The 57,671-nt window shown below is 72.8% G+C and carries 46 protein-coding genes (2 of these 46 running past the window's edge); 29 read left to right on the top strand and 17 right to left on the bottom strand.

Annotated features, from left to right (window positions below):
* On the bottom strand, window positions 1-1,323 hold the 5' portion of the coding sequence (locus AB0K14_RS24230) for a PQQ-binding-like beta-propeller repeat protein (protein WP_360458846.1). Its footprint begins 33 nt before the window's first position; only the first 1,323 of its 1,356 coding nucleotides appear in the window; the start codon lies at window positions 1,321-1,323; its stop codon lies off the left edge, out of view.
* 307 nt (window positions 1,324-1,630) lie between these two features.
* Entirely contained in the window at window positions 1,631-3,289 is a 1,659-nt protein-coding gene (locus AB0K14_RS24225; RefSeq protein WP_360458848.1) for a DEAD/DEAH box helicase, read from the bottom strand.
* Window positions 3,290-3,643: 354 nt separating this feature from the next.
* Between AB0K14_RS24225 and AB0K14_RS24220 the strand changes: the two genes are divergently transcribed.
* Window positions 3,644-4,342 (top strand): ferritin-like fold-containing protein, encoded by a 699-nt coding sequence (locus AB0K14_RS24220; protein WP_360458850.1) that lies wholly within the window; start codon window positions 3,644-3,646, stop codon window positions 4,340-4,342.
* A gap of 40 nt (window positions 4,343-4,382) precedes the next feature.
* The gene (locus AB0K14_RS24215; protein ID WP_360458852.1) at window positions 4,383-4,613 is read left to right on the top strand and encodes a DUF3107 domain-containing protein; all 231 of its coding nucleotides are present in this window, start codon (window positions 4,383-4,385) and stop codon (window positions 4,611-4,613) included.
* 101 nt (window positions 4,614-4,714) lie between these two features.
* Here the strand turns inward: AB0K14_RS24215 and AB0K14_RS24210 are convergent, their stop codons facing one another.
* Both AB0K14_RS24210 and AB0K14_RS24205 read right to left on the bottom strand, forming a co-directional pair.
* A complete protein-coding gene (locus tag AB0K14_RS24210; protein ID WP_360458854.1) occupies window positions 4,715-5,017 on the bottom strand; it encodes a DUF4873 domain-containing protein in 303 nt (100 codons plus the stop codon).
* A complete protein-coding gene (locus tag AB0K14_RS24205) occupies window positions 5,017-5,751 on the bottom strand; it encodes a TetR/AcrR family transcriptional regulator (RefSeq protein WP_360458856.1) in 735 nt (244 codons plus the stop codon). Before AB0K14_RS24205 ends, AB0K14_RS24210 begins: the two co-directional genes overlap by 1 nt.
* A 65-nt stretch (window positions 5,752-5,816) precedes the next feature.
* Between AB0K14_RS24205 and AB0K14_RS24200 the strand changes: the two genes are divergently transcribed.
* Window positions 5,817-6,716, top strand: a complete 900-nt coding sequence (locus AB0K14_RS24200) for a diiron oxygenase (RefSeq protein WP_360458858.1) — start codon at window positions 5,817-5,819, stop codon at window positions 6,714-6,716.
* Entirely contained in the window at window positions 6,713-7,594 is an 882-nt protein-coding gene (locus AB0K14_RS24195; protein ID WP_360458860.1) for an alpha/beta hydrolase, read from the top strand. Before AB0K14_RS24200 ends, AB0K14_RS24195 begins: the two co-directional genes overlap by 4 nt.
* A gap of 352 nt (window positions 7,595-7,946) precedes the next feature.
* Here AB0K14_RS24195 and AB0K14_RS24190 read toward each other — a convergent pair whose 3' ends face one another.
* A complete protein-coding gene (locus AB0K14_RS24190) occupies window positions 7,947-8,594 on the bottom strand; it encodes a TetR/AcrR family transcriptional regulator (RefSeq protein WP_077008058.1) in 648 nt (215 codons plus the stop codon).
* Window positions 8,595-8,733: 139 nt separating this feature from the next.
* On the opposite strand from AB0K14_RS24190, the gene AB0K14_RS24185 reads away from it, so the two are divergent.
* The 13 genes from AB0K14_RS24185 (at window position 8,734) to AB0K14_RS24125 (ending at window position 24,443) form a co-directional block, all read left to right on the top strand.
* The gene (locus AB0K14_RS24185) at window positions 8,734-9,717 is read left to right on the top strand and encodes an alpha/beta hydrolase (RefSeq protein WP_360458862.1); all 984 of its coding nucleotides are present in this window, start codon (window positions 8,734-8,736) and stop codon (window positions 9,715-9,717) included.
* Between the two features lie 55 nt (window positions 9,718-9,772).
* Window positions 9,773-10,810, top strand: coding sequence for a DUF3152 domain-containing protein (locus tag AB0K14_RS24180; RefSeq protein WP_360458864.1), 1,038 nt, complete (start codon window positions 9,773-9,775; stop codon window positions 10,808-10,810).
* A 104-nt stretch (window positions 10,811-10,914) separates the two neighbouring features.
* A complete protein-coding gene (gene moeZ, locus AB0K14_RS24175) occupies window positions 10,915-12,087 on the top strand; it encodes an adenylyltransferase/sulfurtransferase MoeZ (protein WP_360458866.1) in 1,173 nt (390 codons plus the stop codon).
* Window positions 12,088-12,334: 247 nt separating this feature from the next.
* Window positions 12,335-13,129 (top strand): TIGR02569 family protein, encoded by a 795-nt coding sequence (locus tag AB0K14_RS24170; protein ID WP_360458868.1) that lies wholly within the window; start codon window positions 12,335-12,337, stop codon window positions 13,127-13,129.
* A gap of 152 nt (window positions 13,130-13,281) precedes the next feature.
* On the top strand, window positions 13,282-15,255 hold the full coding sequence (locus AB0K14_RS24165) for a molybdopterin-dependent oxidoreductase (protein ID WP_360458954.1): 1,974 nt from the start codon (window positions 13,282-13,284) through the stop codon (window positions 15,253-15,255).
* A complete protein-coding gene (locus AB0K14_RS24160; RefSeq protein ID WP_360458870.1) occupies window positions 15,252-16,694 on the top strand; it encodes an FAD-dependent oxidoreductase in 1,443 nt (480 codons plus the stop codon). The genes AB0K14_RS24165 and AB0K14_RS24160 overlap by 4 nt, the downstream gene beginning before the upstream one ends.
* A 100-nt stretch (window positions 16,695-16,794) precedes the next feature.
* Complete coding sequence (locus AB0K14_RS24155) at window positions 16,795-18,147, top strand: nitrate/nitrite transporter (protein ID WP_360458872.1); 1,353 nt, start codon at window positions 16,795-16,797, stop codon at window positions 18,145-18,147.
* Window positions 18,148-18,267: 120 nt separating this feature from the next.
* Window positions 18,268-20,772 (top strand): nitrite reductase large subunit NirB, encoded by a 2,505-nt coding sequence (nirB, locus tag AB0K14_RS24150; RefSeq protein WP_360458874.1) that lies wholly within the window; start codon window positions 18,268-18,270, stop codon window positions 20,770-20,772.
* Entirely contained in the window at window positions 20,769-21,089 is a 321-nt protein-coding gene (nirD, locus tag AB0K14_RS24145) for a nitrite reductase small subunit NirD (protein WP_360458876.1), read from the top strand. Before nirB ends, nirD begins: the two co-directional genes overlap by 4 nt.
* Window positions 21,086-22,201 carry a uroporphyrinogen-III synthase gene (locus AB0K14_RS24140; RefSeq protein ID WP_360458878.1) on the top strand — a complete coding sequence of 372 codons (1,116 nt, stop codon included), beginning with the start codon at window positions 21,086-21,088 and terminating at the stop codon, window positions 22,199-22,201. Before nirD ends, AB0K14_RS24140 begins: the two co-directional genes overlap by 4 nt.
* Window positions 22,198-22,863 (top strand): sirohydrochlorin chelatase, encoded by a 666-nt coding sequence (locus AB0K14_RS24135; protein WP_360458880.1) that lies wholly within the window; start codon window positions 22,198-22,200, stop codon window positions 22,861-22,863. Before AB0K14_RS24140 ends, AB0K14_RS24135 begins: the two co-directional genes overlap by 4 nt.
* A gap of 234 nt (window positions 22,864-23,097) precedes the next feature.
* Window positions 23,098-24,057 (top strand): pirin family protein, encoded by a 960-nt coding sequence (locus AB0K14_RS24130; protein WP_360458881.1) that lies wholly within the window; start codon window positions 23,098-23,100, stop codon window positions 24,055-24,057.
* A complete protein-coding gene (locus tag AB0K14_RS24125) occupies window positions 24,054-24,443 on the top strand; it encodes a tetratricopeptide repeat protein (RefSeq protein ID WP_360458883.1) in 390 nt (129 codons plus the stop codon). The genes AB0K14_RS24130 and AB0K14_RS24125 overlap by 4 nt, the downstream gene beginning before the upstream one ends.
* On the opposite strand, the gene AB0K14_RS24120 is transcribed toward AB0K14_RS24125, so the two are convergent.
* On the bottom strand, window positions 24,406-24,732 hold the full coding sequence (locus AB0K14_RS24120; RefSeq protein WP_360458885.1) for an MGMT family protein: 327 nt from the start codon (window positions 24,730-24,732) through the stop codon (window positions 24,406-24,408). The genes AB0K14_RS24125 and AB0K14_RS24120 overlap by 38 nt on opposite strands.
* Before the next feature lie 63 nt (window positions 24,733-24,795).
* Here AB0K14_RS24120 and AB0K14_RS24115 point away from each other — a divergent pair, with 63 nt between their 5' ends.
* The gene (locus AB0K14_RS24115) at window positions 24,796-27,969 is read left to right on the top strand and encodes an ATP-dependent DNA helicase (protein WP_360458887.1); all 3,174 of its coding nucleotides are present in this window, start codon (window positions 24,796-24,798) and stop codon (window positions 27,967-27,969) included.
* A gap of 78 nt (window positions 27,970-28,047) precedes the next feature.
* Entirely contained in the window at window positions 28,048-31,530 is a 3,483-nt protein-coding gene (locus AB0K14_RS24110) for a UvrD-helicase domain-containing protein (protein ID WP_360458956.1), read from the top strand.
* Here the strand turns inward: AB0K14_RS24110 and AB0K14_RS24105 are convergent.
* Both AB0K14_RS24105 and AB0K14_RS24100 read right to left on the bottom strand, forming a co-directional pair.
* A complete protein-coding gene (locus AB0K14_RS24105) occupies window positions 31,527-32,063 on the bottom strand; it encodes a hypothetical protein (RefSeq protein WP_360458889.1) in 537 nt (178 codons plus the stop codon). The genes AB0K14_RS24110 and AB0K14_RS24105 overlap by 4 nt on opposite strands.
* 79 nt (window positions 32,064-32,142) lie before the next feature.
* A complete protein-coding gene (locus AB0K14_RS24100; RefSeq protein ID WP_360458891.1) occupies window positions 32,143-32,523 on the bottom strand; it encodes a hypothetical protein in 381 nt (126 codons plus the stop codon).
* 69 nt (window positions 32,524-32,592) lie between these two features.
* On the opposite strand from AB0K14_RS24100, the gene AB0K14_RS24095 reads away from it, so the two are divergent.
* Together AB0K14_RS24095 and AB0K14_RS24090 are read left to right on the top strand one after the other, a co-directional pair.
* Window positions 32,593-34,005, top strand: a complete 1,413-nt coding sequence (locus AB0K14_RS24095; protein ID WP_360458893.1) for a M20/M25/M40 family metallo-hydrolase — start codon at window positions 32,593-32,595, stop codon at window positions 34,003-34,005.
* On the top strand, window positions 34,002-35,069 hold the full coding sequence (locus AB0K14_RS24090; RefSeq protein ID WP_360458895.1) for a potassium channel family protein: 1,068 nt from the start codon (window positions 34,002-34,004) through the stop codon (window positions 35,067-35,069). Before AB0K14_RS24095 ends, AB0K14_RS24090 begins: the two co-directional genes overlap by 4 nt.
* A gap of 95 nt (window positions 35,070-35,164) precedes the next feature.
* On the opposite strand, the gene AB0K14_RS24085 is transcribed toward AB0K14_RS24090, so the two are convergent.
* Both AB0K14_RS24085 and AB0K14_RS24080 read right to left on the bottom strand, forming a co-directional pair.
* On the bottom strand, window positions 35,165-36,724 hold the full coding sequence (locus AB0K14_RS24085) for a HAMP domain-containing sensor histidine kinase (RefSeq protein ID WP_360458897.1): 1,560 nt from the start codon (window positions 36,722-36,724) through the stop codon (window positions 35,165-35,167).
* On the bottom strand, window positions 36,721-37,398 hold the full coding sequence (locus tag AB0K14_RS24080; RefSeq protein ID WP_360458899.1) for a response regulator transcription factor: 678 nt from the start codon (window positions 37,396-37,398) through the stop codon (window positions 36,721-36,723). The genes AB0K14_RS24085 and AB0K14_RS24080 overlap by 4 nt, the downstream gene beginning before the upstream one ends.
* 433 nt (window positions 37,399-37,831) lie before the next feature.
* Here AB0K14_RS24080 and AB0K14_RS24075 point away from each other — a divergent pair, with 433 nt between their 5' ends.
* Entirely contained in the window at window positions 37,832-38,269 is a 438-nt protein-coding gene (locus AB0K14_RS24075) for a hypothetical protein (protein WP_360458901.1), read from the top strand.
* Here the strand turns inward: AB0K14_RS24075 and AB0K14_RS24070 are convergent.
* Window positions 38,239-39,138: a neutral zinc metallopeptidase gene (locus tag AB0K14_RS24070; protein ID WP_360458903.1), complete on the bottom strand. Its 900-nt coding sequence runs from the start codon at window positions 39,136-39,138 to the stop codon at window positions 38,239-38,241. The genes AB0K14_RS24075 and AB0K14_RS24070 overlap by 31 nt on opposite strands.
* 15 nt (window positions 39,139-39,153) lie before the next feature.
* Window positions 39,154-40,455, bottom strand: a complete 1,302-nt coding sequence (locus tag AB0K14_RS24065; RefSeq protein WP_360458905.1) for a neutral zinc metallopeptidase — start codon at window positions 40,453-40,455, stop codon at window positions 39,154-39,156.
* A gap of 75 nt (window positions 40,456-40,530) precedes the next feature.
* Here AB0K14_RS24065 and AB0K14_RS24060 point away from each other — a divergent pair, with 75 nt between their 5' ends.
* The 4 genes from AB0K14_RS24060 (at window position 40,531) to nudC (ending at window position 46,128) form a co-directional block, all read left to right on the top strand.
* Window positions 40,531-42,171, top strand: a complete 1,641-nt coding sequence (locus AB0K14_RS24060; RefSeq protein WP_360458907.1) for a DUF2207 domain-containing protein — start codon at window positions 40,531-40,533, stop codon at window positions 42,169-42,171.
* A gap of 338 nt (window positions 42,172-42,509) precedes the next feature.
* Window positions 42,510-43,796 carry a pitrilysin family protein gene (locus AB0K14_RS24055; RefSeq protein ID WP_360458909.1) on the top strand — a complete coding sequence of 429 codons (1,287 nt, stop codon included), beginning with the start codon at window positions 42,510-42,512 and terminating at the stop codon, window positions 43,794-43,796.
* A complete protein-coding gene (locus AB0K14_RS24050) occupies window positions 43,793-45,181 on the top strand; it encodes a pitrilysin family protein (RefSeq protein WP_360458911.1) in 1,389 nt (462 codons plus the stop codon). The genes AB0K14_RS24055 and AB0K14_RS24050 overlap by 4 nt, the downstream gene beginning before the upstream one ends.
* Window positions 45,178-46,128, top strand: coding sequence for an NAD(+) diphosphatase (gene nudC, locus AB0K14_RS24045; RefSeq protein WP_360458913.1), 951 nt, complete (start codon window positions 45,178-45,180; stop codon window positions 46,126-46,128). Before AB0K14_RS24050 ends, nudC begins: the two co-directional genes overlap by 4 nt.
* A 19-nt stretch (window positions 46,129-46,147) precedes the next feature.
* Here the strand turns inward: nudC and AB0K14_RS24040 are convergent, their stop codons facing one another.
* Window positions 46,148-47,011: an NmrA/HSCARG family protein gene (locus AB0K14_RS24040; protein WP_360458915.1), complete on the bottom strand. Its 864-nt coding sequence runs from the start codon at window positions 47,009-47,011 to the stop codon at window positions 46,148-46,150.
* Window positions 47,012-47,069: 58 nt separating this feature from the next.
* Here AB0K14_RS24040 and AB0K14_RS24035 point away from each other — a divergent pair, with 58 nt between their 5' ends.
* Window positions 47,070-47,543: a MarR family transcriptional regulator gene (locus tag AB0K14_RS24035; protein ID WP_360458917.1), complete on the top strand. Its 474-nt coding sequence runs from the start codon at window positions 47,070-47,072 to the stop codon at window positions 47,541-47,543.
* 49 nt (window positions 47,544-47,592) lie between these two features.
* Complete coding sequence (locus tag AB0K14_RS24030) at window positions 47,593-48,795, top strand: ROK family transcriptional regulator (RefSeq protein WP_360458919.1); 1,203 nt, start codon at window positions 47,593-47,595, stop codon at window positions 48,793-48,795.
* On the opposite strand, the gene AB0K14_RS24025 is transcribed toward AB0K14_RS24030, so the two are convergent.
* The 4 genes from AB0K14_RS24025 to AB0K14_RS24010 are packed head-to-tail and all read right to left on the bottom strand — an operon-like array spanning window position 48,796 to window position 56,823.
* Window positions 48,796-49,908 (bottom strand): TIGR02679 domain-containing protein, encoded by a 1,113-nt coding sequence (locus AB0K14_RS24025; protein WP_360458921.1) that lies wholly within the window; start codon window positions 49,906-49,908, stop codon window positions 48,796-48,798.
* A gap of 47 nt (window positions 49,909-49,955) precedes the next feature.
* Window positions 49,956-54,161, bottom strand: coding sequence for an SbcC/MukB-like Walker B domain-containing protein (locus AB0K14_RS24020; RefSeq protein ID WP_360458923.1), 4,206 nt, complete (start codon window positions 54,159-54,161; stop codon window positions 49,956-49,958).
* A complete protein-coding gene (locus AB0K14_RS24015; RefSeq protein WP_360458925.1) occupies window positions 54,158-55,342 on the bottom strand; it encodes a TIGR02678 family protein in 1,185 nt (394 codons plus the stop codon). Before AB0K14_RS24015 ends, AB0K14_RS24020 begins: the two co-directional genes overlap by 4 nt.
* The gene (locus tag AB0K14_RS24010; protein WP_360458926.1) at window positions 55,342-56,823 is read right to left on the bottom strand and encodes a DUF2397 domain-containing protein; all 1,482 of its coding nucleotides are present in this window, start codon (window positions 56,821-56,823) and stop codon (window positions 55,342-55,344) included. The genes AB0K14_RS24015 and AB0K14_RS24010 overlap by 1 nt, the downstream gene beginning before the upstream one ends.
* 51 nt (window positions 56,824-56,874) lie before the next feature.
* On the opposite strand from AB0K14_RS24010, the gene AB0K14_RS24005 reads away from it, so the two are divergent.
* Window positions 56,875-57,671, top strand: partial view of a cobalamin biosynthesis protein gene (locus AB0K14_RS24005; RefSeq protein WP_360458928.1) — the 5' portion only. Its footprint extends 172 nt past the window's final position; 797 of the gene's 969 nt are visible here — the first part of the coding sequence; the start codon lies at window positions 56,875-56,877; the stop codon falls past the right edge of the window.

The raw sequence follows: 57,671 nt of genomic DNA, 5'->3' as shown, positions 1-57,671 counted from the left end.
CTCCAGCACGACCGGGCCCTCGGTGGCCATCTCGATCGGGCCGGCGTGGTCGCCGCGGTCGACGGGGACCGAGGCCACTTCCTCGCCGGTGACCTGGTCGAGCACCTTCAACCCGTCCTCCACCGGCACCAACAGCCGCCCGGCGAGCGTGGTGCCCGCGCCGAGGGTGTCGTGCGCGGTCCACAGCGGGGTCAGGTCGGTCAGTGACAGCGCCACCGTCTTCGACCCGGTGAACCAGTAGGTGTTCGCGGTGCTGGTGAACGTCGACGCCACCCGACCGGGGGGATCGCCCGCGAGTTCCTCGGCGGTGACGTCGACCGCGTGGGTGCCGACCGCGCTGCCGGTCTCGGAGTCGAACACCACGATCCGGCCCGGCACGGCCACCGCGACCCGGTTCCCGGTCACCGCGATCACCCGGGCGCCGGTCTCGCCGGTCACCGCGGTCGTGATGACCTGCGGCTCGTCGGACTTCTCCGGGTTCGGCTTGAGCACGGTGAGCCGGTCGGACGGGTCCAGGGCGGGGCAGCGCTCGATCAGCGCGACCTTGCCGCCGGTGACCGCGAACGAGCCGTAGGTGCACCCGGTGCGCGGCTGCTTGTTCGGGTTCACGATGGCGCGCAGCGCGCCGTACTCCATCGAGCGGACCAGGTCGTCGCGGCGGTAGACCTCGACGAACGTCTCGCCGGTGGTCAGCACGTGCGAGCCCTCGTTGAGCAGGCGGGTGCCGAGTTCGGCGTCACCGTTGCGCTGCGGGCCGCGCTTGCCGGAACCGACCTCCAGGGTGGTCACCTCGGAGCAGTTGGTCTCCTTGCGGTGCACCGCGAAGACCCGGCCCCAGGCCGTGGTGACGGTGCACAGCGGCCAGTCGCGGGCGTAGCGCCAGCGGACGTCGCCGGTCAGCGCGTCGCGGCCGACGACCTCGCCGCCGTCGCCGGTGACCACGACGGAGTCCAGGTTCACCGGCGCCGGGGTCGCGTCGCTGGGCGCGCGCCAGATCTCCGACAGCGTCGGCGGCAGCGCGGTGACCGGCTGGAGCGGGGTGATCTCGGACGGGCCGGTCTGGCTGACGGTGTTGCGGGCGTCGCTGGTGATCCACAGGACGAGGCTCGCCACCAGCACGCCGACCACGACCAGGGCCAGGCCGATGAAGTCGCCCCTGGTGCGCCAGGACCTGGCCGGCAGCGGCTCGAACGTGTCGTCCTCGTGCGGCTCGTCGTGCGGCTCGGTGCGCTGCTCGACCTGGGGCTCTTCGGGCTCGGCCAGGACGTCCTCGTCGTCCAGCACGACCTGCCCGTTCGACTCCGCCTGCTCCGGCTGGCCCACTGCCCGGCTCCCGATGGTCGGTGATCTGTCGCGTTCGGTCTGGCGACATGCTGCCACCACCGGGAAGAGGTCGGTGTGAGGCGGCGGCACGTTCCGTCCCGCGCGGCCCGTCCGTGCGGCGTTCCGGCGAGGGGTCTCGCCGGGAGCACCGGGGTGGTTCGGGCCGCCTCGTCGTCAACCGAGGTGCGGTAACGGTGTTTCCGTACATGTCCGGGTCGTGATCACCCGGTTGGGCGGCCGTCGGGCCGGGCAGCGCTCAGACCCGCGCTGCCCACCACGATCATGCCCTACTCGGCCTGCCCTGCTCCTACTCGGCGGACGCGGGTGCGGACTCGCCCTCGCCGCCCGTGCGACGACGCCTGCGCCTGCGCGGCCGCTCGCCCTCCGCGGCCGGTGCGGCGGACGACTCCGCCGCCGGCGCGCCCGCGGTGACCTCGGCACCCGCCTCGGCCGCGGTGCCGTTCTCGCCCGGCGTCACACCGGCGCGGCTGCGGCGACGACGGCGCGGTCGCGTGCCGCCCTCCTCGCCCGACCCGGAGCCGGTGGTGCTGCCACCGCCGGCGGTGGTCGAACCGGTCTCGGCGGCCGGTGCCGCCTCACCGCCCGCGCGGCCCGTGCGGCGGCGCTTGCGCGTCTTCTTCTCGCCCTTGAGGTTCTCCTCGGGCTCGGCGTCCAGACCGGCGCGCGTGCGCAGGCCCATCGGCAGCCGACCGGTCGAACCCGCCGGGATGTCCAGCTCGGCGAACAGGTGGTCGGACGTCGAGTACGTCTCCACCGGCTCCGGCTTGCCCAGGTTGAGCGCGTCGCTGATCGTCTTCCACCGGGGCATCTCGTCCCAGTCGACCAGCGTGACCGCGACACCCGTGCGGCCCGCGCGACCGGTGCGGCCGATGCGGTGCACGTAGGTCTTCTCGTCCTCGGGGCACTGGTAGTTGATGACGTGCGTGACGCCCTCGACGTCGATGCCGCGGGCCGCCACGTCGGTGGCCACCAGCACGTCGATCTTGCCCGAGCGGAACGCCCGCAGCGCCTGCTCGCGCGCGCCCTGGCCGAGGTCGCCGTGCACGGCCGCCGCGGCGAAACCGCGCTCGACCAGCTCGTCGGCCACCTTCTGGGCGGTGCGCTTGGTGCGGGTGAAGACCATGGACAGGCCGCGCTCGCGGGCCTGCAACGCCCGCGCCAGCAGCTCCGACTTGTCAAGCGCGTGCGCCCGGTAGACGAACTGCTCGGTGCGCTCGTGGATCGCGCCCGCGTCGTTCTCCTCGGCCCGCACGTGCGTGGGCTGGTTGAGGAACGTGCGGGCCAGCGTGATGATCGGCCCCGGCATGGTCGCCGAGAACAGCATGGTCTGCCGCTCGTCGGGCACCATGCGCAGGATCCGCTCGATGTCGGGCAGGAAGCCCAGGTCGAGCATCTCGTCGGCCTCGTCCAGCACCAGGCCGCGCACCTTGCCCAGCACCAGGTGGCGCTGCTCGGCCAGGTCGAGCAACCGGCCGGGCGTGCCGACGACCACGTCGACGCCCTTGCGCAGCGCCGCGATCTGCGGCTCGTACGGCCGGCCGCCGTAGATGGCCAGCACGCGCACGTTGAGGTGCTTCGCCGCGTCGGTCAGGTCGTGGGTGACCTGGAGGCACAGCTCACGCGTCGGCACGACGACCAGCGCCTGCGGCGTGCCGTCACCGGGGGTGACGATGCGCTGGAGCAGCGGGATGCCGAAGCCCAGCGTCTTGCCGGTGCCGGTGCGCGCCTGGCCGATGACGTCGTCGCCGGCCAGGGCCAGCGGCAGCGTCAGCTCCTGGATGGCGAAGGTGCGGTGGATGCCCGCCTCGGCCAGGGAGCGCACGATCTCCTCGCGCACGCCCAGCTCGCCGAACGTGGGCGAATCGGGTTTGACCGGGGCGTCGGCCACGAGCGGGTGCGAGGTGTCGTCTTCCGGGACACCCGCCTCGCTGTGCTCCAAGGCCACCGGGTCGATATGGGTCTCTTCGTTCGTCGCGGTCAGGGTGATCGCCTCTCTCGTACCAGCGCGCCACGGCCTGTACGGGCCGCTCGACCGCGTCACCGCCACTGGGGGCCACCGCAAGGGGCCGGGCGGGTCGCGGGAGGGCCAGCGAGGTGTGTGCGCGCACCCTCTCCTGGCGGCACGGTGCCGCCGCAGTTCAGCCTTCGGCACCGCTGCGAGCCCCCACTGGGCCGCGCCGCGCCGGGCGTCATCTGTCGAGTCTACCCGCCGACTAGGCCGATCGGGCTGGATCACGGCGTCGAGTGCGGTTTCGCGTGCCTGGGGTGTTGTCAAGGACACCCGACTAGGCTCGCCGGTATGAACGACCCGGGAGTGGACGCAGCGGTGGGCCAGGCGGTCGCGGTGGGTGAACAGGACCAGGTGGCCGAGGGTGTCGTGGACCTGCTCGGCGCGCTCGCGTACGGCGAGCTGTCGGCGTTCGACCGGCTCGCCGAGGACGCCCGGACCGCGCCCACGCTGTCCGGGCGGGCCGCGCTGTCGCAGATGGCGGCGGCCGAGATCGGCCACTACGCGCTGCTGGAGCGGTACCTGGCCGAGCGCGGTCACTCGCTGGAGGAGGCCATGCGGCCCTTCGTCTCGGGCTTCGACGGCTTCCACGCCTCCACCGCGCCCCGCTCGTGGCTGGAGTCGCTGGTGAAGGCCTACGTCGGGGACGCCCTGGCGGCCGACTTCTACCGCGAGGTCGCCGAGTGGCTGGACGAGCCGACCAAGCAGGTCGTGCTCGCGGTGCTGGCCGACACGGGCCACTCGGCGTTCGCCGAGCGCGAAGTCCGGGCCGCCTGCGACCACGACCCGACGCTGCGCGACCGGCTCACGTTGTGGGGCCGCCGGCTGCTCGGCGAGGCATTGACGCAGGCCCAGTACGTGGTGGCGGAGCGCGACGGGCTCGCCGAGCTGATCGTGCGCGGCTCGGGCGACCTGGCGGGCATCGCGGCGCTGTTCCGCCGCCTCCAGCAGAGCCACACGCGGCGCATGACGGCGCTCGGGCTCGGCTAGGGTTGGTCTTCGAAGCCATCAAAGCGGCACGGAGGTCAGCGTGGAGGTCAGGGTCGGGATCGCGGACAGCCCGCGGGAGCTCGTGGTGTCCAGCGGGCTCACCCCCGAAGAGGTCGAGGCGCAGGTAGCGGACGCGCTGAAGACGGGCACCGGGCAGCTCGTGCTGGTCGACCAGAAGGGCGCCCGCTACTTGGTGCCCGCGGCGCGCATCGCGTACGTCGAGATCGGTCCGAGCGACACCCGCCGGGTCGGTTTCGTCTCCGGCGACTGAGCGGCCGTCCGGCGGCTCACCGCCCGGCCACGCCGAGACCGGGTGACGGGACATCAGAAGGGGCACCCGATCGGGTGCCCCTTCCGCGTTCCTCGCCCTGATCACCCCACCGTGAACGGCGGGGTGGAGATCCCCGCGACCCGGTAGCGGCGCCAGGGGTCGGGGTCGGTCAGCGACCCGGTCGCCGAGCCGTCGGGCGTGCGCAGCAGCGCGGTCCGCGCACCGCCCTCCACCAGCTCGGTGACCTGCTCGTTCGCGCCGACCCGGCCGTACCAGTGGTAGCGGCCGTCGATGGGCTGGAAGTAGCCGCGCAGCTCCACGCTCACCGGCACCTCCCGCTCGTCGAACACCAGCACGGCCGCGCCGGTGTAGCCCTCTTCGTCGTGCTCGTGCTCCTCGGACATCACGCCTCCTCGACGTCGACGACCCGCAAGCGGGGGCCGTCCTGCGGGTCGTCTGCGGGGAAACCGGTGGTCAGCGGCGCGTCCGGGTCGAGTTCCACGCCCGCGGAGCGGAGCAGGCCGTCGATGGCGTGCCAGATGATCGTGGTCAGGTAGTCGCTCAGGCTCGCGCGGGTCATGGACTGGCGGTCCAGCCACCAGTCGCCCGCGTTCTGCACCATGCCGACCAGCGCGTGCGCCCACGGCTCGGCGCCGCCGGAGTCCATGTCGAAGGCGCGCAGGTAGTCGCCGAGCAGCCGGGCCAGGGCCGCGGCGATCATCTGCTTGTCCTCGTTGACGACGTCCTGCTCGACCGGGCGGTCGGTGAACGACTTGCGCACCACGAACCGGTACAGGTTGGGGTGCTCCTCGATCACCGACAGGTACGCGTCGACGATGCGCTTGATGCGGGGGCGGATCGGACCGTCGTGCTCGATCGCCGGACCCATCTTGTCCATCAGCATCTCGGTGCCGCGCCGGCCGACGGCCAGGTACAGGTCGGACTTGTCGGCGAAGTGCCGGTAGAGCACGGGCTTGCTCACGCCCGCCTCGGCGGCGATCTCGTCCATGCCGACGTCCGGGCCGTGCTTGGCGACGGCGCGGATGGTCGCCTCGACGAACTCCGCGCGTCGCGCCTCGCGGTGTCCCTTCCACCGCTCGCGGCGTGCGTCCGTCCCGCCCTTGACAGTTCGAGCCATGTGACGCACGCTACCAGAAGTAACCGTTACCTCAAGTTACAGATAAATCGACGGGGAGGGACCCGATGACGAGGACCTTGAAGGTCACGGATCGCGAGAAGACCGCCGAGCGTCTGCTCAACTCCTCGGCCGACAAGTTCTACGACCCCGAGGTCGACATCGACTGGTCCGCGCCTCTCGTCGACGGCCTCCGGTACACCCCCGAGCACCGGTGCTCGCTGTACGGCACCGAGCTGTGGGACCGGATGAGCCCGGAGCAGCGCATCGACCTGTCCCGGCACGAGGTCGCCAGCGTGGCGAGCGTCGGCCTGTGGTTCGAGATCCTGCTGATGCAGATGCTGCTCAAGGAGGTCTACCGCTCCGACCCGACGACCAAGCACGCGCAGTACGCGCTGACCGAGGTCGCCGACGAGTGCCGGCACTCCACGATGTTCGCCCGCATGGTCGAGACGATCGGCTGCCCGCCCTACGGCCCCCGCCAGTACACCTACCAGCTGGGCAAGCTGCTGCCGGTGGTCGGCTACGGCCCCGCGCTGTACGGGTCGATCCTGGTCGCCGAGGAGATCCTGGACCGGTTGCAGCGCGAGACGATGGCCGACGAGACCGTGCAGCCGCTGGTGCGCATGGTCAACCGGATCCACGTGCTCGAAGAGGCCAGGCACGTGCGGTTCGCGCGGGAGGAGGTCGTGCGGGGCATGGAGACGTTGACCAAGAAGGAGCTGCCCTACCAGCGGTGGCTGATCGCGACCACGTCCATGTTCATCACCCGGTCGTTGATCAACCCGGACGTGTACGCGGCCGTCGGGTTGGACAAGGACGTGGCGCACAAGGCCGCGCTGGGCAACCCGCACTGGCAGGAGAGCATCCGCTGGTCGGGCGAGCGGATCATGAAGTTCCTGGACGAGGTCGGTCTGGTCGGCAAGCCGGGGATGCGGGCGTGGCGCCGGTCGTTCCTGCTCGGATGAGCGCCCCCTGGCAGGTCGACCAGCGGTTCGTGACCTCGGACGGCACCGCGTTGCACGTGGTGGACAGCGGGCCGTCCGACGCGGGGTCGACGACGGTGCTGCTGCACGGCTGGACGTTGGACCACACGTCGTGGGACGCGGTGGCGGCGGGACTCCCGGGGCGCGTGCTGCGGTACGACCACCGGGGTCACGGCGGCTCCGCGCCCGCGCCGGTCGGGACGGCCACCATCGCGCGGTGCGCGGACGACCTGGCCGAGCTGATCGCGGACCGGGTGCCGACCGGGCGGATCGTGCTGGCGGGTCACTCGATGGGCGGAATGACGATCATGGCGTTGGCCGAGCAGCACCCCTCGCTGCTCGACCGCGTCGCCGGCGTCGTCCTCGTTGCCACCTCTTCGGGTGAACTCGCCGGGTCGACGCTGGGCCTGCCGGGCGCGTTCGGCCGGGCGTTCGTGCTGGGGGAGAGGGCGGTCAACCGCCGGATCGCCCGGTTGCGCCGGGCCGAGCTGCTCAAGCGCACCGGCGTCGCCCGGCCGGGGCTGCGGTGGCTGCTGTTCGGCAAGCGGCCGTCGTGGCGGCACGTCGCGATGACCGCCGCCATGGTCGGCCGGTGCCACCCGGTGAGCATGGTGGGGTTCCGCGACTCGTTGGACTCCCACGACCGGCGCAAGGCGCTGGCCGGGCTGGCGGGGATACCGACGGTGGTGCTGGCGGGCGCCGACGACCGCCTCACACCACTGCGCCACGCCCGCGTGCTGGCCGACGAGCTGCCGCACGCCGAGCTGGTGATCCACCTGGGCGCCGGCCACATGCTGCCCCTGGAACGGGCCGACGAGGTCACCACCCACATCAGGGCAGTCATCAACGGCCGTCGCTGAACAGGCGTCCCCCGCCAAGGGGAGCCCTTGCTTTAACCCTGCCGGCAAGGACCGACAATCTCACGCCACCAAGGCCAACCTGTGGACAACCGCAGACCTACCGCCTCGCCCTGACCCGGACCACCATGCCCTGGCCCGGACCACCATGCCCTGGCCCGGACCACCATGCCCTGGCCCGGACCACCTCGCCCTAACCCGGACCACCACGCCCTGACCCGGACCACCACGCGAGGCCGCGTCGACCGTTCGCGACTCATTTCCCGGCGATCACGCTCTTCGATCGTCGGGAAATCAGGCGCGAACGGTCGACTTCCGGGCGGCATCGCCCCGCCGTCTGCGGAGCAGCGGCAATTCAGTGCTGCAGCGGGAAACCGCCGCCGATGCCCCGCCAGGCCAGGTTCGAGATCAGCGCGATCGCGTCCTCCTTGGCCAGCTTCCGGTCGTCGGCCAGCCACGCGCGTGCCGTGACCTGCGACAACCCCACGAGGCCGACGGCCAGCAGCCGTGCGCGGTGCTCGTCGAGGCCCGCGTCGGCGGTGATGGTGTCGGTGATGGCTTCCACGCTGTCCGTCGTCGCCCGCTCGACGGCGCGCGCCACCGCGGGCTCGCCGCGCAGGTCCGATTCGAACACCATCCGGAACGCCTGGCCCTCGCCGTCCACGAAGTCGTAGAACGCGGCCACCGCGGCCTTCACCCGCTGCTTGTTGTCCGTCGTGGACGCCAGCGCGCCGCGCACGCGGTTCACCAGCTCGTCCACGTGGGACTCCAGCAGCGCCATGTACAGCTCGAGCTTGCCGGGGAAGTGCTGGTAGAGGACGGGTTTGCTCACGCCCGCGCGCTCGGCGATCTCGTCCATCGCGGCGGCGTGGTAGCCGTTGGTCACGAACACGTCCTGCGCCGCGGCCAGCAACTGGGCACGTCGAGCGGTGCGTGGGAGCCGTACACCCCGCCCCGCCGCGCCGCCGTGGTGCCCGACCGCAGTCTGGGCCGTCTCCGTCATGGTGCCTCCAGCCAACCAATCACTTCGCGGAACCTGGAAGGGGGTTGCCCCTCCGGCTCGCCGGCAACCTTACTCGCTGGTAGCAGCGTTCCGGGAAAGCTTCTCGTTTCGTAGGACGCCCGGGAGGCATCCTTGAGTGGTGACCGAGACGCTGGAGGCGCGCAGAACCGCCATCACCCACGTGCCCCTGTCCACCACGCCGCTACCTCCGCTGGACACAACGATCCAGCCGTGGCCTGGTGACTACGTCGAGGTCGGCGGGCACAGCGTGCACGTCCGCCGCACACCGGGACCGGCCGGGTCCGCCGCGGTGTACGTGCACGGCCTCGGCGGCTCGTCGACCAACTGGACCGACCTGGCCGCCCAGCTGCGCGAGCACGTCGACGGGCACGCGCTGGACCTGCCGGGGTTCGGCCGGTCCGAGCCGATCGACGGCTACGACTTCCGGATGGCGACCCACGCGCGGGTGGTCGCCGAGTACATCGAGTCGCTCGGGAGCGGCCCGGTGCACCTGTTCGGCAACTCCATGGGCGGCGCGATCACGCTGATGGTCGCCTCCACCCGGCCCGACCTGGTGCGCACGCTGACCCTGGTCTCGCCCGCCGTGCCGGACCTGCGGCTGAGCCTGCGCCGGGTGTCGGACCGGCGGATGCCGCTGGCGTTCCTGCCGGTCGTGGGCGCGCGTGTGCGGGACCAGCTGGCCGCGTTGACGCCGCACGAGCGCACCAACCAGATGCTGCGGCTGTGCTTCGCCAACCCCCACTCGGTGCCGCCGAACCGGATCGCGCAGAGCGAGGAGGAGTACACCGAGCGGTCCGCGCAGGCGTGGGCGGGCAACGCGCTGAGCCGCAGCACGATCGAGCTGATCCGCACGTGGCTGGTGCCCAGGTCGAGGTCGATGTGGCTGCTGCCGCCGAAGATCGCCGCGCCGACGCTGGTGGTGTGGGGCACCGAGGACCGGCTGGTCAGCGTGCGCAAGGCGCCGCGGGTGGCCCGGCTGATCCCGCGCGGCCGGCTGCTGGTGCTGCCCCGCACCGGGCACGTGGCGCAGATGGAGCGGCCCGCGTCGGTGGCCCGTGCGGTGCTGGGCATGTGGGAGGCGGTCGATCGGCAGGAGTGGTGACGCGGGGGTCACCTGGAATCCGCCATCCGGGTGCGGTTGTGGCACCCTGGTTGGCGTGAACCGGACGTCGCAGGGCGCGCGTGACACGCCGCCGTCCTCTGATGACCGGCCGCCGCTGTCCGAAGACCGCTACCGCCGCGGCACGCGTCGCACCGGCGCGGAGCCGCTGGCCGCGTCCTGGGAACCGGCCGGTCGGCGGCGCCACAAGCGCCGCAGGGGTGTCAAGGGCCTGATCGCGGGGTACGGCTGGCGCATCTACGCCATTCCCGTGCTGCTCGTGCTCACCGCCCTGGTCGTGCTGGACACCGCCGCGCCGTCGACGCTCACGGGCGGCGGCGAGACGAACACCGCCGAACCGGGCGCCGGGCCGTCCGCGCCGCCGACGTCCTCCGGGCCGCCCGAGGCGACCGAGAAGCCGCCGGTCGACATCGACCTGAAGAACTTCCCCACCGCGCAGCTGCCCGAGGGGCCGAAGTTCTCCGAGCAGGGCGCGGGCACGTTCGCCGTGGTGCCGGGTTCCACCCAGCCGGCGGGCACCGGCGGCAAGCTGTACAAGTACGCGATCGCCATCGAGGACGGCGTCGAGCCCGCGGACTACAACGGCGACCGCGAGGCGTTCGCCCGCACGGTGGACGGGATCCTGGCCGACCCTCGCAGCTGGATCGGCACGGGTCAGGTGTCCATGCAGCGCGTCGACGCGGGACCGGTCGACTTCACCGTGAGCTTGACCACCACGAGCACCACGCACGCCATGTGCGGCTACTCGATCCAGTTCGAGTCGTCGTGCTGGCACGACCTGTCCAAGCGGGTGATCATCAACAACGCCCGGTGGGTGCGCGGCGGCAAGGTCTACGGCAGCGACCTCAGCGCGTACCGGACCTACGCGATCAACCACGAGGTCGGCCACGTGCTGAAGAACCCGCACGAGGGCTGCAAGGAGAACGGCAAGGCCGCGCCGGTGATGATGCAGCAGTCGTTCGGGGTGGCCAACGACTACGTCGCCCAGCTCAACTCGGTCGACTCCACCAACCGGTACGCGGTCGAGGCCAACGGCCTGGTCTGCACCCCCAACCCGTTCCCGGTCGCACCGTAGCCCGGGCCGTCCCGAGCCTTGGGACGACTTCCCATCGGGGAAGACGGAGGGGCAGGCTGGTGTTGTCCGTCGGTACAGGACATGTTTCGTCGAGGAGGACTCAGATGGCGCTTCCGCCGCTCGTGGAGCCCGCAGCGGAGCTGACCAAGGAAGAAGTAGCGCGCTACAGCCGCCACCTGATCATCCCGGACGTCGGGGTCGACGGGCAGAAGCGGCTGAAGAACGCGAAGGTCCTGGTCGTCGGGGCAGGCGGCCTGGGCAGCCCGGCCCTGCTCTACCTCGCGGCGGCGGGCGTCGGCACGCTGGGCGTGGTCGACTTCGACGTCGTCGACGAGTCGAACCTCCAGCGGCAGGTGATCCACGGCCAGTCCGACGTCGGCAGGCCGAAGGCCGAGTCGGCGCGCGACTCGGTGGCCGAGATCAACCCGTTCGTGAAGGTGGTGCTGCACCAGACCCACCTGAACTCGGAGAACGCGCTCGACATCTTCCGCGACTACGACCTGATCCTGGACGGCACGGACAACTTCGCCACCAGGTACCTGGTGAACGACGCGGCGGTGCTGCTGGGCAAGCCGTACGTGTGGGGCTCGATCTACCGGTTCGAGGGCCAGGTCAGCGTCTTCTGGGAGGACGCGCCGAACGGCCAGGGCCTGAACTACCGCGACCTCTACCCCGAGCCGCCGCCGCCCGGCATGGTGCCGTCGTGCGCCGAGGGCGGCGTGCTGGGCGTGCTGTGCGCGTCGATCGGCTCGGTCATGGTGACCGAGGCGATCAAGCTGCTGACCGGCATCGGCGACCCGCTGCTCGGCCGGCTCATGGTCTACGACGCCCTGGAGATGTCCTACCGGACCATCAAGATCCGCAAGGACCCGGAGAGCCCGAAGATCACCGAGCTGATCGACTACGAGGCGTTCTGCGGTGTGGTGTCCGACGACGCCCAGCAGGCCGCGGCGGGCAACACGATCACGCCGCTGGAGCTGAAGCAGAAGCAGGACAGCGGTGAGGACTTCCTGCTGGTGGACGTCCGCGAGCCGCACGAGTACGAGATCGTGAAGATCCCGGGCTCGGTGCTGATCCCGAAGGACCGCATCCTGTCGGGCGCGGCGTTCGCGGAGCTGCCGCAGGACAAGCAGGTGGTGCTGCACTGCAAGTCCGGCGCGCGTTCGGCGGAGGCGCTGGCCGTGCTGCACCAGGCCGGCTTCAAGGACGCCGTGCACGTGGGCGGTGGCGTGCTCGCGTGGGCCCGCGAGGTCGACCCCTCGCTGCCGACGTACTGATCGCCGCCGACCGGCCGACGCTCCGCAGGGGTCCCCGCCAAGGGGACCCCTGCTGTGATTTTGCCAGGTGGGACCGACGGCGCGTGGTGTGCGGGCACGGGCCTGTGGACAACCGCGTGTCATCGGTCACATCCAGCGCATTCCCGCTGAGACCGCAATAATGCGGTTACGCCGAATGCGTGGACACCGCGTGTTCGAACCCCTCACGTCCACCAACGCGAGCCCCGCTCCAGGTAGCGTGCCGGCCGTGACCACTCCGGAGCCGCCACCGTCGCACGTGCGCGCCGCGTTCGGCGCGCGGGACGCCGAGCCGGAGTTGATCGACGGCGGTCCGGTGTGGCGGTGCGGCGACGCGGCCATCCGGCCCGCGGGCAAGCCCGCCGAGGCCACCTGGGTGGCCAAGACCCTCGACGCGCTGGACGTCGACCACCTGCGCGTGGCCCGTCCCCTGCGTTCCACCGACGGCCGGTACGTCGTCGGCGGCTGGGCGGCGACCAAGTACCTGTCCGGCCGGGCCGAGCCCCGGCACGACGAGGTCGTGGACGTCGCCGTCAAGCTCCACCGGGCGACCGCCGAGCTGGCCAAGCCGCGGTTCCTGGACGCGCGCGCCGACCTGTTCGCCACGGCCGACCGCTGCGCGTGGGACGAGGAGAAGGCCGACCTCGACCCCGACCTGGGCGGCCGGTTGTTCGAGCAGTGCGCGGCCTACCGCAAGCCGGTCGCGCTCAAGCCCCAGGTGGTGCACGGCGACCTGTTCGGCAACGTGCTGTTCGCGGGTGACGCGGCCCCGGCGATCATCGACTTCGTCGCCTACTGGCGGCCCGCGTCGTACGGCGCGGCGGTCGTCGTGGTCGACGCGCTGTCCTGGGGTGGCGCGGATCACGGTCTGGTCCAGCGCTGGACCCACTTGGACGAGTGGCCGCAAATCCTCCTGCGCGCGACCCTGTTCCGCCTCGCGGTCCACGCCCTGCACCCCCGATCGGGCAGACAATCTCTGGTCGGGCTCGAGCGAACGGCCGCACAGGTCGTCGAGCTGCTGTGACCTCACCCTCATCGCGGGGATGCTGAGCAGGCAAGTTCGCGTGGACGAAACAATCCACGTTCTGTCGTTAACAGCTGCTTCTTACCGTCGGGCTCGTGACCGCCTCCGCGAGCATCGACACGCACTGCCCGTACTGCGCCCTGCAGTGCGCGATGTCCATCGACAACGGCAAGGTGTCGCCGCGCGAGTTCCCGACCAACCGCGGCGGCCTGTGCCAGAAGGGCTGGACGTCGGCCGAGCTGCTGACCTCGCCGGCCCGGTTGACCACGCCGCTGGTGCGCCGTGACGGCGAGCTGACCCCGGCGACCTGGGACGAGGCGCTCGACCTCGTCGCCGACAAGCTCGGGCAGCTCCGGCAGGCCCACGGGCCGGACTCGGTCGGCGTGTTCGGCGGCGGTGGGCTGACCAACGAGAAGTCCTACCTGCTCGGCAAGTTCGCCCGGGTCGCGCTGGGCACCTCCCAGATCGACTACAACGGCCGGTTCTGCATGTCGAGCGCCGCCGCCGCGGGCATGAAGGCGTTCGGGCTGGACCGCGGCATGCCGTTCCCGGTCACCGACCTCGACCGCGCGGACGCGATCCTGCTGGTCGGCGGCAACCCGGCGGAGACCATGCCGCCGTTCGTGCAGCACCTCAAGAACGCCGAGCTGATCGTCATCGACCCCCGGCGCACGCCCACCGCCGAACTGGCCACCCTGCACCTGCAACCGGCGCCCGGCACGGACCTGGCGCTGGCCCTCGGCCTGCTGCACACCGCCGTGGCCGACGGCCACCTGGACCGGGAGTACCTGGCCGAGCGCACCACCGGCTTCGACGACGCCTGGCGCATCGCCGCCACGTGGTGGCCCGAACGGGTCGAGCGGGTCACCGGCGTGCCGGTCGCCGACCAGCGCGCGGCGGTGCGGATCCTGGCCGAGGCGGCCAACGCCTACATCCTCACCGGGCGCGGCACCGAGCAGCACGCCAGCGGCGCGGACACCGTGTCGGCGTGGATCAACCTGGCGCTGGCGCTCGGCCTGCCCGGCACCAAGTACTCCGGCTACGGCTGCCTGACCGGCCAGGGCAACGGCCAGGGCGGGCGCGAGCACGGGCAGAAGGCCGACCAGCTCCCCGGCTACCGCAAGATCGACGACCCCGCGGCCCGCGAGCACATCATGAACGTCTGGGGCGTGGACGACCTGCCCGGACCCGGCCGTTCGGCCTACGAGCTCCTCGACGCGCTCGGGCAGCCGGACGGCCCGAAGGCGCTGCTGGTGTTCGGCAGCAACGTCATCGTCTCCGCGCCGAGCTCCCAGCACGTCGCCGACCGGCTCGCCGCGCTGGACCTGCTGGTCGTGTGCGACCTGGTGCTGTCGGAGACGGCCGCGGTCGCCGACGTCGTGCTGCCGATCACGCAGTGGGCCGAGGAGAGCGGCACGATGACCAACCTCGAAGGCCGCATCCTGCTGCGCCAGGTGGCCGTGGCGGCGCCCGAGGGCGTGCGCAGCGACCTGGACGTGCTGCGCGGCCTGGCCACGCGCCTCGGCCAGCCCGCCGAGCGGTTCCCCACCGACCCGGAGACGGTGTTCGAGGAGCTGCGGCTGGCGTCGAAGGGCGGCACGGCCGACTACTCGGGCGTCACCTACGAGCGCCTGCGGCAGGGCGAGGCGCTGCACTGGCCGGTCGTGCAGGAGAGCACCCCGCGCAACTTCCTGGACCGCTTCGCCCACCCCGACGGCCTGGCCAGGTTCATCCCGGTCGAGCACCGGGGACCGGTCGAGATGCCCGACGCCGAGTACCCGTTGCAGGCCACCACCGGCCGGGTGTTGCAGCACTACCAGTCCGGGGCGCAGACCCGGCTGGTGGCCGAGCTGAACCGGGCCGAGCCCGAGGCGTACGTGGAGGTCCACCCGGACACCGCGACCAGGGCGGGCCTGGGCAACGGCGCGATGGCGGCCGTGGTGTCGCGACGCGGCCGGACCGTGGCGCGGGTGCGCTGCGTGCCGTCCATGCGCATCGACGTCGTGTTCCTGCCGTTCCACTACGCCGGCGACGGCCGGGCCAACCTGCTGACCAACCCGGTGCTGGACCCGACCAGCCGGATGCCCGAGTTCAAGGTGTGCGCGGTCCGATTGGAGTCGGTATGAGGAACGTTGTCATCGTGGGCTACGGCATGGCCGGCGCCCGGCTGGCCGACGAGATCCGCCGCCGCGACCCGAAGGCCGAACGGGTCTCGCTGACCGTGCTGGGCGACGAGTCGCACCCCGCGTACAACCGGGTGCTGCTGTCCAGCGTGGTCGCCGGGTCGCTGACGCCCGAGGCGGTGCGGCTGCACGACCCGGACTGGGCCGCCAAGCACCACGTGGACCTGCGGTTGGGCGGCACGGTCACCAAGATCGACCGGACCCGCCGCGTCGTGCACGTGGACGACACCGAGGTGCCCTACGACGCGTTGGTGCTGGCCACCGGCGCGCGGTCGTGGGTGCCGCCGACGCCCGGCCTGCTCGACGGCAACGGCGCCCTGGCGCCCGGCGCGGTGGCGTTCCGCTCGCTGGACGACTGCGCCCGGATCGTGGAGAAGGCCTCGCCCGGCACGCCGGTCGCGGTGCTCGGCGGCGGGCTGCTCGGGCTGGAGGCCGCCCGCGGCCTGGCCGGGCGGGGCTGCCTGGTCACCGTCGTCCACCCGGTCGGGCACCTGATGGAGCGGCAGCTCGACGCGGGCGCGGGCCGGGTGCTGGCCACCACGCTGAACGGGCTGGGCATCGAGTTCCGGCTCGGCGTGCTGGCCACGAAGTACGTGCCCGGCGACGGGCTGGAGCTCGACGACGGCACGCACGTGCCCGCCGACCTGGTCGTCGTCTCGGCCGGCGTGCGCGCGGAGACCGGCCTGGCCGAGCAGGCGGGCATCGAGGTCGACCGGGGCATCCTGGTGGACGACGCGCTGCGCACCAGCGACCCCAGGGTGCACGCCATCGGCGACTGCGCCCAGCACGTCGGCACGGTGTCGGGCCTGGTGCAGCCCGCGTGGGAGCAGGCGGCCGTGCTGGCCGACCGGCTCACCGGCGTCGCGCCGGCCGCCCGGTACGCCGGCACCACCGTGGTGACCAGGCTCAAGGCCCGTGACGTCGACCTGGCCGCGTTGGGCGACGTGCACGTGCCCGTCGACTCGGTCGACGACGAGGTGCTGTGCTTCCAGGACCCCGCGCGCGGCCGCTACGCCAAGCTGGTGCTGCGCGACGACAAGGTCACCGGCGCGATCGTGCTGGGCGCCCCGGACGCGGCCGCCGCCATCACCCAGCTGTTCGACCGCGGCCTGCCCGCGCCCACCGACCGGCTCGCGCTGCTGCTGGGCCGCGCGCTGCCCGCCGAGAACGAGGCGAGCCCCGCCGACCTGCCCGCGGCCGCGGTGGTGTGCCGGTGCAACACGGTCAGCAAGGGCCAGCTGGTCAGCGCCTGGCGCGGGGGTGCGACGACGTTGTCCGCGATCGCGGAGGTCACCCGCGCGAGCACGGGCTGTGGCGGCTGCAAGGACGCGGTGTGCGGGATCGTCGACTGGCTCGCGGCCTCACAGCCCCAGTCCGCTTGATGTGCGCGGGAGTTGCCGCCGACGACACCTGTCCGAACGTCGGGGTAACGGACCGTTTCTACGGTTCCCACAACGGGATAACGGTGTGCGGGAGGGTCCGATGAGCACGGTGATGGAAACCCAGAGCGTTGCGCCGCAGGCGAAACGCGGTGGTCGGTGGATCGAGCACTGGGAGCCGGAGGACCCGTCGTTCTGGGAGACCACCGGCAAGAAGGTGGCGCGCAAGAATCTCGTCTTCTCCATCCTGGCGGAGAACCTGGGCTTCACGGTGTGGAGCCTGATGAGCATCGTCGTCGTGAGCCTCGGGACGGTCGGCTTCAGCTTCACCGTCGGCCAGACGTTCTGGCTGCTGATCGTGCCGAACCTGGTCGGCGCGGTGCTGCGCATCCCCTACACGTTTGCGGTGCCCAGGTTCGGCGGCCGGGCGTGGACCACGATCAGCGCGGGCCTGCTGCTGATCCCCACCACGATGCTGATCATCGCGGTGACGAACCCGGGCACGCCGTACTGGTTCTTCCTGCTCACGTCGGCCGCGATGGGCTTCGGCGGCGGCAACTTCTCGTCCTCGATGGCGAACATCTCGTTCTTCTACCCCGAGGGCAAGAAGGGCCTGGCGCTCGGCCTCAACGCGGCGGGCGGCAACCTCGGCGTGGCCATGGTGCAGCTGGTCGTGCCGATCGTCATCTCGCTGGGCACCGGCATCAACCTGGCCTACGCGGCGCTGTTCTGGATGCCGTTCATCGTCATCGCCTCGGCGTGCGCGTGGTTCCTCATGGACAGCCTCACCCAGGCCAAGCCGGACGGCTCGTCGTACAAGAAGGCGATGTCGAACAAGCACACGTGGGTGATGTCGTTCCTGTACATCGGCACGTTCGGCTCGTTCATCGGCTTCTCGTTCGCGTTCCCGTCGCTGATCAAGCTGAGCTTCGTGGAGTTCAAGAGCTTCGTCGCGCTGGCCTTCCTCGGCGCCCTCATCGGCTCGGTGAGCAGGCCGTTCGGCGGGTGGCTGTCCGACCGGTTCGGCGGCGCGCGGATCACCATCGCGGTGTTCCTCGGCCTGGCCGTCGGCACGGTCGGCCTGCTGATCAGCATCGAGATCCGCAGCTTCGCGCTGTTCTTCGGCGCGTTCATCGCCCTGTTCGTGCTGGCGGGCGTCGGCAACGGCTCGACCTACCGGATGATCCCGGCGATCTTCGCCGCGCAGACGGAGGACGTGCGCTCGGCCAAGCGGCAGGCCGCCGCCGTGGTCGGCATCGCGGGCGCGATCGGCGCGTTCGGCGGAGTGCTGGTGAACCTCGTGTTCAAGTTCTCGCTCGAAGGGAGCAAGACGCTCGCGCCGGCGCTCACCGCGTTCCTGGTCTTCTACGGCCTGTGCATGGCCACGACCTGGTGGTTTTACATGCGGCGCCGCGTCTTCGCGCGCGTGCCGAGCCTGGCCTACGCCGGCGTGTGACGCACACAACGCTCTGAAGTGCGGCGTGAGGCTGCTTTAACGCCTGCGCAACATTCGCGACCTTGGCACGACACGGTGCCCGGTGAGCATTGACCCCGGGCAGAAGAAGGGATTGGTCCCATGACGCGAACGCTCGTAGTGGTCGGTCACGGCATGGTCGGTCACCGGCTCGTGGAGGCCCTCCGCGAGAAGGACGTCACCGGCCAGTGGCGGATCGTCGTGTTCGCCGAGGAGACCCGCCCCGCTTACGACCGGGTCGCGCTCTCGTCCTACGTGGACAACTGGGACGCTGAGTCGCTCAGCCTCGCGCCGCACCGCGACGACGCCGTGGAGCTGCACCTGAACGACCAGGTGGTGCACATCGACCGGGACAACAAGGTCGTGCGCACCACGAGCGGCCGGGCGCAGCCCTACGACGCGCTGGTCCTGGCCACCGGCTCGGTGCCGTTCGTGCCGCCCGTGCCGGGCCGCGACCTGCCGGGGTGCCACGTCTACCGCACCATCGACGACCTGGACGGCATCCGCGCCACGGTCGAGTCGGCGCGCAGCGTCGGCCGGCACGCGGGCATGGTGCTCGGCGGCGGCCTGCTCGGCCTGGAGGCGGCGAACGCGCTGCGCGGCATGGGCATCTCGCCGCACGTGGTCGAACTGGGGCCGCGGCTGATGCCGCTGCAGGTGGACGAGGGTGGCGGCGGCCTGCTCAAGCGCCTGGTGGAGAAGCTGGACCTGACCGTGCACACTGGCACGTCCGCGTCCTCCATCGAGCAGGACGGCGAGCGGCTCATCGCCAAGCTGTCCAACGGTGTCGAGCTGGACCTCGACGTGGTGGTGTTCTCGGCGGGCATCCGGCCGCGCGACGAGCTGGCCCGCTCGTTCGGCCTCACCGTCGGCGAGCGCGGCGGCATCATCGTCGACAAGGCGTGCCGCACCTCCGACCAGGACATCTACGCCATCGGCGAGTGCGCCAACCTCGACGGCATGGTCTACGGGCTCGTCGCGCCCGGCTACTCCATGGCCGAGGTGGTCGCCGACCGCCTGCTCGGCGGCACCGCGGAGTTCCCCGGCGCGGACATGTCCACCAAGCTCAAGCTCCTCGGCGTGGACGTCGCCTCGTTCGGCGACGCGCACGCCAAGCAGGAGGGCGCGCTGGAGGTCGTCGTCAACGACGCCGTCGCGGGCACCTACGCCAAGGTCGTGGTGTCCGACGACGCGAAGACCCTGCTCGGCGGCATCCTCGTCGGCGACGCGTCCAAGTACATGTCGCTGCGGCCCCTGGTCGGCAGGCCACTGCCCGGCGACCCGGTCGCGCTGATCGGACCGGAGGGCGGCGTCGAGCTGACCCTGCCGCACGACGCGCAGGTGTGCTCGTGCCACGCGGTCACCAAGCAGCACATCGTGGACGTGGTCAACTCGGGCGAGGCCGTCGACGTGCCGGGCATCAAGGCCTGCACCAAGGCGGGCACCGGCTGCGGCTCGTGCGTGCCGATGCTGAAGAAGCTGCTGTCCGAGTGCGGCATCGAGCAGTCCCGCGCGCTGTGCGAGCACTTCGACCACTCGCGCGCCGACCTGTTCGAGATCGTCCGCTCCACCGGCATCACCACGTTCACCGAGCTGATCACCCGGCACGGCCGCGGCCTCGGCTGCGACATCTGCAAGCCCGCCGTCGCCTCGATCCTCGCGTCGCTGGACAACGGGCACGTCCTGGAGGGCGAGCAGGCCACCCTCCAGGACACCAACGACCGCTTCCTGGCCAACATGCAGCGCAACGGCACCTACTCGGTCGTGCCGCGCATCCCCGGCGGTGAGATCACGCCGGAGAAGCTGATCGTCATCGGCGAGGTCGCCCGCGACTTCGGCCTCTACACCAAGATCACCGGCGGGCAGCGGATCGACCTGTTCGGCGCGACCGTGGACCAGCTGCCGCAGATCTGGAAGCGCCTGGTGGACGCCGGGTTCGAGTCCGGGCACGCCTACGGCAAGGCGCTGCGCACGGTGAAGTCGTGCGTCGGCACCACGTGGTGCCGCTACGGCGTGCAGGACTCCGTGTCGCTGGCCATCGAGCTGGAGCTGCGCTACCGCGGCCTGCGGTCGCCGCACAAGCTCAAGTCCGCCGTGTCCGGCTGCGCGCGCGAGTGCGCGGAGGCGCGGGGCAAGGACTTCGGCATCATCGCCACCGAGAACGGCTGGAACCTCTACGTCGGCGGCAACGGCGGCTTCACCCCGCGCCACGCCGACCTCATCGCGTCCGACGTGGACACCGAGACCCTGATCAAGCTGATCGACCGGTTCCTGATGTTCTACATCCGCACGGCGGACCGGTTGCAGCGCACCTCGACCTGGATCGAGTCGCTGGAAGGCGGCCTGGACCACCTGCGTGACGTCATCGTGAACGACAGCCTCGGCATCTGCGCCGACCTGGAGGCCGCGATGGCCAAGCACGTGGACAACTACGCCGACGAGTGGCGCGGCGTGCTGGAGGACCCGGAGAAGCTGTCCCGCTTCACCTCGTTCGTCAACGCGCCCGGCACGCCAGACCCGACGATCTCGTTCCGCGAGGAGCGCGGCCAGAAGGTGCCGGTCCTGTTGGGCGTTCCCAGTGTCGGCCAGGCGGAGGTTTCCCGATGACACCTGTGTGCGAGTTGAGCGCTCTTCGGCCCGACCAGGGGGTGGCGGCCCTGCTGCCCGACGGTTCCCAGGTGGCGGTGTTCCTGACCGCGGCGGGGACGGTGCACGCGCTGGGCAACATCGACCCGTTCAGCGGTGCGGCGGTGATGTCGCGCGGCATCGTCGGCGACCGCGGCGGCGTGCCGGTGGTCGTGTCGCCGGTCTACAAGCAGGCGTTCGAGCTGTCCACCGGCAAGTGCCTGGACGACCCCTTGACGGGTGTGCCGGTGCACCCGGTCGCCGTGCGCGACGGCATCATCCAGGTCGGGTCACCGTGACCGCCGCCCCGCTGGCCGGGTACACGGTCGGTGTGACCGCCGCCCGGCGGGCCGACGAGCTCTCGGCTCTGCTGGAGCGCAAGGGCGCGGCCGTGCTGCACGGTCCCGCCATCCGGATCGTGCCGCTGCCCGACGACGCGGAGCTGCTGGCCGCGACGCGGACCGTGGTGGAACAACCGGTGGACTTCGCCGTGGCGACCACCGGCATCGGCTTCCGCGGCTGGGTCGAGGCCGCCGAGGGCTGGGGGTTGGGCGCGCGGCTGCTGTCCCGGTTGTCCGGGGCGCGGGTGCTCGCCAGGGGGCCGAAGGCGCGGGGCGCGGTGCGCGCGGCCGGGTTGGTGGAGGCGTGGTCACCGGACGGGGAGAGCAACGCGGAGTTGCTCGACCACCTGCTGCGGACCGGTGTGTCGGGTCAGCGCATCGCGGTGCAGCTGCACGGCGAGCCGTTGCCGGAGTTCACGTCGACGTTGCGCGCGGCGGGTGCCGAGGTCGTGGAGGTCCCCGTCTACCGCTGGACCGGCCCGTCCGACCCCGCGCCCCTGGAACGGCTGCTGGAGGCCGTGCTGGCGGGGCAGGTGGACGCGCTGACGTTCACCAGCGCCCCTGCCGCGGCGTCCGTGCTGCGGGTCGCGGAGGCGATGGGCAAGCTGGCCGAGCTGATCGCGCTGCTGCAACGGGAGGTGCTGGTGGTGGGTGTCGGTTCGATCACCGCCGGACCGCTGGTGGCGGCGGGCATCCCGGTGGTGCAGCCCGCCCGGGCCCGCATCGGCGCGCTGGCGCGCGAGCTGACCCTCGAACTGCCCGCCAGGGCGACCCGGCTGCGGATCGCGGCCCGCGACATCGAACTGCGCGGCCAGGCCGTGGTGGTGGACGGCGAGCTGCGCCCCGTCCCGCCGGCGCCGATGGCCGTGCTGCGCGTGCTGGCCGCCGCACGGGGCCGGGTGGTGTCCCGGCGCGACCTGCTGGCGGCGCTGCCCAGCGGTGGTGAGGAGCACGCCGTGGAAACCGCGATCGGCCGGCTGCGCACGGCGTTGGGCGAGCCTCGGATGGTCGCCACCGTCGTCAAGCGCGGCTACCGCCTGGCCATGGACCCCGCCGGAGTGGCTGTATGACCCTGGTTCTCGTCGCGCACGGCACCCGTGACCCCGCTGGGGCGGTCGTCGTCGAAGAAATCGCGTCCCTCGTCCGCGCCCGCCTGGGTGGTGTGCCGGTGCGCGTCGCCTATGCCGACGTGCGCCAACCGGACGTCACGTCGGTGCTGTCGTCCGTGTCCGGCCCGGCCGTCGTCGTCCCCGCCTTCCTCGCCGCCGGGTACCACGTGCGGGTGGACATCCCGGCGCAGGTGGAGGCCTCCGGGCACCCCGACACGGTGATCACCGACCCGATCGGCCCGGCGCTGCTGCCCGCCCTGCTGGCACGCCTGACCGAAGCCGGCTGGACGCCGGGCGACTCGGTCGTGCTGGCGGCGGCGGGGTCGTCGGACGCCCGTGCCCTGGCCGACGTGCGTGCCATCGCCACCGCCCTGTCCCGCCGGGTGGGGCCGGTGACCATCGGGTACGCCGCCACCGCCGAACCGCGCATCACCGACGTGGTCGCCTCCGCCGCCGGCCGCGTGGCCGTCGCCTCGTGGCTGCTGGCCCCCGGCCTGTTCCACCAGGTCGTGGCCTCCTCGGGCGCGGCCGTCGTGGCCGCTCCGATCGGCGCCCACCTGCGCGTCGTGGAAGCCGTCCTCCTGCGCTACTACGAGGCCCGCTGCTTCCAAGACGTCGCCTGACCAGCGAGTCGAACCTCCAACCCCCGCGAGTCCTACCTCCAGAACGCGCGTGTCCTACGTTCAGAACGCGCGTGTCCTACGTTCAGAACGCGCGTGTCCTACGTTCGCGTACCCCGAGTTCAACGCTCAGGTCCGGGCGGCGGGCGATCGCGAGGACGGAATAGTTGAGGCTTCAACTAGGTTGACGCGGGTGAGACCGCCGCACCAGGGCGGTCACCGCCCGAGGAGGCAGCCATGCCCGCCGTCACCGCCGACACCCTGACCCTGCCCCGCCTGCCCGCGCTGCCCGAGGCCGCGACCGCGTGGCGCCAGGTGCGGCGCGTGGTGCGGGCGCACCGGTTCCTCGAAGGCGAGGGCTTCCAGGTCCGCCGCCCCTTCCCGGGCGTCGACCTGCCCGAAGCGGACCCGTTCCTGCTCCTCGACCACATGGGCGCCGTCGAGTACGGCCCCGGCGAGGCGAAGGGCGCGCCCTGGCACCCGCACCGCGGTTTCGAGACCGTCACCTACATGATCGACGGCGTGTTCGAGCACCAGGACTCGACCGGCGGCGGCGGGGTGATCGCCAACGGCGGCACGCAGTGGATGACGGCCGGTTCCGGCGTCCTGCACTCCGAGCTGCCGTCGCAGGAGCTGGTGGCGAAGGGCGGTCTGTTCCACGGCGTGCAGCTGTGGGTCAACCTGCCGCGCGCCGCCAAGTGGACGCCGCCCCGCTACCAGGACATCAACGCGGCCGACACCGTGCTGCTGTCCAGCGACGACGGCGGTGCGCTGGTCCGCGTGATCGCGGGCGACGTAGCGGGCCACCGCGGCCCCGGCATGACGCACACGCCGATCACCTACCTGCACGCCACCCTCAGCCCGCACGCCCACCTGACCCTGCCCTGGCCGGAGGACTTCACCGCGATGGTCTACGTGCTGTCCGGCCGCGGCACGGTCGGCGCGGAGCACCGCCCGCTCGAAGAGGGCCGGCTGGCCACCTTCGGCAACGGCGCCGCGCTCACCATGCGCGCCGACACGACGTGGGACGTCCTGGTCCTGGGCGGGCTGCCGCTGCGCGAACCGGTCGCGCGCTACGGCCCGTTCGTGATGAACACGCGTGCCGAGATCCTGCAAGCCATCGAGGACTTCCAAGCCGGGCGACTGGGCGCGACGCACGTGCCGCACGTCACCTCGGCGGACGAGGAGCTGTCATGACCGACGTCCGGGAACTGCTGCGCAAGGGACGCATGTTCCGCGCGTCCGGCGACCCGAGCGGCGCGGCGCGGTACCTGGCCGAGGCCGCGGAGCACGCGCCCGCCGACCGGACCGTGCTCACCGAGCTCGCGCTGGCGCACTTCCAGTCGGCCGCGCTGGGCAAGGCCGAGGGCGTGCTCAAGGCCCTGGTCGACCTCGACCCGTCGGACGGCTACACGCGCCTGCTGCTCGGCCGCACGCTCAGCCGGCAGAGCAGGCACGCCGAGGCGCTGCCGCAGCTGCGCCTGGCCGCCGCGATCACCCGCGACCCGGAGGTCGAGTCCGAGGTGGCCCGGGTCGAGGCGCGGGTCACCACAGACCGGGAGGCTCCTCCGCCTTCTCCTTGACCGCGTCCTCCCAGCGGTACGTGCGCAGGTCGACCTTCCCGTCGTCGGCCACCACGCCCTCCTCGCGCAGCAGTTGCAGCTGCTCGTCGGCGATGTGGGGCGCGCACGTGCCGTTGGCGCGCAGCACCCGGTGCCACGGCAGGTCGTGCCCGTCCTGGTTGAGCACCTGCCCGACCAGGCGGGGCGACGGCGCGCGGGCGATGTCGGCGACGTCGCCGTAGGTCGCCACCCGGCCGCGCGGGATCTTGCGCACGACCTCGCGGACCATCTCGTGCAGCTGTTCGTCCACGCGAACAGCTTTTCACGTGACACGGCGCGGCCCTGATCTCACCGGGAATTTCCCTGTGGTTCGATGCCTCCCGTGGCAGGGAACAGGGCGCCCTTGTTGGTGCGCCGGGTGCGGCAGGAGGAGCCCCGGCACGACTGGGACGCACCGGCACGCGCCGTGTTCGAGCACGTCGGCGGGCCGTTGCGGGTGCTCGGCGGCCCCGGCACGGGCAAGACGACGTTGCTGGCCGAAGTGGTGGCGCACCGGGTGCTGCACGGCGGCGTGCACCCGGAGAACGTGCTGGTGCTCACCGCGAACCGCCGTGCCGCGGAGGCCATGCGCGCCCACATCACCCGCCTGCTGACCGCCGCGCGAACGGACGGCGTGCTGCCGACCACCCAGGAACCGCTGGTCCGGACCGTCCACTCGTACGCCTTCGCGGTGCTGCGCGCGCAGTCCGCCCAGGAGGGCGAACCGGCGCCCCGCCTGCTGTCCGGCCCCGAGCAGGACGCGGTGGTGCGCGAGCTGCTCGCCGGCGACGTGAGCATGGGCGCGCCGAAGTGGCCGGAACGGCTGCGCCCCGCCCTGACCCTGCCCGGTTTCGCGCACGAGCTGCGCGACCTGATGCTGCGCGCCACCGAACGCGGCCTCGCCCCGGAGGACCTGACCGAGCTGGGCCGCAAGCACTCCCGCGAGGAGTGGGTGGCGGCCGGGCTGTTCGCCACCCAGTACGAGCAGGTGAACCTGCTGGCCAGCAGCGGCCAGGGGCACGCGCCGTCGTTCGACGCGGCCGAGCTGGTGGGCAGCGCGCTGCTGGCGTTCGAGACCGATCCGGACCTGCTCGCGGGCGAGCGGCGGCGGGTGCGGCACCTGCTGGTGGACGACGCCCAGCACCTCGACCCGCTGCAGTACGGGTTCATCCGCGTGCTCGGCGAGGCCGCGCAGGAGTTCGTCCTGGCGGGCGACCCCGACCAGGCCGTGTTCTCCTTCCGCGGCGCCGACCCGACCCTGCTGGCCGACGCGGGCGGACCGGCGGTGGTGCTCACCACGGGTTACCGGATGGCGCCGGAGATCCGGGCCGCGGTGGGCCGGCTCGCGGCACGGCTGCCGGGCGCGTCGCCCACCCGCGAGGTCTCCCCGGTCGACGGCACGGGCCACGTGCGGGTGCGCCTGTTCGCGTCGGCCGCGCAGGAGGCGAGCTGGGTGGCCGACCAGCTGCGCCGGGCGCACCTGATCGACGAGGTCCCGTGGTCGCGGATGGCGGTGGTGGCGCGTTCGGCGACGAGGTCGCTGCCCGTGCTGCAACGGGCGCTGCTCGCGGCGGGCGTGCCGCTGGCCGTGCCGCGCGACGAGCTGCCCCTGGCGCGGCAGCCCGCGGTGATGCCGGTGCTGGCGCTGCTGCGCTGCGCGGCCGTGCTGGGCAGCCTGGACGAGGACACCGCGGCGATGCTGCTGTCCTCACCGCTGGGCGGCGCGGACCCGTTGGCGCTGCGGCGGTTGCGGCGCGGTTTGCGCCGGCTGGAGCTGGCCGCGGGTCGTGACCGGCCCAGTGGCGAGCTGCTGGTCGAGGTGATCGAGTCCGACGACCGGCTGGCCGCGCTGGAGGACGCCGAGGCGCAGCCCGCACGGCGGATCGCCGGGCTGCTGCGCAAGGCGCGCAAGGGGATCGCGGACGGGCTGACCGTCGAGCAGGTGTTGTGGGAGCTGTGGCAGACCACCGGTCTGGAGCTGCGGTGGGCGGCGCAGTCCGCCCGGCACGGCACCACCGGTATGCAGGCCGACCGGGACCTGGACGCGATCGTGGCGTTGTTCGAGGCGGCGGCGAAGTACGTGGACCGGCTGCCCGGTTCGGGCGCCGAGGGTTTCGCGGACTACCTGGCCGCGCAGGAGATCGTGGGCGACACGCTGGCCGCCGCCGCTCCCACGGGCGAGGCGGTGTCGGTGCTGACCGCGCACGCCGCCGCCGGTCGCGAGTGGACGGTCGTGGCGGTGCCGGGCGTGCAGGAGGGCAGCTGGCCCGACCTGCGGCTGCGCGGGTCGTTGCTCGGCGTGGAGCGGATGGTCGACGTGGTCGCGGGCGTGTCGGCCGAGACGGTCTCCGCGGTCGCGCCGATCCTGGCCGAGGAACGGCGGTTGCTGCTCGTCGCGGCGAGCCGGGCGCAACGGACGTTGCTGGTCAGCGCGGTGCGCGGGGAGGACGAGCAGCCGTCGCGGTTCCTGGACGAGATCGAGGAGCTGTCCACCGGCGAACCGGAGCGGCCGACGTTCACGCCCGAGCGCGGGTTGGTGCTGGCCGAGCTGGTCGGCGAGCTGCGGCGGGTGGTGTGCTCCGACGACGAGCCGGCGGGACGCCGGGAACGCGCGGCCGCCCAGCTGGCCCGGTTGGCGGCGGAGGGCGTGCCGGGCGCGCACCCGGACTCCTGGTACGGCCTCGCGGACGTCACCACCGAGAGTCCACTGTGGACCGAGGAGCACACGGTGAGCGTGTCGCCGTCCACCGTGGAGACCCTGGCGAAGTGCCCGCTGCGCTGGGTCGTCGAGCGGCACGGCGGGCAGGACCCGGCCGAGCTGGCGTCGATCACCGGCACGCTGGTGCACGCGCTGGCGCAGGCCGCCGCGACCGGCGCGGACGAGAAGGAGCTGAGGGTCAGGCTGGACGAGGCGTGGGCCGCGGTGGACGCGGGCGCGCCGTGGTTCTCCCGGCGCGAACGGATCCGGGTGGAGCGGATGCTCGACACGTTCCTCACCTGGCTGGCGTCCAGCCGCACCCAGCTCACCCAGGTCGCGGTCGAGGAGGAGATCTCCGTCGAGATCCCCAAGCAGGACGGCGGGCCGTCGCTGCGGGTGCGCGGCCGGGTCGACCGGCTGGAGACCGACCGGGACGGCCGGCCGGTCGTCGTGGACGTGAAGACCGGCAAGACCCCGGTGTCCAAGGACAAGGCCCAGGAGCACCCGCAGCTCGCGGTCTACCAGCTGGCCACGGCGCTGGGCGGCTTCACCCACCTGGGGCTGGGCACCGACCCGGGCGGCGCGCGGCTGCTGTACGTGGCCAAGGAGGACCGCAAGTCAGGCGCCGTCGAGCGGGAGCAGGTGCCGCTGGACGAGCAGGGCGTGCGGGTGTGGCTGGAGGCCGTGCAGCTGGCCGCCGGGTCCAGCGTGGGCCCCGCCTACCAGGCGACGGAGAACGCGGACTGTGATCGTTGCCCGGCCCGCACCACGTGCCCCGTGCACGCGTCCGGCCGGCAGGTCAGCCAGTAGCCGACCAGCGGATACGCGCCCGCCCTGCGGGTCGCCGAAGGTAGCCGGCGGCGACCACGGAGAATGCGGGGCGTGGTCGTGCCGAGCGGGGTCGAACGGGTGGCGGGTGAGCCGGTGGCGCTCGCCGGTCCGTTCGAGGTCGCCGAGGCGCTGGGGCTGCCCAAGCCGACGCCCGAGCAGGCCGCCGTCATCGCCGCGCCCACCGCGCCCGCGCTCGTCGTGGCCGGAGCGGGGGCCGGCAAGACCGAGACCATGGCCGCCCGCGTGGTCTACCTGGTCGCCAACGGCCTCGTCACCCCCGACCGCGTCCTCGGCCTGACGTTCACCCGCAAGGCCGCCCGCCAGCTGTCCGACCGGGTCCGGCTGCGGCTGCGCCGGCTCGCCGGCTCGCCCCTGCTGGACCGGCTCGACCCCGGCGGCGAACGGCGCGCCGCGGTGCTGACCACCGAGCCGGTGATCCTGACCTACCACGCCTACGCGGGCCGGCTGGTCGGCGAGCACGGCCTGCGGCTGCCCGTGGAACCCGGCGTGCGGCTGCTCACCGAGACCGCCGCGTGGCAGCTCGCGCACCGCGTGGTGTCGACCTGGAACGACGACCTGGACACCGACAAGGTGCCCGCGACCGTCACCGGTTACCTGCTCGCGCTGGCCGGAGAGCTGGGTGAGCACCTGGTCGACCCGGTCACGCTGTGGCGGCACGCCGAGCGGCTGTGCGCGGTGATCGAGAACGCGCCCAAGACCGCGCGGCAGCGCGACGGCCTGCCCGAGTCGCTGAAGGCCGTGGTGAACGCCCAGCGGTTGCGGGTCAACCTGATCCCGCTGCTGGAGGCCTACCAGGCGCGCAAGCGGCGCGAGGCGGCGATGGACTTCGCCGACCAGATGTCGCTGGCCGCCCGGCTGGCCTCCGAGCACCCGGAGGTCGTGCGCGGCGAACGGGAGCGGTACGGCGCGGTGCTGCTGGACGAGTACCAGGACACCGGCCACGCGCAGCGCGTGCTGCTGCGGTCGCTGTTCGGGCGGGGCGAGCCGATGCCCGTGACGTCGGTGGGCGACCCGGCGCAGGCGATCTACGGCTGGCGCGGCGCGTCGGCGGCGAACCTGCCCCGGTTCGTGCACGACTTCCCGCCCGCGAAGAAGTACGGCCTGCTCACCAGCTTCCGCAACCCGCCGGAGGTGCTGGCGCTGGCCAACGCCGTGTCCGCGCCGCTGCGCGCCATGGGCCTGGACGTGGACGAGCTGCGCGCCCGTGACGGCGCCGGGCCGGGTGACGTCCGGGTGGCGTTGTTCACCGACGTGCGCCAGGAGCTCGACTGGGTGGCGGACACGGTCGCCGCGCAGTGGGAGGACCACCTCGACACCAGCGACGAGCCGCCGACCGCTGCGGTGCTCGTGCGCCGCCGCTCGGACATGGCGAACATCGCCGCGGCGCTGCGGGAACGCGGCCTGCCGGTGGAGGTCGTGGGTCTGGGCGGGTTGCTGGACGAGCCGGAGGTGCGCGACCTGACCAGCGCCCTGCGGGTGCTGGTCGACCCGCTGGCCGGCACCGCCGCCGCCCGGCTGCTCACCGGCTCGCGCTGGCGGGTCGCGGCGTTCGACCTGGCCGCGCTGTGGACCCGGGCGCGCGACCTGGCGGGCGCGCCGACCAGGCAGTCCGTCGCGGAGGACCCGTTGGCCGTGCTGGCCGACGCGCTGCCCGGTGAGCACGCCGACCAGGCCGGTCTCGCGGACGCGCTGGACGACCCGGGTGACCCGACCGCGTACTCCGCCGAGGGCTACCGGCGGATCCGGCGGCTCGGCGCGGAGCTGGCGGCGTTGCGCCGACGCCTGGGCCAGCCGTTGCCCGAGCTGGTCGCCGACGTCGAACGCACCCTGCTGCTGGACATCGAGGCGATGGCCCGGCCCGGCGGGGTCGGTCGGGCGCACCTGGACGCGTTCGCCGACGTGGTGAACGACTTCGCCGCGGCCAGCCCCTCGGCCACCCTGCCCGCGCTGCTCGACTACCTCTACACCGCCGAACAGGCCGAGGACGGGCTGGAGCCCGGTGAGGTGGAGGTGGCCGAGAACCGGGTGCAGGTGCTGACCATGCACTCCGCGAAAGGCCTGGAGTGGCACATCGTGGCCGTGCCGCACGTGGTGAAGGACGTGTTCCCGGGGCGGAAGAAGTCGTCCAGCTGGCTGCGTTCGGTGGCCGAGCTGCCCGCCGACCTGCGTGGTGACGCCGAGGACCTGCCGAAGCTGCGCATCGCGCCCGACGCCAACCGCAAGGAGGTGGAGGAGGCGCTGGTCCGGCACGAGGAGGACTTCGACGCGCGGCGGCTGGTCGAGGAGCGCCGGTTGCTCTACGTCGCGTTGACCAGGGCGGAGCACAGCCTGCTGGTGTCGGGGCACTGGTGGGCCGAGACGGGCGACAAGCCCAAGGGGCCGTCGGCGTTCCTGACCGAGATCCGGGAGTCGGTGCTGGCCGCCGACCACCCGCCGGCCGACATCGCGCACTGGGCGCCCCCGCCGGCCGACGACGACCCCAACCCCCTCGCGTCGCAGACGAAGACGGCCCAGTGGCCGACGGACCCGCTGGGCAAGCGCCGCGCCGCCGTGGCCGAGGGCGCCGAGATGGTCGTGGCCGCCCTGGAACGCCACCTGGCCGAACCGCCCGCCCCGCCCGCCTCGCCCACCCCGCCCGGGCTTCCCGACGACCTGCCGCCCGAACCGGACTTCGCCGACCTCCCGCCGGAGCCACCGGACGACGACGACCTGCCGCCCGAACCTCCAGACGACGACCTGCCCCCGGACCCGCTCGACGCACCGGACGAGGACCCGCGCGAGTCGAACACCCGGGTCCCGCGTGTCGAACCTCCGGGACCCCCGAGTTCCCCGTTCGAGGACCCCGACCCGGAGGGCTGGGCACGGGACGTCGACGTGCTCCTGGCCGAACGCGCCGCCGCGGCCGACCGGCGGGAACGCGTCGTGCTGCCCGACCACCTCTCGGTCAGCCAGCTGGTCGAGCTCGCGGCCGACCCGGACCTGCTCGCCCGCAGGCTGCGCCGCCCCCTGCCGTTCCCGCCCAACCCGCTGGCCCGCCGCGGCACCGCGTTCCACACGTGGCTGGAGCAGCGGTTCGGCGCGAGCCGCCTCTTCGACCTGGACGAACTCCCCGGCGCGGCCGACGAGGGCGCGGCGCCCGACGCCGACCTCACCCGGCTGCAGGAGGCGTTCCTGGCGAGCAGCTGGGCCGACCGCGTCCCGCGCGACGTGGAGGTGCCGTTCGAGGCGGAGATCGACGGCCTGTCCGTGCGCGGCCGGATGGACGCCGTGTTCGGCGACGACGACGGCGGCTGGACCGTGGTCGACTGGAAGACCGGCGCGGTGCCCGAGGCTGACCGCCTACCGGCCCTGTCGGTGCAGCTCGCGGCCTACCGGCTGGCGTGGGCGGCGTTGACCGGCTCACCGGTGGAGAAGGTGCGGGCGGCGTTCCACTACGTCCGGCAGGACCACACGCTGCGCCCCGCGGACCTGCTGGACGCCGACGGCCTGCGCGAGCTGATCCGCTCGATCCCGAACTAGCTGTTCACCCGGGCGTGGACGGGCACTTCCTTCAACACCCGGTCGTAGAGCACTTCCAGCAGCCAACGCCCGAACAGCGACGGCCCGAACTCGGTCGACCGGTCCTCCGGCGGCACCAGCAGCTCCGCCGTGCCGGCCACGTCCACCGCGACCACGCCGATGCCGTAGTAGTCCAGCTCGATCAACGGCCACGGCTGCTCGCCCTGCGGCGCGGGCAGCACCACCGCGCACGGCGCGAGCGTCATCAACGTCCCGCACGACTGCAACGCCCGGTCCACCGTGGACTCGCCCACCAGCACACCGACCAGCTCGACCGCGGGCACGGGCAACCGGTCGTGCGCGGCCGGCTCGAACCAGGAGCGGAACCACGACGGGTCGGCCTGCGGCGGCCAGCCGTTCGCGCTGCGCCACTCGTGCACGTCGGCACGGACCCGCACGACGGCCGACACCTGGTGGCCCAGCACGGCGACGTCAGGCACGACGACGCCGCGCCAACCCAACGCCGACGCGGCATGGTGGAGGAGCGGTTGCACTCGGGCATCCTAGGACTGGTTGCGGTTTCAATGACAGACCCTCGGCCGCGCTCGGTGTCGAACCCGGTGCCGAGAGTGATCAGGGAGTTGAGCGTCCCACGCGCAAGGCCCACAGGATGAGCGGCACCTGGAGCGGCAACCGGCCGAAGGCGACGGCCTTCACCCTGGGTGACTTCGCGCGGTAGTCGTAGGCCATCTTGACGTTGGCCGGGAACACCGCCGCGAAGAACCCGGCCGCCAGCTTGCCCCCCACACCCCGCGTGCGCGGCACGGCGACCGCCGCGGCCAGCGCGACCTCCACGGCACCGGACACGTAGGTCCAGGTCCGAGGCTTGCCCGGCAGCGCACGCGGCACGATCGCGTCGTACGGCTTCGGCTTGGCGAAGTGCGTGACACCCGCGGCGCCGAGCAGCCCGGCCAGCGCGAGCGCCGACCAGGGACGGGAACGAGTGGGTTCCATGGGACCACCCTGTCATGCCGGCCGCCGCCCGGCGCCCTCAGGGTTGCTCCGGGGTTATCCTCCCGCTTCGTGAGCGGTGATCCCGAAAATCCCGAACATCCCGAGCGGGCGGCCGTGGCCGCGTTCGCCGACGACTTCCTGGTCGGCCTGCGCGAGTGGCTGGCCATCCCGTCGATCGGGGTCGACCCGGCGCACCACGGCGACGTGGCCGCGTCCGCGCACTGGCTGGCCGAGGCGTTGCGCCGCGACGGCTGGCCCGACGTGCGGGTCTGGGACGAGGGTCCGGCGCTGCCCGCCGTCTACGCCTGCTGGCCCGCCGCCGACCCCGACGCGCCGACCGTGCTGGTCTACGGCCACCACGACGTGCAGCCGGTCGACCCGGTCGAGCAGTGGCACCACCCGCCGTTCGAGGCGACGGTGGTCGGCGAGGAGCTGTTCGCGCGCGGCGCCAGCGACGACAAGGGGCAGGTCGCGATGCACCTGCTCGGCGTGCGGGCGCACCTGGCGGCCACCGGCGCGGCCCGGCCCGCGGTGACGTTGAAGCTGTTCGTCGAGGGCGAGGAGGAGTCCGGCTCGCCGCACCTGACCCGGCTGCTCGACGAGCACCGCGACGACCTCGCGTGCGACCTGGTGGTGTTCACCGACACACCCCTGTACGGGCGTGACGCGCCGACGGTCTGCACGGGGCAGCGCGGTGTGCACGGGGCGGAGGTCGTGTTCACCGGCGGCACGTCGGACGTGCACTCCGGCCGGGCCGGCGGGAGCGTGCCGAACCCGGCGACCGCCATCGCGCGGCTCGTCGCGGCCCTGCACGACGACTCCGGACGCGTCCGGCTGCGTGACTTCTACACCGACGTGGTCGAGCCCACGGAGGCCGAACGCGCCGACTACGCCGCGTTGCCGTTCGACGAAGCGGTGTGGTTGGCGAACGCGGGCGGTGCGCAGGGCCTGTCCGGTGAGGCCGGTTGGTCGACCCTCGAACGGGTGTGGGTGCGGCCCACCGCCGAGGTCAACGGCATCCAGGGCGGCTACACCGGGCCCGGCTTGAAGACCATCGTGCCCGCGCGGGCGTCGGTGAAGCTGTCGTTCCGGCTCGTGCCCGACCAGCGGCCCGAACAGGTGGCGGAGGCGCTGCGCGAGTTCGTCGCCGAGCACACCCCAGCCGGGCTGCACGCCGAGGTGATCGCCCGCGGTGACGGTGCGCCGCCCTACGCGGTGGACGTGTCGCACCCGGCGGTGGGCGCGGTGCGCGACGCCGTGCAGGCCGCGTTCGAGCAGCCGGTGAGGTTCAGCCGGACCGGTGGCTCGGGGCCCGCGGCGCTGCTGCACGGGTGGCTCGGCGTGCCGGTCGTGTACCTGGGCGCGACGTTGCCGGATGATCGGATCCACGCGCCCAACGAGCGCGTCGTCGTGCCGCTGCTGCTCCGCGGCGCCGAGGCCGCCGCCCGGCTGTGGCGACTGCTCCCCGAGAGGTTGTCATGATCCGCCGCACCAGCCCGGGCGAACCGCTGGCCGACCGGCCCGGTCACTCGCTCGTCGGCGTGGTCAGGATGCCGGACACGGTGCAGAGCCCGGTCCGCGCGATCCTCAAACGGGTCATCGGCGCGCTCGGCGCGCTCATGGCGGCCGTGCTGATCGTCTACATCGACCGTGACGGCTACCGTGACGTCAACGGGGACGGCCTGTCCCTCTTGGACGCGGTCTACTACGCGACCGTGTCGCTGTCGACCACCGGATACGGTGACATCGCCCCCGCCAGTTCCTCGGCGCGGCTGGTCAACGTCCTGGTGATCACCCCCTTGCGGGTGCTCTTCCTGATCGTCCTGGTCGGTACGACCCTCGAAGTGCTCACCGAGCGTTCACGACAGGCGCTGCGCATCCAGAAGTGGAGGACGAAGGTGCGGGACCACGTGGTCGTCATCGGGTACGGCACGAAGGGTCGGTCCGCGGTCAGCGCCCTCATGGGCGACGGGGCGGAGCCAGGCTCCATCGTCGTGGTCGACACCACCCAGGAGGCCTTGGACGCCGCGTCGGCGATCGGCCTGGTCACCGTGCACGGCTCGGGGACCAGCAACGACGTGCTGCGCGTCGCCGGCGTTTCCCGCGCACGGGCCGTCGTCGTGGCGGCGAACCGCGACGACACGGCCGTCCTGGTCACCCTCACCGCCCGTGAGCTGGCGCCGAAGGCCCAGATCGTGGCGTCGGTGCGGGAACGCGAGAACGAGCACCTGCTGCGCCAGTCCGGCGCGGACTCGGTGGTCGTCTCCAGCGAGACCGCGGGCCGGCTGCTGGGCATGGCCACGGCCACCCCGTCCGTGGTCGACATGGTGGAGGACCTCCTGACCCCGGACGCGGGCCTGGCCATCGCCGAACGCGACGTGGAGCCCTCGGAGGTCGGCGGCTCGCCCCGCCACCTGCCGGACATCGTGCTCGGTGTCGTGCGCGACGGCACCCTGTACCGAGTGGACGCCCCCGAGGCCGACGCCGTGGAAGCCGGCGACCGCCTGCTCTACGTCAAGAAGGTGACCCCACCCAGGGAATCCTGACCCGGCGAGTCTGGCGGGCCGGGGAGCCTCCCCCAGCCCGCCGCACCCGGTGCCGCATCCCGGCGGCCCGGTCGATCAGTCCGGGTCAGTCTCGATCAGTCTGGATCGGCCAACGGGATCCGCACCTCGAACGCGGCCCCGGAGACGTCGGCCACCGGACCGTGCCGCGCGGCTCCCACGCCCCGTGCACCGGCGGCCGTGTGCGTTCCCGCCGCGTCACCGGGCGACTCTTGCGTCGCCGGGGTGTCGACCGGCGTGCTCCCGGTCGGCGTGCTCTCAGTCGACGTGCTCGGCGGCCCGCTCAGATTCCTGGCGCTCGGGTTGGTGGCGTCTGGGACCGGTTCGTGCAGAACCTGTTCATCTGGGACCGGATCGTGTGGGAGTGGGTGGTGTGTGACGGGGTGGTGTGGGCTTTGAGTGCGTTGCGACTCGTCGGGGTCGATGCAGGACAGTTCGCCGCCGTGTGCCCGCGCCACGCCGCGGGCGATCGGCAGGCCGAGGCCTGACCCGCCGGAGCGCTGGTCCCGGGCCTCGTCCAGCCGCACCAGTCGGTCGAAGATGCGCTCCCGGTCCGCCGGCGGCACGCCCGGCCCGTTGTCGGACACGACCAGCAGCGCGAAGCTGCCCGCCCTCGACACGCGCAGCCGCACCCGGCCCGTCGGACCGGTGGCCTGGCGGGCGTTGTCGGCCAGGTTGGCCAACACCTGCGCCAACCGCTGCGGGTCGCCGGAGACGAACGCCGACTCACCCTCGGCGGCGATGTCGAAGTCGGGCGCGAGCAACCGCGTCCGCCCCACCTCGGCCTCCGCCAGCGCGAGCAGGTCCACCCGCTCCCGGTGCAGTTCGAGACCGGCTTCGATGCGCGCCAGCGCGAGCAGGTCGTCCACCAGCCGCCCGGCCCGCCGCGACTCGCGCACCAGCAGGAGGTTCAACCGCTCCCGCTCCTCGGCGCTGCCGGTGTGCATCAAGGCTTCCGCGACCGCCTGCACGCCCGCGACGGGTGTCCTCAGCTCGTGCGCCGCGTCGGCCACGAACCGCTTCGTCCGCTCCTCCGATCCCTCCAGCGAGTCCAGCATGTCGTCGAACGCGGCCGCCGTCCGCCCGAGCTCGTTGTCCGCCCGCGACGGGTTGAGCCGGTGCCCCCGGCCACCCCGTGCGATCGAACGGGCCAGCGTGGTCATCGCGTCCAACGGCGCCAACGCCCGCCGGACCACCCACACCATCGCCGCCGCCGTCACCGCCAACGCGCCGAACCCGACCACCAGCAACAACCGCCGCAACCGCGCCTGCGCGGCCGTGATCACCGACGACTCGGCGTACACGGTGATCCTCGACCCGTCGACCAGCTGCCTACTGACCTCGTTCGCCACCTCCTCGTCCGGCGCGTTCCCCACCACCGTCCCGTCCGGCATGACCAGCCGGACCCGCACGCCCCGGCCCTCCAGCCGGTCCACCAGGTCCGCCCCGCGCACCCGCTGCTTGACCAGCTGCTGCGCCACCCGCGCCTTCTCCAGCAGCGCGGTGTCGACGTCCCGCTTGGACTGCGCCGCGAACAACGCGTCCACCGACAACACGACCCCGAGCAGCACGACGGCCAGCACGCCGATCGCGGACAACGTGACCCGTCGGCGCAGCGAGACGGTCCGCAGGCTCACGTCTCGTCCGCCCTGAGCACGTAACCGAGCCCGCGCACGGTGTGCAGCAATCGCGGGCCGTGCTCCTCCAACTTCCGGCGCAGGGCGCTGACGTGCACCTCCACCAGGTTCGGGTCGTAGTCCTCGTAGCCCCACACGGCGGTGAGGATCTGCGTCTTGCCCACCACCCGTCCCCGCTGGGCGGCCAGGTACCGCAGCAGGCGCAGCTCGGTGGCGGTCAACTCGATCGGCGCGTCACCCCGCAGCACCACCGCCGAGTCGGCGTCCACCAGCAGGTCGCCGATCTGCACGGTCGACGGCGTCCTCCCCAGCCGCCGCAACACCGCGCTCACCCGCGCGACCAGCTCCGCGAGCACGAACGGCTTCACCACGTAGTCGTCCGCACCCCGGTCGAGCCCGCGCAGCCGATCGGACACCCCGTCCCGAGCGGTCAACATCACCACTCCGGCCCCGGACGCCCGCCGGATGACCTCCAGCAGCGTGAAGCCGTCCCGACCGGGCAGCATCACGTCGAGCACCACCAGGTCCGGCCGGAACCGGACCAGGTCGCCTTCCAGCTCACGGCCGTCCGGCCGGACCTGCACCTGGTAACCCGCGTCCCGCAAGGCGGAGCTCACGGCGGCGCCGATCGCCTCCGCGTCCTCGATCACCAGCACCCTGGCAGCAGTCGACACCTCCACATTCTGCGTCGCGACCCGCGCCGCGGCCGTGAGGCCGCGACGGACCCGGACAAGTGCTCCTCATCCACCGGCACCCCTCGGCGGTGCTCGGTCGAACCCTCGCACGCCGCGCACCGCGCGGTGGCCGGTCTCCCGCGACGTGGGCGCGGACGGGGGAGACCGGCCGGCCAAGGGCAGCACGGCGTAGACGGGCCGACGGCGTGGCGGCCAGGCCCAAGGTCGGCGATCCCGCCGAGGTGCGCGGTGCGGCATCCGGCGACGGGCGGGCGGTCGACTGGGTCCGGCGGCCGGAACGGTGAGGTTCATGGGACGAGTGTCGAACAGGAGTTCGAGGGTGTGCAAGATCACGAACGAGTGATGTTTGGGCGCGGGGAAGACCCGTCCGCCCGCACGACAACCGACCGCCCCGTCTGCGACCATCCACGCTGTGGCGGTTCCGCGAAGCCCGGTCAGGTGGGCGCTGGTGCTGCTGGTCGTGGGCCTGGCGGCCGTCGCGGCAGCGGTCGCCTTGTGGTGGCCGCGCACGTCCGCCGAGGTCCGACCGGTCGCCGCGACCGTCGTCGCCCCCGCCTCCTGTGGTGACCCGGACGCCTACGACCGGGTCGAACTGACGGTCGGTGACCGGACGCACACCGCGAAGCTCGACGGCTGCGGCCACCAGGAGAACGAGGTGGTCGAGGTCGTCCTGCCGGCCGACACCAGCGGCGAGTTCACCGTCCAGGCCGCCGCCAGCACGCCCGTCGGCATGCCGTTCCACGCCCGCCTGACCACGTTGCTGATGTGCCTGAGCGGCCTTGCCGGCGGCCTCTACGCCTACCTGCTGACCAGGCGCTCTCAGCCCACTTCCGTCGGTGACGCCGCGTAGGTGTTGCACGACGAGGTCACGCCCTCGGTGAAGCCCAGCGAGGCCCAGTCGGACTGGTTCTCCGGGGTGCCGTGGGCGTTCTTCTCCGCCGGCTCGGACACGGCGTACTGGAAGTCCTCCGCCGCCTCCTGGGCCAACCCGCTCCCGATCGAGCCGGACGCCGCCACCAGGAACATGCCGGCGAAGCAGTTGGCCTGAAGCTCGATCCGCCGCGACATCTCCAGCCCCGCCGGCGTTTCCTCGCCCGCGTCGACGATCTTGCTGTCCGCCGCGCGGAGCATCCCCGTCAACGCCTGCACGTGGTGCCCGTACTCGTGCGCCAACGTGGCCAGGTGCGACCCCGCGCGATGGCCGCCACCGTTGTCGCGCAGCCGTCGCGTGGGCATGTAGATGGTCCTGTTGCGACCGCAGTAGTACGCGACCGCCTCACTCTCGGCGGGCGCCGTGCCGCACGGCCCGTCGGTCAGGTCCGGCGCCGTGTCCAGCGCGGGCGGGTCGAACGGCAGGTTCGCCTGCTCCAGCAAGGGCTTCCACGCCTGGTCCAGGCACACGACCCCGGCCCGGTAGTACGCCGACAGCTCCGTGTCGGACACCCCGAACCCCGGCAACGTGCAGGCCACGGCGGGAAGTCGGGCGGGTGCGGTCAGCAACGGGTGGTCGGCCAGCCGGTGCACCGCGCGCGGGCGGGGCGGTTCGGTCTCCGTGCTCTGGGCGACCGTGGCGCCGGGCGCGGCCACCGCGCGGCCGTTGATCCGCTGGGACGTTTCGAGCTGCGTGATGCCGCCGAGGCCCAGCACGCACAACACGATCAACGAGAACACGCCGATGAGGACGATCGGGTTGTTCCTGGGCTCCTCGGGCGTGTGCACGGTCCTCCAGTCGGGTCAGCTGACGTCCGCCGCGCTCGCCACCCAAGTGTTGCACGCGCTCGTCTCGTTGTTTTTGAAGCCGTGGTCGACCCACGCGGCGTTCCGCTCCGGAGCGCCGTGGTCGCGGTTGGGGTAGATCGGGTAGTCGCCGCGGTTGCCCGCGTCGGTCAGGGCCACCGAGATCACGTCGTTGGGCACCGCGCCGTGCGACAGCGGTGCCAGCGTCATCCCGCCGAAGCAGGTGGCCTGCAGCTCCTTGCGCCGGTTCAGGTCCAGGCCCTCCGGGGTGTCCCAGCCGCCCTTCTCGTACTGCGCCTGGCTGGACGCCCGCAGGATGCCCGACAGCCACTGGACGTGGTGGCCGTACTCGTGCGCGAGCTGCCCCAGGTACTTGCCCGGGTGGTTCGGGTTGGCCGAGCCCTGCTCGTTGGCGTAGTGGTTCGGCGTCCAGTAGATCGTGCCGTCGCAGTACATGGCGGTGCGGTCGGGACCCATGGAGCCGCACGTATTGGTGATCTGGGAGGTCACCAGGACCAGCTCGACCGGCTGGTAGGGCAGGTTCGCGCGTTCGAACGACGGCTTCCACATCGCCTCGATGCACGGCAGCGCGGCCCGCAGGAACCGGTCCTGACCGGCGGGCGAGTAGTCCATCGGGGGCAGGGCGCAGCCGCCGATGTTGAACGCGCCCAGGCCCGCGCCGTGGATCGGGTTGTCGCCCAGCGTGACGACGGCCTTCGGGCCCGCCTTCGACGTGCTGGTCGACGTGGACCGCCCGCTGCTCTCCGTCGTGGTCGTCGTCGTCGTGGTCGTGGTGGTGGCCTCGGGCGTGTACGTGTAGCTGGAGTACCCGTTGCCCGAGTCGCTCGCCGCCTCGGAGCCGCTGTTCGCGGCCAGGATCCCGATCGTGGTGACACCGAGCACGAGCAGCCCGACGATCAGCACCGCCACCAGCGGGCCCTTGCTCTTCTGCCGCGGTGGCGGCGGGTACGGCACCGGCGCCGGACCCCACCCCGGCGGCGGACCGTGCGGCGGCCCCCAGTTCACCGGCGGTGGCTGCGGCGCGGCCATCGGCGGCGGTGCCATGGAGGGCGGTGCCATGGGCGGCGGTGCCATCGGCGGCGGTGTCGTGGGGGCGTACCCGGGCCACGGCTGCGTGGGTTGCGGACCGGTCTGCGGGGCCTGGGCGGGTGGCGGCTGCTGCGCCGGCCACTGGTAGGGCTGCTGGGGCTGTTGCGGCGGGGTCAGCGGTGAGGGCATCGGCGGCGGCCCGACCGGTCGTGGCGGCGGCCAGCCACCAGGCGGCGGTGGTTGCGTCATCGCTGGTCGTCCCCCATATCGCGGATACCCGAATCAGCACAAGAGCTTAGGGGAACTCCGCTATTCTCCGCGCCCGTGTTGAAAAACTGGGGAGCGGCGGCCATCTGCGCGGTCGCGCTGTGCGCGGGTACCGGCACGGCGTCGGCGCAGCCGAGCAGCACGGCCGGACTGCCCGGGACGGTCGGCGCCGACGTGCGGCTCAAACTGGAGCGCGACGGCAGGCTGACCGTGACCGAGGTGGTCACCGTCCCAGAGGGCAAGGCGGCCACGCGGGTGGTCCCGCTGCGCGTTCCCGTCGGCGCCGACCGCGAGCGGGTCTTCCGGGTCGACGACGCGACCGTGGCGGGCGAGGGCACGGCTACAGCATCGGCCGACGAGCTGACGATCGCACTCCGGGCAGGCACGTCCACCGTCAAGTACTCCGTGGTCGGCGCGGTCGCCAAGATCGGCGACACGCTGGAGCTGCGCTGGCAGCCCGCGAGCGGGTGGGACACCGCGCTGGACTCGGTGAAGGTCTCCGTGATCACGCCGGACGCGCCGCGGTCGGTGAGCTGCCTGGCCGGCGAGCCGGGCACGTCGAAGCCGTGCACCAGCGCGGACCTGGGCGACGGCCGGGGCGTGCGGGCGACCGAGATCGGCCTGGCCGCCGGCGAGCGGGTCGACGTGGTGGTGGGGTTGCAGGAGGGCGCGGCGCCCGCCAACGCGCTGGTGGAGGAGACGTCGGGGCTGGCGGCGGCGTTCGCGCTGACCCCGCTGACCGGCGCCGGCCTCGGTGGGCTGGTCGTGCTGCTGCTGTGCGGCGGGTTGCTGCTGTGGTACCTGCGCGGTCGTGACGCGCGGGCCTTGGCCGCCGAGGTCGGGCCGGTGGCCGTGCTGGTCACCGACGGCGCCGGGCGGGTGGCGTTCGCCTCGCCGGACGGCGTGCTGCCCGGCCAGGTCGGGACCGTGGTGGACGAGCACGTGGACGTGGTCGACGTGACCGCGACGGTCGTGGACCTCGCGGTGCGCAACTACGTGTGGATCGAGGAGGTCGACGGGCACGACTGGCGGTTCGTGCGGCGCAACCCGGCCGACCCGTCGCTGTGCGGGTACGAGCGGGCGGTGTACGAGGCGTTATTGCCCGACGGCGTGGACGCGGTGTCCCTGTCGGAGCTGCGGGGCAGGCGGATCGACCTGTCGCGGGTGCGGGACGCGCTGTACGCCGACGTGGTGGCGAAGAACTGGTTCGCGCGCAGGCCGGACGCCGAGCGCAACCTCTGGTGGTGGGCCGGGGTCGGGGTGGGTGTGCTCGGCATCGTGCTGACGGTGGTGCTGGCGTTGGCCGGTGCGGCGGCGTTGTTCGGGTTGGTGGTCGTGGTCGCCGGTGTGGCGTTGGCGGTGGGCGCGCGCTCCATGCCCGCTCGCACCAAGCGCGGGAGTGCCCTCTTGGAGCACGTGCGCGGGTTGCGCGGGTATCTGCACACGGCGAGCCCTTCGGACATCCCGGAGTCCGACCGGGAGATGGTGTTCTCGCGGTCGCTGCCGTACGCCGTGGTGCTGGGGGAGACGGAGCGGTGGCTGGAGGCGTTCGCCGGCGCGCGGCCGGGGCTGTACTGGTTCGGTGAGGCCGAGCAGGGCGGTGACCTGCGTCGGTTCGCGCGGACGTTCCCGGCGTTCCTCGGGGCGTTGGACGGGGTGCTGGCGCAGGCCGGGCACCTGAGGTCGCTGCGGGGCTGATCCTCGTTTCACCCGATAGTGATCTTGCGTCAGGTCGAACAGCAGTTCGACAATGGAGTCACCTCGGCATCCGGACCCGCGGGGCGGCGGGGCGGGCGTGCCGCGGTGGTCGGGCCGAGGCCAACCCGGTGTCCACACACGCCGGCTCCACCGGGTGGGCGGCCTGCCGAGACGAGCGGTGGTCCGGATCGGGCAGGCGTGCGCCCGGCCCCGGGTCGACCGTCGCGCCGCTGGTCGGCCAGTGGGTACCGGGTGGGTTCGCGCTGGGCGTAGCGGGTCTTCACCGGTGGTGGGCGACCATCGGGACCGGCAGTGGTGTGAACCCGTAGGCTGCGTCCATGGCGCTACCCGAACTGCACAGGTTCACGCTTCCCAACGGTCTGCGGGTGGTGCTCGCACCCGACCGCAGCGCCCCGGTCGTCGGGGTGAGCGTGCACTACGACGTGGGCTTCCGCTCCGAGCCCGAGGGGCGGACGGGGTTCGCGCACCTCTTCGAGCACCTCATGTTCCAGGGCAGCGAGAGCTTGGAGAAGCTGGCCCACTTCCGTCACGTGCAGTCCTCGGGCGGCACGTTCAACGGGTCGACCCACCCCGACTACACCGACTACTACGAGGTGCTGCCGTCGGCGGCACTGGAGCGGGCGCTGTTCCTCGAAGCGGACCGCATGCGGGCGCCGAAGATCACCGAGGAGAACCTGCGCAACCAGATCGACGTGGTGAAGGAGGAGATCCGGCTCAACGTGCTGAACCGACCGTACGGCGGGTTCCCGTGGATCCTCCTGCCGCCGGTCCTGTACCAGACCTTCCCGAACGCGCACAACGGCTACGGCGACTTCACCGACCTGGAGAAGGCCACCGTGGACGACTGCGCCGCGTTCTTCGACACCTACTACGCGCCGGGGAACGCCGTGCTGACGGTGGCGGGCGACTTCGAGCCCGAGCGGGCGAAGGCACTCGTCGAGCAGCACTTCGGTGACGTGCCCGCCCGCCCGGTGCCGCCCCGGCCGTCGTTCGCCGAAGCGGCGCCGAAGGGCGAGCTGCGGGCCGAGCACACCGACCAGCACGCGCCGATGCCCGCCATCGCCGTGGGCTACCGCATCCCGGACCCGGTGGCCGAGGTGGAGAGCTACCTCGCCTACCTGGTCCTGGCCGGCGTGCTGACCGACGGCGACGGGTCGCGGCTGCAGCAGCGGCTGGTGCACCGCGACGCGATCGTGGTCGACGTCGGCGCCGGGTGCGGCCTGTTCGGGCCGTTGGAGGCGCGCGACCCCGACACGTTCACCGTCACCGCGATCCACCCGCCGGAGGTCGACTCGGCGCGGGTGCTCGCGGCCGTGGACGAGGAGCTGCTGAGGTTGGCCGAGGAAGGGCCGACGGAGCAGGAGCTCGCGAAGGTCACCGCGCGCTGGGTGTCGACCATGCACCGCGAGCACGACCGGCTCACCAGCCGGACGCTGGGCCTCGGGTCGGCCGAGCTGCTGTTCGGGCGGGCCGAGCTGCTGTACGAGCTGCCGGACAAGCTGTCCCGCATCACCACCGACGAGGTCGCCGCGGCGGCCAAGGCGTTGCGGCCCGACTCGCGCGCCGTCCTGACCCTCAAGCCCGTCGACGGAGGTACCGAGTGAGCGCCCCGACCAAGCACCGCAGCGCCGACGAGATCGGCCGTACGGCGCTCGGGCCTCGCCCGTTCCCGGAGTTGGGCGAGCAGCGGGCGGCGGCGGACCTGGACACCGTCGACACGACGCTGGCCAACGGCCTGCGGGTGCTCGCGGTGCGCCGGTCGTCGGTGCCGCTGGTCGAGGTGCGGCTGCGGATCCCGTTCGGCGACCCGGCGTCGAGCAGCGAGGGCTCCACGCACGCGGCCCGAGCCGAGGTCCTGGCGAGCACCATCCTCACCGGCACCGCCACCCGCACCCGGGTGGACGTGGACACCGAGCTGGCGCTGGTCGGCGGCGAGCTGGACGCGATGGTCGACCCGGAGCGGCTGGCGCTGTCCGGCAACGCGCTGGTGTCCGGTTTCGCCACCGTGCTGGACGTGCTGCGGGACGTGCTGACCGGCGCGACCTACCCGGCTGACGAGGTCGAGCGGGAACGCGCGCGGCTGGTGGAGCGGATCCGGTTGGCGCGGTCGCAGCCGAACGTGATCGCGCGGGAGGCGTTGCAGCGCCACCTGTACGGCGACCACCCGTTCGCCAAGGAGATGCCCGAGGCGGACGAGGTCGCGGCGGTGACCCGGGAGGACGTGCTCGCGCTGCACTCGTCGGCCGTGCTGCCGCGCGGGTCGGTGGTCGTCGTCGTGGGCGACGTGGAGCCGGACGCGGCGGTGCGCGCGGTCGAGGGCGCGCTGGGCGGCTGGACCGGTGAGGGCACCGCGGTGGCGTTGCGGCCGGTGCCGCCGGTGCGCGGCGGCGACGTGCTGCTGGTGCACCGCCCCGGCGCGGTGCAGTCCCAGATCCGGCTCGCCGGACGCGGGCTCGCGCGCACCGACGAGCGGTACGCCGCGTTGCAGCTGGCGAACCTGGTGTTCGGCGGGGGCTTCTCGTCCCGGCTGGTGGAGAACATCCGCGAGGACAAGGGCTACACCTACGGCGCGCGCTCGCACCCGGAGTTCACGCCGGGCGGCGCGACGCTGCTGGTGGACGCCGACACGGCCAGCGAGGCGACCGCGGCGGCGCTGCTGGAGACCCGGTACGAGCTGGGCAAGCTCGGCCTCGTCCCGCCGACGGAGTCCGAGGTGGACATCGCGCGCCGGTACGCGATCGGGTCGCTGCTGACCGCGACGTCGTCGCAGGGCGGCCTGGCGTCGTTCCTGATGAACCTCGCCGGTCTCGGTCTGGACGTGGAGTGGTTCACCGGGCACCCCGGCCGGTTGGCGGCGGTCACCGTGGAGCAGGTCGCCGAGGTGGCGCTGGAGTTCTTCGCGCCCACCGCGTTCACCGGCGTGCTCGTGGGCGACGCGGAACTGCTGGCGCCGCAGCTGCGCGCGCTGGGCGGTGTGGCCCTGCCGTGAGCTTCGAGTTGGGGGAACTGCCCGCCCTGTCGCGGTTCACGGTGGACCGGCGCGAGCCGTTGCGCGGTGACGCGGAGCGGATCGCGCAGCTGTGGCCGAAGGCGCGCGTGCTCACCGTGGACGCGCACGGCCGCACGTTGGTGGCCGACCAGGCATCGCGCCTGGTCGACCGCCCCGCCACCGAGTTCGGCGACGGCCCGCCGGACACCGCCGTGCTGCTGGGCGAGCAGGACGGCGTGGCGTACTGGGCGGTTCCGCTGACCGAGGACGAGACGGACGTCGACGCGCCCTCCGGCCGGGCGTGGTTCAGGCCGGAGTTGACCGACGAGCCGCAGTGGCTCGACCTGCGGGCGTGCGGCGCGTTGCTGGACGACACCGGTGCGGGCCTGTTCACCTCCGCGGTCGCGTTGTTCCACTGGCACCGGTCGGCGAAGTTCTGCGCGGTGTGCGGCGGGCCGACCGGGTCGATCAAGTCCGGCTGGGCGCGGGTCTGCGAGCAGTGCGGGCGCGAGGAGTACCCGCGCACCGACGCGGCCGTGATCTGCCTGGTGCACGACGGCGCGGACCGGGTGCTCCTGGCCCGCGGCGAGGGGTGGCCCGAGGGGCGGTACTCGGTGCTGGCCGGGTTCGTCGAGGCGGGCGAGTCGCTGGAGGCGTGCGTCGCGCGGGAGATCGAGGAAGAGGTCGGCGTCCAGGTCGGCGCGATCCGCTACCTCGGCAGCCAGCCGTGGCCGTTCCCCCGGTCGTTGATGGTGGGGTTCGAGGCGGTGGCCGACCCGGCCGAACCCCTGCGGCTCGCCGACGGCGAGATCGCGCAGGCCAGGTGGGTCGATCGGGCCGACGTGCGGCAGGCGCTCGCCGAGCCGGGCAGCGTGCCCGACCTGCTGCTCGCGCCGGGCGCGTCCATCGCCTACCGGATGATCCAGTCGTGGGCGACGGCGGGCTGACCCGGCGCGACACCGCAGGTCAGGCGGGGCGGAGCAGCTCGGGCCACGGCAGCAGGCGGACGAAGTCCGCGTACCGGAGCCAGGTGATCTCCGGCAGCTCGGCGTGCAGCCGGCCCAGGTCGATGTCGGTGCCCACCTCGGTGAAGTAGCCGAACATCGCGGCCAGGTCCGTCGAGTAGCGCGCCACCACGTCCAACGGCGGGCAGTGGTGGCGCACCGGGTGGCCGATGGCCGCGGTCAACGCCGCCGCCATGTCCGCCGGGGTCAGCGCCTCACCCGCCAGGTCGAGCCGCCTGTCCGCGAACCGGTCGGGCTGCTCCAGGGCCAGGACCGCGACGTCCGCGATGTCCCGCACCGCGACCAGGTGCAGCTCGCGGTCCGACGGCACGGGCAGGTGGAACGTGCCCTCGCGCAGGCCCCGCAACGTCCAGTCGCCGAACTTGTCGTCGATGAACGCCGAAGGCCCCAGGACCGTCCACCGCGGACCGGCCGCGACCAGGTGTTCCTCGATGCGTCGCTTGCTGTCGAAGTGCGGGACACCGGTGCCGCGGTCGGCGTTGGACGCCGAGGTGAACACGATGTGCTCCACGTCCCGGGCCGCGTCGACCAGCGCGATGCCGTGGCGGGTCTCGGCGTCCGTGTCGCTGCCGAACGGCGTGGTCACGGCGAACACGGCGCGGACGCCGTGCAGGGCCGCACGCAGGGACGCGGGATCGCCGAAGTCGCCGTGCGCGACGTCCGCCCCCAACCGTCGCAGTTCCCGCGCCGCAACGCCGTGCGGGGTGCGGGTGAGGGCCCGGACGCGGTGGCCGCGGGCCAGGAGCGCACGGGTCACCGCTCCGCCTTGGGCGCCGGTCGCGCCGGTCACCAGAATAGGTTCCATGGTCAAAGGTTGACCTTGAAAACGTTCTTTGGTCAAGTGAGTTTGGTAGGGTGCGGTCATGAGCCGACACGAACCGGGTGACGCGCTGCTGGCGTGGCTCTACGTGCAGCAGGGCGTGGACGCGGTGCGGGTCGCCGTGGAGCGGCGGATCGAGGCCGTCGCCGGGTGTTCGCTGCTCGAACACGAGGCGCTGTACCGGATCGACATGAACGGCCGCCTGCTGATGTCCGAGTTGTCCGACCTGCTCGCGGTCAGCCCGAGCGGCGTCACCCGACTCGTCGAACGGCTCGTGCGGCGCGGCTGGGTCGTGCGCGAACAGCCACCGGAGAACCGCCGGGTCGTGCACGCCGTGCTGACCGACGACGGCCGGCGGGTACTGGCCGCCACGAGCGCGCCCGCGTACCGGGAGTCGGTCGCCGACGAGTTCGCCGCCCCGCTGAGCGACCGCGACGTCGCCGATCTCAAGCGCATCGGGCGCAAACTGCTGGAGGCGCACGGCAAATGGGACACCAAGCGGTTCGCAACCGACTAACGTCGGGAGTTCGACGCGCCCGTGTGGCGGCCGTGGTACTACTCGCCCGTTGGGGGTCGCCGTGCACCGCAAGCTGACCGTGCGCGACCTGCGCGCCGGTAACCGGGCGCGGGTGTTGCGCGCGCTGTACTTCGACCAGCCGCGCAGCCGGCAGGAACTGGCCGGCGTCACCGGCCTGAGCCAGGCGTCGGTCAGCAACGTGGTCGCCGAGCTCATCTCCGACGGCGTGGTGGTCGAGGCCGGGCAGGTCGAGTCGGACGGCGGGCGGCCACGCGTGCTGCTGCGGGTCAACCCGGCGCACGCGGCGGTCGTGGGTGTCGACGTCGGCGAGACGCACGTCCTGGTCGAGGTGTTCGACCTGACGTTGCAGCGGCTGGCGGAGGCGACGTTCCCGATGGAACCCGACGTCCACTCCATCGACGACGTGGCCCGGCGCGTCCTCGAAGGACTCGACCGATGCCTGGCCGAGAGCGGGGTGGGCGACGTGCTCGGCGTCGGCATCGGCGTGCCCGGCCAGGTCGAGCACGGCCTGGTGTACGCCCAGACCGTCGGCTGGCACGGCGTCGAGTTGGAGCAGCTGCTCCGGACCGGCACCGACCTGCCGCTGTTCCTCGACAACGGCGCGAACACGTTGGGGCAGGCCGAGGTGTGGTTCGGCGCGGGCCGCGGCACGGGTGACGTGGTGGTCGCGCTGATCGGGTCGGGCGTCGGCGCGAGCGTCATCGCGGGCGGCGTGCTGTACCGCGGGTCGTCGGGCGGCGCGGGGGAGTGGGGGCACACGACGGTCGCGCTGGACGGCCGGCCGTGCCGGTGCGGCGCGCACGGGTGCCTGGAGGCCTACATCGGCGCGTCCGCCGTGGTCGACCGGTACCGCGCGGTGCACGCCGACGTGCCCGCCGAGCAGGAGGCGGCGCTGGCGGCGCTGGTCGCGGACGGTTCGCGGGCCGCACGGGACGTCCTCGCCGAGACCGCCCGCTACGCGGGCCTCGGCATCGCGAACCTGATCAACCTGTTCAACCCGTCGCAGGTGATCGTCGGCGGGTGGGCCGGGCTGCTGCTGGGTGCGCGAATCCTGGACGACGTGCGCGCCCAAGCCTCCCGCCACGCCCTGCACCGGCCGTTCGAGCAGGCGTCGATCACCCTGTGCGAACTGGGCCCCGAGTCGGTCGCGCTCGGCGCGGCCACCCTGCCCGTCGCCGAGTTCCTGGCCGCGGGCGGCGTGCGCCGCCGCACGGCCAGCCGCGTCGTCTAGTCAGGACCGGTCCCGCCTGCCGACGGCCCGCAGCACGTCGTCCACCACGGCCTCGACCCCGATCCCGGATCCGATCGCCCTGAAGTCCGCCAACATCGCCGAGTGCCGGGCGAGCTCCTCGGGGGCCAGGCCGTGGAGCACGGGGATCAGCAGGGTGCTCTGGCTGCGCGCCACGCTGAAGAAACCGTTCACCTCTTGCCGCGTCCAGAACTTGCCGAGGGAGTGCGGGCTCATCACCAGCAGTCCCGCCTGCGACCGCTGGATCCCCCGGTCGATCGACTCCCGGATGCTGTCGCCGGCGAGCATCGTGTACTCGTCGTACCAGACGCGCAGCCCGGTCTCCCGCAGCGCGCTCGCGAGTGGGCGGACGAAGTCGTTCTTGTCCTCGTGCGCGTGGCTGATGAACACGTCCCAGGTCGACTTGTCGTCCATGATCACCCCGGCGCGCAGCCACGACAACCAGCGATCGTGGGACGTCGTCGGCATCGCCTTGGAGTGAGCCGAAACCACCGCGCGCAGCACGAGCCGACCGACCAGGTGACGAGGGCTCAGACCGCTCACGTCACCGGTGTAGGACTCCGCGAGCCCTCGCAGCGGCATGTGCTCGTCGGGGTAGGAGCCCGGATCGAGCACCAACCGGGACAGGATGGCCGCGCAGCGCTGGGCCGTGACCCGCACCTCGGTGGACGCCACGAGTCGCGGGCTCTGACAGTGGTCGAGCCAGGACTCCGCCCACGGGTGGGAGTCCAGTCCGACCCTGGCCAGCTCGGCGGTGAAGATCCCACGCCGTTCCGCCTTGGTCAACACCGGCTCGCCGATGAGCGTTTCGAGCAGTTCGCGCAGGCCGTTGCCGAACTTCCCCCGGCGCAAGCGGCCGTCCAGTTCCGCCACCGTGACCGTCGTCCGCGTGCCGGGACGCAGTTTCCGGCGGGAAGGCGCGGGGTGGTCGAACGCGCCGAGCAGGCCGCCGATGTCGTTGGCGGTGTGCACGTCGCCCGTTCCCACGGTGAAGCCGGCCTCGTCGGACTCCAGGGCGTTGAGCGCTTTCGTCCACAACTCCCGGTAGGACTGCTTGCCGTACAACTCGTGCACATCGGCGTTGCTCAACGTCACCGGCCGATGCTACCGACGGTTCCCGCGTCCTCCCGGAGGAACACCGATCAGGGGTCGACCCGGTCCAGCGCCGCGCCGTCCCACGTCGTCCGCGTGCACGCCACGCCGCGGCCGTTCTTGGGTCGCAGCACGTCGTAGATGTGCATCCGCGGGATCTTGTCGGACACGCCCCAGCCGCTGGGCCAGGTGATCACCCAGTCCATGTCCAGGTCCACCAGCAGGCCGAGCATCCGCGCGATCGTCGGGTCGTCCAGCCGCTCGAACGCCTCGTCCAGCAGCACCAGCCGCAACGGCGAGAACTCGCCGCTCACCGCGTCGTAGAACGACGCCGCCGCCGCGAACAGCGTCACGTACGAGATCAGTCGTGTCTCGCCGGACGACAGCTGCCGCAGCCGGCGTTCGCGCGGGTTGCCGTCCGGGCCGGTGTCGGCGACCGTGACGGTGAACTGGTGCCACGTGCGGTAGTCCAGGGCGCGGGACAGGATCTCGGCGTAGTTGCCGGTGTGCGCGTCCCGTTCGGCTTCGATGCGCTCGGTGAACACGCGCCGCAGGGTGGCGTCCTGGTCGGGATCGCGGTCCGCGTACGGCAGGCGGACCAGCGCGAGCGCGTCGCGCGTCTCCTCCTCCAACGCCGCCGACGGCTTCCACGCCAGCTTCACGTGCACGCCCTGGCTGGACCGGGCCTTGCCGAGCACCTCGTTCATCCGCTTGCACAGGTCCTCGGCGACCGCGATCTGCCCGCGCAGCCACTCGGCCAGGTCGCGGATCAGGTAGTCGGCGAAGATGTTCTGGTACTGCTCGTCGAGGAAACCGCGCTGTTCGGCCAACTTCGCGGTGACCTGCCGTGCGGCGACGGCCACCGGCCGGGCGCCCTCCTCGCCGGTGACGGTGACGGTCAGCAGGCCGACGTGCTGCTCGGCGGCGATGTCGTGGCTGCCGGCCAGCGAGGTCTGCAACGCCTGGAGCTTGGTGATCACGGTCGCCTCACCCGCGCCGCGCCGGTCGGAACCCGCCAGCGCCGCGCGCACCGACGTGACGTCCTCCGGCACGTCCGGCAGCGCGGCCACCAGGATGCCGGGGGCCTGCACGGTGGCCTTGAAGTGCTCGGTCGCGTGGGTGAGGGTGTCGCGGGCGGAGGCGAGCTGTTCGGCCGAGGTCTCGATCTGGGCGCTCAACTTGGCCGCCTGTTCACGCGCCGACGCGACCTGCTCCCGCACACCCTTCAGCTCGTCGCGCATCTCCCGCCGTGAACGCTCCACAGTGGACAGTTGATCCGCGATCTCCCGCGCCTCGCCGCCGATCGCGTCGGTCAGCTCGGCCAACGTCGACGCCTGCGACGCGTAGTCGACGCACCGCGCCTCCGCATCCGCCTCGGCGGCAACCCGATCGTCCACGGCGGCGTGGTACCGGTGCGTCGCGTCGGTCAGGTCGGCGACCGTGCCGCGGCACGGGCGGCGCAGCACGTCACCCAGCCGATCGGCCGTGCGCTGCGCCTCGGCCGCCGCCTGCTGGGCCTGCTGCAGGCCGTCGGTGGTGGCGGGCAGGCCCGCGTCACCCGCCTGGCGCACGACTTCGGCGGCGGCGGCCTCGCCGCGGGCCTGGGCGGCGGCGAGTTCGTCGCGCAGCTCCTGCGCCCGGCGGGCGGCCCGATCGGCCGATTCCTGCGCGGCTTGCAGGCGGCCGTGGCGGGCGACGAGCTCGCGGTCGGCCGGGAAGCGGTCGAGGTGGGTCTCCCACTGCTCGACCCGGCCGTGCGCCGCGGCGAGGTCGGCTTCGGCCGCGCCCAGGTCGGCGCGCAGAGTGGCCAGCTCGTCCTCCAGTTCCGCGATCCGCCGCCGGCGGGCGGCTTCGCGGGCACCCGCGCCGATGAACTCCGCCGCGTCCTTGTGCCACGCGCCGGTCAGCACGCCTGCCTGCCACCGTCCGTCCGGCGACACCGCGAATCCGGGCGCAGGGACAGGGGCAGGGGTGAGGGTGTGCAGGGACACCGATGCGAGCAAGTCCGCCACGACCGCGGCAGGCACCGGGGAGTTCGGCTCGACGGCCGGGATCAGGACCGTCGCCAGGGATGGGCCGTCGACCGGGGTGCCGGGTACGGCCAGCACGTCGTGAGGTGCGGCCGGGACGTCGTGGTCAGGTACGGCCGGTGCGTCGTCGGGTGGTGCGGTCGGCAGGTCGGGGGTGGTTTCGGCGGTTCCGCTGGTTTTCAACCGAGTGGTGGTAACAGTGTTTCCGTACATATTCGGGCCATGTTCACCCGAAAGTGTCCCCGGCACCCAGGCGTCCAAGAGGCCGGATGCTTCCAGGGCCGCTTCCAGGCCCGCCCGCGCCGCCTCGTCCACCGACGGGTCGAAGTCGACCAGCCGGTAGAACGGGGCACCGGTGGCGGAGTCCCGGTCCGCCGCGGTGAAACGACCGCGGTCCGGTGCCTGTGCCGTCCCCGATCGCAGGCCGGAGAGCTCGGCGTCCAACCGGTTGATCGACGTGACCAGGTCCGCCCGCCGCCGCACGACGGCATGTGCGCCGTCCCGGGCGGCCGTCACCAGAGGACCCACCCAGTCCCGGGCGGCGGTGGTGAGGGAGCGGGCGGTGGCCGGGTCCACGGCGGTGGGCACGGCCAGCGGGGAGTCCGGCCGGACCTCCGCCAACGGGCCCGAGGTCCGCCACGACCCGACCTCGGCCAACCAGTCCTGGGCCACCTCGGCCAGTTCCTGCGCCTCCTGGTTGCGCAGCGCCGCCGCCTCGGTCGCCGCGTGCTGCGCATCCCGCGCGGTCTGGCGAAGGGTGTCGACCTGCCGTTGCGCCGAGTCCAGCTCGGCCGCCCGCGCGGCCAGCGCCAGCGCCAACGCCCCGCGCTGCCGGGCCGCCGAGGCGATCTCCGACATCCTCGCGGCCGCCGCCTCCAGCACCTCGTCGCCCACCTCGGCGGCGGGCGGCACGCGGCGTTCGATCGGCAGTGGTTCGGCTTCGGGGTCGGGCTTGGCCCGCACCGACTCCGTGCGGACCAGAGCGTCCGAAGCGGACACGGCGGGGACGTCCGGCACCGCCGAGGCGTCGAGGCCCGTCACCCGCAGGTGGTGGCGCAGCGGCTCGACCAGCTCGTGCGCCGAGCCGAGGTCCTCCGCCAACCGCCGCAGCAGCCGCAGCACGCCGTCGACCGCGCCGTCCTCCTGCAACCGCTGCTTGTTCGCCATGTCCAACGCCGCGGCCGCCGACGAGCGCTTCTCCGCCACCAGCTTCTCGCGCGTCTGCAGGTCCTGGAGGTCGCGGAACGCGGGCAGCTCCTTCAACGCCCCGATGGTCTCCTCGGCCTGCTGCTCACCGGCCTCCAGCGACGTCAACGAGTGCTCCGCCGCCGCACGCGCCGCCAGCGCCTCCTCCAACGACGCCGACAGCCGGGCCGACGCGCGCTCCAGCTTGCGCACCCCGTCCTCGGCCGCACCCAACCGCTCCGCCGCCGCCCGCAACCCGCCGAACGCGTAGTCCGAGTAGGTCTTCAGGAACGTCCCCAGCGCCGCGTCGGCCGACGAGAGCCGGGTGATGTTCTCCCGGATCGACTCCAGGTCGTCGAACGACGTCGCCAGCTGCTCGACCATCGCCGAGTCCAACGGCGGCAGCGCGTCGGACAGGATCTGCTCCAGCTGCCCCTCCAGCACCTTCAACCCGACGTCGGGGTTGCGCAGCGTCCGTTGCAGGTGCAGCAGGTCGCCGTACCGGGGCGCGGGCACGCCGTACACGGTCTCGGCCACGCGGGCCCGGAACGCGGCCTCCTCCAGCACGCAGTCCGCGCCGATCAGGTCGCGCAGCTGCGCCGGGCCCAACGGCGTGCGGTCCGGACCCACCAACGTCAGGCCACGACCCACGCGGGACGACGTGATGAACCGCCACGAGTCGGTGATCGCCTGGGACGTCTTGGACGCCTTCACCCCCAACCCGCAGGTCAGGTACTCGTCCGAACCCGAGCCCGAGTCCGCGCCGCGGGTCAGCTCCACCCACGCGTACCCGATCCGGTTGGGCCCGCCGTCGTAGTCGTCCAGCATGAGCCGCCGCAGCGACACCGTGTCGAAGCCCTTGGAACCGACCTGCCTCAGGTCGCCGTCCAGGCACAGCGGCAGCAGCAGTTCCAGCGTGCGCGACTTGCCGGACCCGTTGGTGCCCTGGAAGATCGCGCGGCCACCGGAGAAGTCGAACTCCTGCTCGGTGTACTGCCAGATGTTGACGATGCCGCCCCTGTGCAGCCGCCACCTGTTCACGCGGTCTCCTCATCGAACAACGACCAGCTGGGCACGTCCGGCACGACCACCGGCTCCACGTCACGTTCCGGGTCGCCGTCCGGCGCGGGCAGCCACCGGTGCGCGGCCGCGTTGAGCAGCCACCCGTCCTCCGCCGCAGCGGGGACGGACGCGGGCACCGCCAACCCCATCCGGCGCAGCAGCTCCAGCACCTCGTCGACCAGCCGGTCCGGGTCTTCGGTGAACTGCTTGGACCACGCGGTCGGGTAGTCCTCCACCAACCGCTCGCACACCGACCTCAACTCCGCCAGGGCGACCACGTGCCGCCCGTCGGGGCGTGGCGGTGAGGAGAGCAGCTCCGGCAACGCCAGCAACGCGATCCGCGCCACGGTGGAGGTGCCGGGGAAGTACAGGTCGGTCAGGTAGTCCTCGGGGTCGGCGGCCAGCACGCCCTCGACCCGGCACTCGGTGCGCAGGCCGAAGCACGTCTCCAGCAACACCGACTCCTTGCGCTGGTTGCGCCGCAACCACTCCGCCTGCTCGGGCGCCAGGTCCGCGTACAGCACCACGGGGTTCTCGACCAGCTTGCGCCGCACCGCGTGCTCGACACCGCGCGGACCGGGCCGTGCGGCCAGCTCCACCAGCCGTGCCGGGGAGGACGCCTCCGCCACCGGACCGGTCAGCAGCTGGCCGAGCAGGTCGGTGTCGATCGTGATCAACGCCTCGGCCTGCACGTCCACCGTGCCCTCGGTCTCGTGCAGCACGCCCAGCGACACCAGGTGCCGCAGCGCCGCCGTCAACGCGCGCCGGTCGGTGACGTCGTCCACGACGGTGAGCCCGGCCTCCACGGCCGCCGCGCGGACGTCCGCCACCAGCCGCGACAGCAACGTCTGCCGCCCGATCCCGGTCAGCACCGCCATGGTCAGCGCCACGTACGCGTAGCCGCGCGGCGACATGCCGAGCACGCCGCGCGAGTCGTCGGGTCCCGGCCCGGCCTTGTAGAGCCGCGCGAACCGCCGTTCCACCACCAGCCGGTAGCCCAGCACCCGGGCGAACAGGTCCTGCAACGCGGCCCGGTGCCGGAAGACCAGCGTGAGCAGCTCGCCGTCGGGACCGTCGGCGCGCAGCAACGGCCGCCGCAGCAGGGTGCGGGCGCAGCGCACCACGTTCGCCGCGTCGATCTCGGAGAGGTCGTCGAACATCAGTCGAGCACCAGCGTCGAGTCGTGCAGCGTCAACGTCCCCGCCGCCGAACGGATCCGCGTGGCGCCCCCAGGGTCGTGCGCCACCGTCACCCTCAGCCCGCGCACGGGATCGGTCGCCGAGCCCGGGTCGGTCGTCGTGTCGCGCTGCGCCATCGCCAACGTCAGCAGCTCGCACAACACCCCGAGCGCCTCGCCGGACAACGTCGTCTCGGCCAGCCGGGGCGCCGCCGCCGCCAACTCGGCCACCGAGGCCGCCCGCCGCTCGTCCGCCTCCCGCGCCTCGGCCAGCAACGACTGCTCGGTCATCGGGTCGTCCAGGATCCGGGACGTGCGCCCGCGCGCACCGCGGTCACCCCGGCTGCGCACGCTCACCTGCACGTCGACCACCGGACCGTCCCGCCACGGCGTGCGCTCGTTGTCGCTGTCGTGCTCGGGCGCGGGCGACAGGTGCCGCGCCGAGTGCAGGCCGAACGCCGCCGCGTACAGCTCGTGCGCCTGCGACCGCGTGCCCGAGTCGAACCAGGCCGCCAGCTTGAGCAGCTCGGCCCGCCGGCTGGGCAGCAGCCCGCCGCCGGACGTGGCCCGCTTCACGCTGGCCAGCAACGACCCGATCGCCCGGGCGGTGGCCTCGCGCAGCGCCGTCACCTGGCTCGGCCGGCCGGGCCGGTCCACGAACCAGTCGGTCAGCTCCTGCCAGTCCTCGGCCGACCGGCCGCGCGCCCGTTCGACCTGCTCGCCGAGGTCGGCGCGGCCCAGCAGCCGGAGCAGCTCCGAGCGCGCGGAGGTGACCCGGGCCAGGGCCTCGGCGATGGCCGGGGTGTGCCGCAGCACGTCCTCCACGACCATCTGGATGTACTCGACCAGCAGGTTGCGGAACCCGGAGATCTCCTCCGGCGCCAGGTGGTGCCGCGTCACGACCTGCCCCAGGTAGGCGTAGAAGTCGCGCACGGTCGCGGCCAGCTCGGCGTGCTGGAGGAACAGCGTGGTCACCTGCTCGGCCAGCGCCTCGCGCGACCGCGGCGCACCGCTGATCAACGCCTCCGACAGCGACCGCCCCAGCCGGTCGAGACCGCGTTCCACGGCGGGCAGCAGCTCCCGCGAGACCTCCCGCGCGCCCTCCGGCACCCGCAGCAGCTCGTCCACGTCGCGCTGCACCCGGACGGCGAGCTTGCTGACCTGGTAGCGCACGCTGCCGTGCTGGAACTCGGCGATGCTGGAGGCCACCACCTCGCGCCTGCCCTGCACCAGGTTGCCCCACTCGACCAGCTGCCGGAGCCGGTTGAGCACGTTCTCGATGCGCGACTCGCCGGGCTCGACCCGGCCCTCCCGCTCGGCGCCCGCCAGCGCGCCCGCGACCTCGCCCGCGGACAGGTCGGCCAGCAGCGTCGAGGTGAACAACCGCATGATCGCCAGGTAGGTGCGCTGGTGATCACGGGCGTCCAGGTACGCGTAGAGCTTGAGGCGGCCGGCTGGTTCCACGGTGCGCCACCCTAATGCGGCGGTCCGACACGTGCGGGCTACCGTGCCCGTGTGAGTCTGGGGCGCGCGGTGGGGTTGGTGCTGGGCGTGGCCGCTGACGCGGTGTTCGGCGACCCCCGGAAGTATCACCCGGTAGCGGGATTCGGACGTGCGGCGGCGGCGCTGGAGCGCAGGCTGTACCGCGACCACCGGGTGGGCGGTGCGGCGCACACGGCGGTGCTCGTCGGCGGCACGGTCCTCGCGGGTGTCGCGGTGGAGCGGTTCGGCAGGCGCAGCCAGGTCTTCCAGGCCCTCACCACGGCCGCCGCGACGTGGGTCGTGCTCGGCGGGTCGTCGTTGGCCGACGAGGGCACCGCGATGGGCCGCGAGCTGGACGGCGGCGACCTCGAAGCGGCGCGCAATCGTTTGCCCAACCTGTGCGGGCGCGAGCCGCGCAAGCTCGACACGATGGGCCTGGCGAAGGCGACCGTCGAGTCCGTGGCGGAGAACACGTCCGACGCCGTGGTGGCCCCGCTGTTCTGGGGCGCGGTCGCGGGCGTGCCCGGTCTGCTCGGCTACCGCGCGGCGAACACCCTCGACGCCATGGTCGGCCACCGCAACGAGCGGTACCTCCGGTTCGGGTGGGCCGCGGCCCGGCTGGACGACGTGGCCAACCTGCTGCCGTCACGGTTGGCGGCGCTGCTCACGGCGGCGGGCGCGCCGGTCGTCGGCGGGTCCGCCGGCGAGGCGTGGCGGACGTGGCGGCGGGACGCGGCGGCGCACCCCAGCCCCAACGCGGGCCAGGTCGAGGCGGCGTTCGCGGGTGCCCTGGAGGTCCGGCTCGGCGGTCGCACGGTGTACGCGCACGG

The sequence above is a fragment of the Actinosynnema sp. NPDC050801 genome, assembly GCF_040673975.1.
Classification (GTDB): Bacteria; Actinomycetota; Actinomycetes; order Mycobacteriales; family Pseudonocardiaceae; genus Actinosynnema.
The sequence above is the reverse complement of the archived record's forward strand: the minus strand, read 5'-3'. Positions and strand labels throughout refer to the sequence as shown.

Coding starts and splice junctions, on each gene's coding strand:
- AB0K14_RS24090 (WP_360458895.1), top strand. CDS start 34,002: ATGATCCGCCGCACCAGCCCGGGCGAACCGCTGGCCGACCGGCCCGGT.
- AB0K14_RS24195 (WP_360458860.1), top strand. CDS start 6,713: ATGAGCGCCCCCTGGCAGGTCGACCAGCGGTTCGTGACCTCGGACGGC.
- AB0K14_RS24130 (WP_360458881.1), top strand. CDS start 23,098: ATGCCCGCCGTCACCGCCGACACCCTGACCCTGCCCCGCCTGCCCGCG.
- moeZ (WP_360458866.1), top strand. CDS start 10,915: ATGGCGCTTCCGCCGCTCGTGGAGCCCGCAGCGGAGCTGACCAAGGAA.
- AB0K14_RS24065 (WP_360458905.1), bottom strand. CDS start 40,455: ATGACGCAACCACCGCCGCCTGGTGGCTGGCCGCCGCCACGACCGGTC.
- AB0K14_RS24135 (WP_360458880.1), top strand. CDS start 22,198: ATGACCCTGGTTCTCGTCGCGCACGGCACCCGTGACCCCGCTGGGGCG.
- AB0K14_RS24165 (WP_360458954.1), top strand. CDS start 13,282: ATGTCCATCGACAACGGCAAGGTGTCGCCGCGCGAGTTCCCGACCAAC.
- AB0K14_RS24190 (WP_077008058.1), bottom strand. CDS start 8,594: ATGACGGAGACGGCCCAGACTGCGGTCGGGCACCACGGCGGCGCGGCG.
- AB0K14_RS24035 (WP_360458917.1), top strand. CDS start 47,070: ATGAGCCGACACGAACCGGGTGACGCGCTGCTGGCGTGGCTCTACGTG.
- nirB (WP_360458874.1), top strand. CDS start 18,268: ATGACGCGAACGCTCGTAGTGGTCGGTCACGGCATGGTCGGTCACCGG.
- AB0K14_RS24210 (WP_360458854.1), bottom strand. CDS start 5,017: ATGTCCGAGGAGCACGAGCACGACGAAGAGGGCTACACCGGCGCGGCC.
- AB0K14_RS24220 (WP_360458850.1), top strand. CDS start 3,644: ATGAACGACCCGGGAGTGGACGCAGCGGTGGGCCAGGCGGTCGCGGTG.
- AB0K14_RS24040 (WP_360458915.1), bottom strand. CDS start 47,011: ATGGAACCTATTCTGGTGACCGGCGCGACCGGCGCCCAAGGCGGAGCG.
- AB0K14_RS24100 (WP_360458891.1), bottom strand. CDS start 32,523: ATGGAACCCACTCGTTCCCGTCCCTGGTCGGCGCTCGCGCTGGCCGGG.
- AB0K14_RS24115 (WP_360458887.1), top strand. CDS start 24,796: ATGCCTCCCGTGGCAGGGAACAGGGCGCCCTTGTTGGTGCGCCGGGTG.
- AB0K14_RS24200 (WP_360458858.1), top strand. CDS start 5,817: ATGACGAGGACCTTGAAGGTCACGGATCGCGAGAAGACCGCCGAGCGT.
- AB0K14_RS24015 (WP_360458925.1), bottom strand. CDS start 55,342: ATGTTCGACGACCTCTCCGAGATCGACGCGGCGAACGTGGTGCGCTGC.
- nirD (WP_360458876.1), top strand. CDS start 20,769: ATGACACCTGTGTGCGAGTTGAGCGCTCTTCGGCCCGACCAGGGGGTG.
- AB0K14_RS24055 (WP_360458909.1), top strand. CDS start 42,510: ATGGCGCTACCCGAACTGCACAGGTTCACGCTTCCCAACGGTCTGCGG.
- AB0K14_RS24125 (WP_360458883.1), top strand. CDS start 24,054: ATGACCGACGTCCGGGAACTGCTGCGCAAGGGACGCATGTTCCGCGCG.
- AB0K14_RS24205 (WP_360458856.1), bottom strand. CDS start 5,751: ATGGCTCGAACTGTCAAGGGCGGGACGGACGCACGCCGCGAGCGGTGG.
- AB0K14_RS24155 (WP_360458872.1), top strand. CDS start 16,795: ATGAGCACGGTGATGGAAACCCAGAGCGTTGCGCCGCAGGCGAAACGC.
- AB0K14_RS24160 (WP_360458870.1), top strand. CDS start 15,252: ATGAGGAACGTTGTCATCGTGGGCTACGGCATGGCCGGCGCCCGGCTG.